Raw genomic sequence first — 40,463 nt, forward strand, 5'->3', positions numbered from 1 at the left:
CCGAGTGGCGACGGCTTATGAACGAGGTTCAGATGTTGTTGCATGATCATCCGGTCAATCAGCAACGCGCTGCGGAAGGGCGCCTGACGGTGAACAGTCTGTGGCTGTGGGGTGGAGGGCATAAGCCTCATAAATCAGCTGTACGCTGGCAACAGGTCTATACCGATGACTGGTTGCTGGATGCGCTGGCCCGCTTTCATCATGTCTCCAGCGAGGATTTACCCGTGTCGGCCGAGACGCTGCTGCAGGAGTGCCGGGGCGAGATTTTGCTCGACATCGAGGATTGTGTTCAACCGCTACGTCAGCAGGATCCCTTCGTCTGGGTGACAGCTGTGCAGCAGTTTAAGATCCTGTGGCTGCAACCGTTACTCGCGGGCCTGCAAAAAAAGCGTTTTCAGCGTCTGACGCTGTTGCCGGCGGACGGCAAACGTTATGTGTTTACCCGCCGCATTTTACGCCGCTGGTGGCGGCGCCGACGGTCATTGGCAAAGTGGGTCAGTCATGGCGTTTGAACAGCATATCCGGCGCCGTTTGTTGCCGGATGAGATGCCGCAGCTGGCCGATGATCTGCATCCGGTTCTGGCGCGGGTGTTTGCCGCGCGGGCGGTGCGCGATGCCGATGATCTGCAATACGAGCTGCAAAAGCTGTTGCCCTATCAACAGCTACGGGACATCGATCGCGCCGTCGAACTGTTGATCGTGGCGTTACAACAACAGCAACGGGTATTGATCGTCGGCGACTTCGATGCCGACGGGGCGACCAGCACCGCGCTGGCCGTCGCCGCGTTGCAGGCGATGGGCCTTAAACAGATCGATTACCTGGTCCCCAACCGCTTCAAGTTTGGTTACGGCCTCACCCCCGAGATCGTCGAGGTGGCGCGCGAGTATCAACCGGATCTGATTATCACCGTGGACAACGGCATCGCCAGTCTCAGCGGGGTAGAGGCGGCCAACGCGCAGGGCATCAAGGTGTTGATCACCGATCACCATCTGGCCGGTGCGCAATTACCGGCGGCCGAGGCGATTCTCAATCCCAACCAGCCGCAAGACAACTTTCCCAGCAAGGCATTGCCCGGGGTCGGGGTGATGTTCTATCTGTTGATGGCCTTGCGGGCGCGCTTGCGGGAGATGAACTGGTTCGAGCAGCAGGGCATCGCACAACCCAACCTGGCGAAATATCTGGATCTGGTCGCGCTGGGCACAGTGGCCGATCTGGTGCCGCTGGATCGCAACAACCGCATCCTGGTGGCGCAGGGGCTGTCGCGCATGCGTGCCGGTCAGGCGCGGCCCGGGATCCGCGCCCTGATCGAGGTGGCCGGACGCACGGCCGAACGATTGAGTGCCAGCGACATCGGCTTTTTCATCGCGCCACGGCTCAATGCGGCCGGGCGCATGGATGACATGTCGCACGGCATCGAATGTTTGCTGGCCGAGAACGAACAAAAAGCCCGTGAACTGGCGCAACAACTGGATAGCCTTAACCGCGAGCGGCGCGGCGTCGAAGCGGCGATGAAGCAGGATGCCCTGCAGCTGCTGGACAACATGCAGCTGGATGAGGCGAACCTGCCGCACGGCCTTTGCCTGTTCGATGAGAACTGGCACGAAGGGGTGGTGGGGATCCTCGCCTCGCGGGTCAAGGAGCAGGTCCATCGCCCGGTCATCGCCTTCGCCGCCACCGCCAACGGCGAGATCAAAGGCTCGGCCCGCTCGGTGCGCGGCCTGCACATTCGCGATGCGCTGGATGCGGTTGCCACCCGCCATCCCGATCTGATCAGCAAGTTCGGCGGCCACGCCATGGCCGCCGGGCTGAGCCTGCCGCGGGACAATTTCGAGAAGTTTGCCGCGGCCTTCGATGCCGAGGTGCGTCGCCATCTGGATGAAGCCGAGCTGTGCGGCGAGCACTTCAGCGACGGGCCGCTGGCGGCCGGGGAGATGACCCTGGAGCTGGCCGAGGCGATCCGCCAGGCCGGTCCCTGGGGGCAGGGCTTCGAGGAGCCGCTGTTTGATGGCGAGTTCGAGCTGGTGCAGCGGCGCATCGTCGGCGAGCATCATTTGAAAATGGTGCTGCGCCATCCCGAGGCCCCGGATCGGGTGTTCGACGCCATCGCCTTCAACCACGTGGATCACGACTGGCCGGCCGAGGTGAGCCGGGTTGAGTTGGTCTATCAGCTGGACGTCAACGAATACCGCGGCCAGCGCAGCCTGCAGCTGCTGGTGCGTTATCTGCGCCCGCTCGTTTAGATTCCGCCCATCGCCTGGATCCCTATCGTCGCGTGGATCCCTCCCATCGCTAAGATCCGGGAATTCGTGTATCATACGCGCTTCACATTTTCCGGGGTTTATCAATATGTTGGAAGTCAACGCACTCCAGACCCGTATCAAGGACATGCAAGGGCGACTCGAAGCCCTGAGGGGGTATCTTTGACTTCGATACCAAGCAGGAACGGCTGACTGAGGTCACCCGGGAGCTCGAAGACCCGGACATCTGGAACAATCCCGAGCATGCCCAGGAACTGGGCCGCGAACGGGCCCATCTGGAAAAGATCGTCGAGACCATCACCGAACTGACCGGGAAACTCGATGAGGCCGACGAACTGCTGGAGATGGCCATCGAGGAACAGGATGAAGCCACGGTAAACGCGGTTGTCGCCGATCTGGACGACCAGGAGAAACATCTCGAACGGCTGGAGTTCCAGCGCATGTTCTCCGGGCCGATGGACGACAAGAACGCCTTTATCGATATCCAGGCCGGCTCCGGCGGCACCGAGGCGCAGGACTGGGCCAACATTCTGCTACGCATGTACCTGCGCTGGGGCGAGAACGTCGGCTTTACCACCGAACTGATAGAGGTCTCCGAAGGTGAAGTGGCCGGCATCAAAAGTGCCACGGTCAAATTCAGTGGCGAATACGCCTACGGCTGGCTGCGTACCGAAACCGGCGTGCACCGCCTGGTGCGCAAGTCGCCGTTTGATTCGGGCAATCGTCGCCACACCTCGTTTGCCTCGGTATTCGTTTATCCGGAAGTGGATGACTCGATCGAAGTCGACATCAACCCCTCCGATCTGCGCATCGACACCTATCGCGCCTCCGGTGCCGGCGGCCAGCACGTCAACCGGACCGATTCGGCGGTGCGTATCACTCACCTGCCGACCAGCATCGTTGTCCAGTGCCAGAGCGGACGCTCCCAGCATCAGAACAAGGATCACGCCATGAACCAGCTCAAGGCGAAGCTGTACGAGATGGAGCTGCAAAAACAGAATGCCGAGAAACAGGCCCAGGAAGAGACCAAATCCGACATCGGCTGGGGCAGCCAGATCCGCTCCTACGTCCTGGACCAGTCCCGTATCAAAGACCTGCGGACCGGCGTCGAATCCAGCAACACCCAGGCCGTGCTCGACGGCGATCTCAACCAGTTCGTCGAAGCGAGTCTGAAAAGTGGTTTATAAAAAACCAACGCAGAGGCGCAACGGCGCAGAGAACGCAGAGTAATTAATAATTGATGTCGTCATTCCCGCACAGGCGGGAATCCCGTCTTAAAAGACCGAATGATGCTCAAAAGTAGAAAAGAATGAATAAATTCATTTCCCTCTGCGACCTTTGCGCCTCCGCGCCTCCGCGCCTCCACGTTGAGACTTTTAAAATTTAAATCAGGTACGTTCAATCATGGCAGATAACAACGAGCAGCAACCGGAACAGCCCGTCGACGAGAACAAGCTGATCGCCGAGCGCCGGCGCAAGCTGGGCGAGCTACGCGAATCCGGCGTGGCGTTTCCCAACGACTTTCGCCGCAACGTAATGGCCGGGGAGCTGCACGCCGAATACGGCGAGAAGAGCGCCGAGGAGCTGGAGGCCAACCCTGTGCGCGTGAGGGTGGCCGGGCGCATGATGTTGCGCCGGATCATGGGCAAGGCCAGCTTTTGCACCGTGCAGGACATGTCGGGCCGCATTCAGCTCTATGTGCGCCGCGACGATCTGCCCGAAGGGATTTATAACGAACAGTTCAAGAAATGGGACCTGGGCGACATCATCGGGGCCGAAGGCACGCTGATGAAAACCAAAACCGGCGAGCTATCCATCAAGGCGGACAGCATTCGCCTGCTGACCAAGTCCCTGCGCCCCCTGCCGGAGAAGTTCAAGGGCCTCTCCGATCAGGAGACCCGCTATCGCCAGCGTTATCTCGATCTGATCATGAACGAGGAGTCACGCACCACCTTCCAGATTCGTTCCAGGATCATTACTCACATTCGTGAGTTTTTGACCCATCGCGGTTTTCTGGAAGTGGAAACCCCGATGATGCAGGTCATCCCGGGCGGCGCTACCGCCAAACCATTTTCCACCTATCACAACGCGCTGGATATGGAGCTCTACCTGCGCATTGCACCGGAGCTGTATCTCAAGCGTCTGGTAGTTGGCGGGTTCGAGCGGGTGTTCGAGATCAACCGTAACTTCCGTAACGAGGGCCTCTCCACCCGGCACAATCCCGAGTTCACCATGCTCGAATTCTACGAAGCCTATGCCGACTATCGCGATCTGATGGATCTCACCGAAGCCATGCTGCGCGATACCGCACAGTCCGTACTTGGCGATACAGTGGTTACCTATCAGGGCGAGGCATACGATTTCGGCAAACCCTTCGTGCGCATGAGCGTGAAAGAGTCGATCCTGCATTTCAATCCGGATATTAAATCGGAAGAACTGGACGATCTGGACATGGCCCGCGAACATGCCAGGCGGCTTGGCATTGAACTTAAAGCGAGCTATGGTCTGGGTAAGGTGCAGATCGAGATCTTCGAGAAGACCGTCGAGCATCGCCTCAAGGATCCGACCTTCATCACCGCCTATCCTACGGAAGTCTCGCCGTTGGCACGGCGCAACGACAGCGATCCCTTCGTCACCGATCGGTTCGAGTTCTTCGTCGGCGGGCGTGAGATCGCCAACGGGTTCTCAGAGCTCAACGACGCCGAGGACCAGGCCGAACGCTTTCGCCAGCAGGTGGAGGAGAAAGAAGCCGGCGACGAGGAAGCGATGTACTTCGACGAAGACTACGTTACAGCCCTGGAACACGGCATGCCCCCGACCGCCGGCGAGGGTATTGGCATCGACCGCCTGGTCATGCTGTTCACCGACTCACCCTCGATCCGCGACGTGCTACTGTTCCCGCACATGCGGCCGGATATTAGTTAATCGGGTTATTAATTCTTAACGCAGAGGCGCAAAGACACTGAGAACGCAGAGATAAAAATACAATTTTGAATGTTATTTCCTCTGCGCCTCTGCGATAGTTTTTTAAAAAAAAGCCGGCTAATGCCGGCATTTTTGTTTTGGTATTGTGGGTTTGTTCAGGCGCCGGCGCTGAGTGCCGCCCTGACCGCCTCGACATTCTGACCGACTTCAATGTCGACGATACTGACATCGGGTTCGAGACCGAGTTTGGCGAAGGCGGGGACCTTGTTCCAGTCGAGTTTGGTATGCGGGTGGTCGGTGCCCAGCAGGCTCTGCAGGTTGGCAACGATGATCAGGTCAGTATAATCGGCCGGGCCGTCATGCTCCCGTTCCAGATTCTCGTGGTTGGCCGCAACGTCGACAATCTCGGGGGGAAAGTTCCAGGCCTTGAGTATCGCTTCGCCCAGTCTGGGATGGGCGGTGGCAATGATCGTATCCAGGGCTGGCTCGTCTTCGAGCAGTTCAGGATAGTCCTCGACACGGCTGAGTATGGGCAGGGCTCCGATATCATGGACCAGGCCGGCGAGCAGAGCGTGATCGGGTTGCAGCCCTGGCTGGGTATGTGCCAGGGCATTGCTAATGGCGGCGACCTCGGTGCTGTGCTCCCACAGACGGCGCAGCCGTTTATCGGTGATATCTGAGGTGGCCTGGAACATCTGCTCCATGACGATACTGGTGACCAGATTACGGACCATGTTACTGCCCATGCGGGTCACGGCGGCCTCGACCGTTTCGATCTGGCGATTGGCGCGCAGCAGGGGGCTGTTGGCCACCTGAATCAGACGGGCGGAGAGCGCGGTGTCGGAAGTGACCACCCTGGCGACATCGACCAGCGATGCATTTTCATCTTCCAGGGTGTCTCGAACCTTGAGGGCCACTTCGGGCAGCGTCGGTAGAACCAGTTTGTCGTTCTTTAAATCCGACAGCAGCTGATTAATGAATTCTTGTTGTAAGGACACGCAATGCTCCTTCGTCAAACGGGGTGTCTGCTGGAATTATCGGCAGACAGGTCAGGGACTTAAGTTTAATCGACACCATTCAGGACGAATCCTCAGGCCTCGTTGGTGACCTCGTAGGGTAAATCGAGCAGGTTCAGCTCGGGCCCATCGGGTTGACCGAGATGGAGTGGGCCGGCTTCGACGCTGCTGATTTGCAATACGGCCAGCAAATCCACCCCGCCCTGTGGGGCGGGCAGCGCCAGAACCACCTTTCCGGCACTGCTTTCGGTGCCCGTGTCGGCATTATAGATCGCTTCACCGGGGGGCGGGGGCACGTCTATATCGGTATGCGCCCGGTACATGCGCCGTTTGAGCTTGCCCAGGTAGTGCATGCGGGCGACCACTTCCTGGCCGGTATAGCAGCCCTTGGTAAAACTGATACCGCCCAGGCTGTGCAGGTTGGCCATTTGTGGCACAAAGGTCTCGACTGTTTCGGGCACCACGGTGGGAACCCCGGCCACGGTGTCCAGCCAGCTCCAGGCGGCGTAACCGACCGGCGTGGCACCGGGCAACAATGCCTGCCACAACGTGCTCAGGGCGCTTGCCGAACCGTGGATTTCAAACCGGGCCTGCGGGCCGGGGATGCGTATCACGGTCAGGTCTGCGTGGTGCACGACCTCATCGACGGTACCGGGCAGAGACGGCAGTTGTGCCCCGAGCAGTTTTTCGGCGTCGGACCCGGCCAGACCAAAGCGAGCCAGTTCGTCGCTGGCGTCGTCCAGGCTCACATCGCTGCGCAGGACGAACATACGCAGACGCTTGAGGCTCGGTTCGAGTACAGTTTGCGGCAGGCTGAGCAAATAGCGATCCTCCCGGCGGAACAGGCGCATGCTGGCGAGCATGCGGCCCTTGGGGTTGCAATAGGCGGTCAGCTGACTCTGTTGCGGTGTGACTTGCTGAATATCATTGGTCAACTGACCCTGCAGGAAGGTTTCGGCATCACCCCCGCTGGCGGCGATCAGACCCAGGTGGGAGAGATCGGCAATTACCGTACCGGCCCCGACTGCCTGGCGTTCCTGCTCCACGTCACCGAAGTTGATGACCTGATTGGCTTCGAGCGTTGCCTGTTGTTGTTGTAAAAACGTTTGCCATTCACTGTTCATAACTTGACCATTCGCCGCTTGATATGTGTTAGCAGATGGTTGATAGTAACATTGATTGCGTAATTCTCGTAAGTTGTTAGTCTCTGATGCACATGCTGGACGCCGACGCTGAAACGACTAGACTGGAAACAATGACAACAAGAAACGTGCGGCCAAAATTTCTTAACCTGTTCCGGATTCATTTGCCCATCACCGGGATTGTCTCCTTTGCCCATCGCATCAGCGGGGCCTTGCTGGTGATTTCCCTGCCGTTGGTCGTGCTTCTTTTCGCGTATTCCTTGCAGAGTCAGCAGAGTTTTGAACAGGTTACTACCCTGTTGTCTTCATACTGGGGAAGAGGGGCCATGGTCCTGATATTCTGGGCCCTGTTATCCCATCTGTTGTCCGGGGTTCGCTTTTTGCTACTGGATATGGATATCGGTATTCGTTTACTCCATGCCCGTGCCAGTGCCTGGAGTGTGGCAGGGCTGGCTCTGTTAGTACTCATACTATTAGTGTCGGGGGTGAATCTGTGAGTTTGCAGGCGCAGGGCTTGCGGGCCTGGCTCTGGCAACGCCTGACTTCCATTTACATCGCCCTGTTTGTCATTGTGGCGGGGACAGCCTACCTGCTGGTCGGCCCGCCGGATTACGAGCAGTGGCGTTCGCTGCTGGCCTTTCCCCCGGTTAACATTGCAACCGCGCTATTTGTAATAGCCGTCCTGTTTCATGCCGGTGTCGGTGTGCGCGATATTCTGGTTGATTATGTTCATTCATTGATATTACGGTTTGCGATTCTGGTGATTCTATTATTAATGCTTCTGGTGCTGGGTATCTGGTCGATGTGGATTCTGATTTCGGTGGTAGCAGTATGACGATTGCCAAACGACAATTCGATACTCTGGTCATTGGCGCCGGTGGTGGTGGCTTGCGTGCGGCACTGCAACTGTCCCAGGCTGAAGCCAGTGTGGCCGTGGTCTCCAAGGTGTTTCCCACCCGGTCTCATACAGTGGCGGCCCAGGGGGGGATGAATGCGGCACTGGCCAATGTATTGCCCGACAGCTGGCACTGGCACATGTACGACACGGTCAAGGGCAGTGATTATCTCGGCGATCAGGATGCTATTGAATATATGTGCCGTTCGGCATCAAATCTGGTGGTCGAGCTGGAACATGCCGGCGTACCCTTCAGCCGGCTGGATAATGGCAAGATTTATCAACGGCCTTTTGGCGGACAGAGTCAGAATTTCGGGGGCGATCAGGCCGCGCGCACCTGCGCGGCGGCGGATCGCACGGGCCATGCTATTTTGCATACACTCTATCAGCAGAATATTCGGGCCAAGACTCACTTCTTTGACGAATACTTTGCCATCGACCTGATCAAGGACGAAGAAGGATTCATTCTCGGTGCCCTGGTGCTGGAGATTGAAACCGGCGAGCCATTGCTGATTGAGGCCAAAACCACGCTACTGGCGACCGGCGGCGCCGGCCAGCTGTTTCGAACCAACACCAATGCCCATATCAATACCGGCGACGGACTGGCGATGGCGCTGCGTGCCGGGATTCCGTTACAGGACATGGAGTTTTTCCAGTTCCATCCCACCGGTATCGCCGGACGGGGTATGTTGATTACGGAAGGCGCACGCGGCGAGGGCGGTTACCTGACAAACCGGGATGGCGAGCGTTTTATGGAACGTTATGCACCGCATGCCCGGGATCTGGCCAGTCGCGATGTGGTCAGCCGGGCGATTGCCACTGAAGTACGCGAGGGCCGTGGCTGTGGTGAGCATGCTGATCATGTCATGCTCAAGCTCGATCATCTGGGTCGCGACGTGTTGTACAAACGCCTGCCGGGAATTTGCGATACGGTGAAAACGTTCCTGCATATCGACCCGGCCGAGGAATCAATCCCGGTCTTTCCCACTGCCCATTACACCATGGGGGGGATCCCGACCGATCGTCACGGTCGGGTGGTCGTGCCGGTGGAACAGGGCCAGGAATCGATCCCGGGATTGTATGCGGCGGGCGAATGCGCCTGCGTCTCGGTGCACGGCGCCAACCGGCTGGGCGGCAATTCATTGCTGGACATCGTGGTCTTCGGCCGTGCGGCCGGCAACGACATCATTGAATATCTGAACGATAATCGGTATCACCGGCCCCTGTCGACAGAAAGTGTGGAGCAGGCCATGGCACACCTGCAGCGCTGGGATCAAAAAGGCGAAGGGGAATCCGTTCCGGCTTTGAAAAAGGAACTGCAGAGCACAATGGAAAACTACTGTGGCGTATTTCGTAGCGAGGAGATATTGCAACAGGGGTTCGACAAGGTGCTGGAACTCGAGCAGAGAATGCAGGACGTGCGCCTGAAGGATCACAGCAAGATTTTCAATACTGCCCGAATCGAGGCGCTGGAGCTGGAAAACCTGATGGACATTGCTATTGCCACGGTCAGTTCGGCTCTGGGCCGACAGGAAAGTCGCGGCGCCCATTCGCGGATGGATTATCCCGAACGCGACGATCAGCGCTGGTTGAAACACTCGCTATACTTTAAAGAAGCGCATCGTCTGGATTACAAGCCAGTGACTCTGAAGCCGATGACGGTCGAATCGTTTCCGCCGAAGGAACGAGTTTATTAAATCAGGTACTAGTTACTAGGGGCTAGGTTCTAGGAGCTAGGAGCTAGGAGCTAGGAGCTAGGAGGAGGTACGAGGGACGAGGTTTTTTATCCCCTCCCCCTAACCCCCTTCCTGTGGGAGAGGGAATTGATTGAGCCAATACCGAGATCATTCCCTCCCCTGCAAGGGGAGGGTTAGGGAGGGGTGATATAAGATCAGTTCCGACAAACCCGCCTCGGCCCTCGTACCTCGTCCCTCGGCCCTTCTGAAAAAATGACAGATACAAAACTCGACCGATACTGTTAATGTAAATCAATAACCTTGATGAGTTGAGACGATGCAATTTCAAATCTATCGATATGATCCGGAAAGTGGCGAGAAGCCCTGGATGCAGGAGTTCGAGCTGGAGACGCGTCCGGGGATGATGTTACGCGATGCATTGCTCAAGCTTAAAGAGCAGGACGAGACGCTGGTGTTTCGCCACTCCTGCGGGGAAGGGGTATGTGGCTCGGATGCGCTGAATATCAACGGGACCAATGCCCTGGGGTGTCTGACGCCGGTGGCGGAATTGAAAGAGCCAGTGGTGGTGCGGCCGGTGCCCGGAATGCCGGTGATTCGGGATCTGGTGGTCGATATGGATCAGTTTTTTGAACACTATCGCGCGGTCAAGCCATATCTCATCGTCGAAGATCCTGAACCGGAAGTCGAATATCATCAAACACCGCAGGAACGGGAAAAACTCGACGGTCTGTATGAATGTATTCTGTGCGGTTGCTGCACCACACAATGTCCCTCGTTCTGGTGGAACCCGGACAAGTTCCGGGGCCCGGCGGCCCTGTTACAGGCTTATCGCTTCATGGCGGACAGTCGCGATCAGGCTCTGGCTCAACGGCTCGAGGAACTGGACGGGCCGTACCGGTTGTTTCGTTGCCATACCATTATGAATTGCGTTAATGTCTGTCCAAAGGGGCTTAACCCGACCGAGGCGATCAACAATATCAAAAAACTGATGGTCAAGGAGATGTTCTGAACAAAACGGCGAGCAACGCGGGTCAGGCGGATCAGGCGCGCCTTCTCTGGCAATGCCGACGCGGCATGCTGGAGCTGGACTTGTTGTTATTGCCGTTTGTCGAACAGCATTACCATCGGCTGAGTGATCGGGAAAAGAACGCTCTGATAACCTTGCTGGCGTATCCTGATCAGCAGTTACTGGAGTTTTTGATGGGACAGGGTGTCCCGCACGACAAGGATGTGGCCTATGTGGCAGAACAAATTCGAAACGCGGCTGGAACTTGAGCCGAGGCCTTCTCGCTATTTACTCATCTATCAGATTGTATTGCATACGCTGGCCGGTGCGGCGTTGTTACTGCCGCTGATTTTGCCGGCGGGCGTGGCTTTTGTGTTGCTCGCGACGGCAGGGGGCAGTTTGCTCTGGCAGGTATGGCGTCATTATCGGGAGGGTCGAGGCACAACGCGCCTGATCTGGCGGACCGATGGCGCATGGGATTATCAAATAGGCGTGCAGTACTGGCCGGACCTGTCCCTGTTGCCATCCACCTACATTACTCGTGGTTTGATTATCCTGCACCTGCAGCCTGTAAAGGGACGACGACTTTATCGAGTGTTGTTACCCGACAGTCTGCCCAAAGAACAGTGGCACTTGTTGTGGCTACGATTAAGGTATGCGGGGTTTTCTGAGGAGGATGTGGGTGTTAAGGGTTAAGGTGCTAGGTGCTAGAACCTAGAGGTTGATAAAATCTCACCACGAAGACGCGAAGACGCGAAGACGCGAAGACCCGAAGACCCGAAGACCCGAAGACCCGAAGACCCGAAGACCCGAAGACCCGAAGGAAAATTTATCTGCTTCGAGACTTGGTGCCTTCGGGTAAATATAGTCCAATAGATGCAATGCTAGGTAGTGTTGCGTGCAACCTGGCCTACAACTAAATTCTTAGCGCCTAGTATCTAAATAGCTGTTCCGAATATCAGTCCAGTGAGATTGCTTCGTCACCTTGTTCCTCGCAATGACCTCTCTATTTTGGGTCATTGCGAGCGAAGCGAAGCAATCTTTTGAATAAAGTGATCGGGTATTCGGAACGTTTATTTAGTCCCTGGCCCCTGCTTATTCCGCCAATGCCATCGATGAGGTAGCGCCAATGGAGTGAGTTGGTTGCAGGATCGTGTTGTGCGGTGGCTGACTGTCGTTACGTTCAGGATAGTCGATGTTGTAATGCAGACCACGGCTTTCGTGACGGGACATGGCGGAGCGGATGATCAGGCTGGCGATCAGTGCCAGGTTACGTAGTTCGAGCAGGTCGTTGGTGACGCGGAAGTTGCCGTAATATTCATCGATTTCCGACAGCAGCAGTTGCACGCGGTGTTCGGCCCGCTGCAGGCGTTTGTTGCTGCGGACGATGCCGACGTAGTCCCACATAAAGCGACGCAGTTCGTCCCAGTTATGGGTGACGACCACTTCCTCGTCCGAATCGGTAACCCGGCTTTCGTCCCAGTCCGGGATGGCGACCTCATGCGGTTCGCCTTCGGCTTTTTGTTGGCGGATGTGCTGGCTGGCGGCCTGGGCAAAGACCAGGCATTCAAGCAGGGAGTTGCTGGCCATGCGGTTGGCGCCATGTAAACCGGTGAAGGCGGTCTCGCCAATGGCATACAGGCCATCCAGATCGGTTTTGCCGTTGAGATCGGTCATGATGCCGCCGCAGGTATAATGCGCGGCGGGTACCACGGGAATGGGTTCGCGGGCCATATCGTAGCCAAAATCGAGGCAACGCTGATACACGGTCGGGAAATGCTGACGAATGAACTTGGCCGGTTTGTGGCTGATATCCAGATAGAGGCAGTCGGCGCCGAGGCGTTTCATTTCGTGGTCGATGGCGCGGGCCACGATATCCCGCGGCGCCAGTTCGGCGCGGCTGTCGAATCTTTCCATGAAAGTACTGCCATCGGGCAGTTTCAGTTTGCCGCCTTCTCCTCGAATCGCTTCGGTGATCAGGAACGATTTGGCATGCGGATGATAAAGGCAGGTGGGGTGAAACTGGTTGAATTCCATATTGGCAACCCGACAGCCGGCGCGCCACGCCATGGCAATACCGTCGCCGGTGGAAGTATCGGGATTGCTGGTATACAGGTAGACCTTGCTGGTACCACCCGTGGCCAGCACGGTCTGGTTGGCCCGAAAGCTCCGTACCTTGTCGGCGGCGCGATCCAGCACGTAGGCGCCCAGGCAGCGGTTATGTTCCAGCCCCAGCTTGGCGCCGGTAATGAGATCCACCGCAATATGATTCTCGAAGAGGGTGATGTTGGGATGGCGACGAACTTCGTTTTCCAGCGTCGTTTCGATGGCCTTGCCGGTGGCGTCGGTGGCATGGATGACACGGCGGTGGGAGTGCCCCCCTTCGCGGGTCAGATGGTATTCGTCCGGTTGCTTCTCGTCGCGGGTGAAGGCGAGCCCCTTGTTGATCAACCAGCGGATATTTTCCGCACCGTGCTGGACGGTGTAACGGACCACCTTTTCATCACACAGGCCGCCGCCGGCCTCCAGCGTATCCTCGATATGGGATTCCAGCGTATCGTCCGGACCGAGTACCGCTGCGACGCCGCCCTGGGCGTAGAAGGTAGACCCTTCTTTTAGTATGCCCTTTGCAATCAGGGCCACTGAATAGTCGTCAGCCAGTCGCAGTGCCAGACTGAGGCCGGCGGCGCCGCCACCGATAACAAGCACGTCGGATGTAATCTGCATGGATAATGTCGAGTCTGGTGTCCGGTTGCGATTGAAGTGCCGGGAGATTTCTCATCTCGGCCAGATAAGATTAGAATTGTACGGATTGTGGCGCGAAATGTCACAATTGCGGGATCCGACAATATAACCAGAAAAACGGCAGCCAGGCGAACTCTCCTCTATGATTGCGGTCATAAATGGGTATTCGGGTGGCCTGGCCCAACTTAAAGGGGAAGTAGCCCGAATGGGCGGTAAGACAACGGACCAGCTGCTTGTTGAACGCGTACAGGCCGGGGATAAAAAAGCTTTCGACGCACTGGTTATGAAATACCAGCAGCGGGTAATGAAAGTGCTGTCTCGCTATGTGCGTAACCAGGCGGAGCTTGAGGATCTCGCTCAGGAAACCTTCATCAAGGCCTATCGGGCGCTGCCACGGTTTCGGGGGGACAGCGCGTTTTATACCTGGATATACCGGATCGCGATCAATACCGCCAAAAATTTTCTTGTTGCCCAGGATCGGCGACCGCCGGCGGATGATATCGAGGCCAGTGATGCGGAACATTACGAGGGGGAATCCGGTCTAAAGGACTATGCAAGCCCGGAAAAGATGGCGCTCAGGGATGAGATACAGGAGGTTATCAGCCGCGCCATTGAGGAACTGCCGGATGACTTGAAGACAGCCATTACCCTGCGCGAACTGGAGGGGATGAGCTACGAAGAAATAGCCGAGGCAATGGATTGTCCGATTGGGACCGTGCGGTCGCGTATCTTTCGCGCCCGTGAGGCAGTGGACAAAAAGTTGAAACCGTTACTCGGTTAATTGTAATTTGGTGGTGATATGAGCAATAACAGCGATGAAACACTTTCGGCATTCATGGATGATGAATATCATTCGCAGGTGCTCGAGTCACTCAAGCAGGATAGCGAAGTCCGCGCCCGCTGGACACGGTATCACCTGATTCGGGACGTTCTGTCGGGGCACAGTCAGTCTGTTCCTGCCCCGGATTTTGCTGACCGTGTCAGCGCTGCTCTGCAGAAAGAACCCACCACGCTGCGTCCGGCCGCCCGGCGTATTGGAGAAGGCTTTCGTCGTCAGGTGGCCGGCCTGGCCATTGCGGCGACGGTCGCGACGGTGGCTGTCCTGACTGTTCAGCAAGGCAATCCGGGCGATATTCCAGCACCGCAAATGACCGTCGCCAGTACCCAGACCGGCAGTGAAGAGTATCTGGCGGTGAGCGGCAACCCGGCTCCGTCACAACAGCCGATTGATAGCGAAGTGCAATCCAAACTCAGCAGCTACCTGGTCAATCATAACGAATATTCCATTTCATCGCGCATGCAGGGCATGCTGCCATACATGCGGATTGTCAGCGTGACTCCTTCGCAACGTGTTGCCGGTGCCGATGAGAAATAAACTGACGACACTATTGTTCGGTGCCTGTTTCTCCTTGCAGGCCTGGGCCTCGGACATCGACGAGGTACAGCCCTGGCTGGAGAAAATGCACCAGGCCGCACACATGCTCAATTACGAAGGTACCTTCGTCTACGGTCAGCAGGATCAGCTCAGTTCAATCCGGATTATCCACAGTGTCAGCGAAAACGGGGAGCGTGAACGTCTGATTTCCATGGATGGTACCGGGCGAGAGGTCTTGCGTGACGGTGATCGGGTGACCTGTATCTATCCCGACAGTCAGTCGGTGATGGTGGAAAAAAGCCGTCCCCGCGCCAAATTCCCGCCGATGTTTCCCGTCAAGATCGGTGAGTTGAATAATCATTATCAATTATCTCTGGCTGGCAAAGACAAAGTAGCTGGTGAGCCGACACAAAAGATTCTGATCGAACCCCGGGATAACCTGCGTTATGGGCATCTCCTGTGGGTGCATGATAAAACCGGCCTGTTACTCAAAACCAATTTGCTCAACGAGAACAACAAACCGGTTGAGCAATTCATGTTCACCCAGATTATCTTCCTCGATGATATTCCTGAAGAGGCCCTGGAACCGGATATCAATAAGGAAGATTTCACCTGGTATGAGGCGAGCAACAAGCCGCTGTCTACAGAAGCCGGGCAGACTTCAGACTGGCACATCGCGACAATACCGCCGGGTTTTAAACAGGATATGTCACGCATGCACCGCATCCCGAACAGTGTGACGCCGGTGGATCACCGGGTCTATTCAGACGGCCTGGCTTCGGTGTCGGTGTTTATTGAAAAGGACGATAAAAAAAGTGGCGATAACCTGTTTGGTGGTTCGCACATGGGCGCGGTCAATGCTCATGGCCGTAACCTGAAGGGGTATCATATTACCGTGGTCGGTGAGGTTCCCCACGCCACTGTAAAAATGATCGGTGAGTCGGTTCATTACAGGGAGTCACCATGATTGAGGAAACCGCTGTTGTGACCCGTTGCGAAGGGGAACATGCCTGGGTCGAGGCGCAACGTAAAACCGCCTGTGGGCAGTGTCAGGTCAACAAAGGCTGTGGCACCGCGGTACTGGCCAGCGTGGTAGGACAAAAAGTTAGCCACATGCGTGTATTAAATCCGATCCGGGCCCGAAAAGGCGAGAGCGTGGTGATCGGTCTGAACGAGTCGGCTATGGTGAACGGGTCACTGGCCGTTTATCTGGTGCCCCTGCTGAGCCTGTTTCTGTTTGCTATTACCGGCAAGGTTCTGGCCGAACAACTGATGATCAATGCCGTGGAAGGGGTCTCGATCCTGTTCGCGGTCTTTGGTATGGTGCTGGCGATTGCCTGGTTGCGCGCATTTAACCGGCGTGTTGCCAACGACAGTCGTTATCAACCTGTCATTTTGCAACGCATGCCTTCGGCCGGGTTAACCGTGGCAAGCTCCACCCCTACTTTAAATCCCGATTAGTAATTTAATAAGGATTCGTCAAAAATTCATAATTGAAGATTTCGTAGTTGAAACAAGAGGTATTGATGAAGGTTCGTAGTGTTAACTGGTTAACTCTGTTACTGGCATTGACATTTTTTGTCACGCCCTCGCAGGCCTTGCTCAGCGGCAATAGCAAACTGCCTGATTTCACCGAGCTGGCGGAAAAAAACAGTCCGGCTGTTGTGAATATCAGCACGACCCAGAAGATTACCCGCGAGCAGGGTATGCCGGGCTTTAATATTCCTGAATTCCCCGAAGAGTCTCCGTTTGGCGATCTGTTCAAGCATTTCTTTGGTGAAAAAGGTCCCGGTGCCGGTCCGCCGGAAGAATTCGAGAATCAGTCTCTGGGTTCCGGTTTTATTATCAATACAGACGGTTACATCGTCACCAACTACCATGTGGTAAAGGATGCCGAGGAAATTACCGTCAGGCTGAGTGACCGGCGTGAATTAAAAGCCGAAGTGATCGGCAGCGACAAGCGCAGCGACATGGCTTTGCTCAAGGTGGAAGCGACCGATTTGCCGGTAGTGACCATTGGCGATTCAAAAGAGCTCAAGGTAGGTGAGTGGGCCATGGCTATCGGTTCGCCGTTTGGTTTTGATCATTCGGTTTCGGTTGGGGTGATCAGCGCCATCAATCGTAACCTGCCCAGTGATAACTACGTGCCGTTTATCCAGACTGACGTGGCTATCAATCCCGGTAACTCGGGGGGACCGCTGTTCAATCTGGACGGCGAAGTTGTTGGTATCAATTCGCAGATATTTACTCGCTCAGGCGGTTTTATGGGACTCTCTTTTGCGATCCCGATTGACGTGGCCATGGATGTGGTTGAACAGCTGAAAACCAAAGGACGCGTCAGCCGCGGCTGGCTGGGTATTTTGATTCAGGACGTCAACAAGGAACTGGCCGAATCCTTTGACATGAAAAAACCGATGGGGGCCGTGGTGCTCCGGGTCCTGCCCGACAGCCCCGCGGCGAAAGCCGGCTTCAAGGAAGGCGATGTGGTAGTCGAATTTGCCGGTAAGACGATTCATCGTCAGTCGGACCTGCCTCTGGCCGTGGCCTCTTTTCCGGTGGATGAGGAAGCCAAAGTCAAGATTATCCGCGAAGGCAAGAGCCGTCAGCTAACAGTCAAAATCGGCGAGTTACCCCCCGAAGAGGAGCTTGCGGCAGCGGCGCCCTCCGGTTCGGCCGAATCGGAAAAAGCAGCCGAAACGCTGGGCATGGTGCTGGAGGACCTGAGCAGCGAGCAGCGCAAGCAACTGGAGATTCGCGACAAGCGCGGCGTACTCGTCAAGGAAGTCCATGAAGGGCCGGCAGCCCAGGCCGAGATTCGCCCGGGGGATGTGATCCTGATGATCAATCACAAGGATGTCACCAGCGCCGAACAGTTCGCCAGGCTGGTGGCCGATCTGCCCCGGGACAAGCTGCTCCCGATGCTCGTCCAGCGGGGCAAAGCGCCGCTGTTTATGACTATTCGCCTCGAAGAATGAGCTCGCCGCTGCAATTAACCCTGTATCGGCGTACAGGCTGCCACCTGTGCGAGGCGATGCAGGGTCAGTTACAGGTCCTGCAGGATGACTACACATTTAGCCTGCAAACGGTGGATATCGACGACGATCCCGCACTGGAAGCTGTTTACGGCGAGCAGATCCCCGTGTTGATGCACGGGGAGACGAAAATATGCCATTATTTTCTGGAGGTTAGCAAACTCCGCCAGTATTTCAGCCAGCGCTGAAATTGGTTACAATTCCGCAGTCCTGAAATAATCCATTCGGAGATACTCCGAATTCAAAAGGCGCAATCGTGCGCCTTTTTAGTATGACTCAAGGTGGAATGTGACCGACCTTTCCCAGATACGCAATTTTTCCATTATCGCCCATATCGATCACGGTAAATCCACTGTCGCGGACCGGATTATCCAGATGTGCGAGGGCCTGAGCGAACGCGAGATGAGCGCTCAGGTTCTTGACTCGATGGACCTGGAACGCGAACGCGGCATTACTATCAAGGCCCAGAGCGTCACGCTCAATTACACCGCGCGGGACGGCAAAACCTATCTGCTGAACTTTATCGATACGCCCGGGCATGTGGATTTTTCCTACGAAGTCTCGCGCTCGCTGGCCGCCTGCGAAGGAGCACTACTGGTGGTGGACGCCTCCCAGGGGGTTGAAGCGCAAAGCGTGGCCAACTGCTATACCGCCATCGAACAGGGGCTGGAAGTACTCCCGATCCTGAACAAGATCGATCTGCCGGCGGCCGAGCCGGATCGGGTGATTCAGGAGATCGAGGAGATCATTGGCATCGAGGCCAAAACCGCTGCCCTGGTTTCGGCCAAAACCGGCGAAGGGATGAGCGAGTTGCTGGAGGAGATCGTGCATCTGATCCCGCCGCCCGAGGGGGATGTGGACGTCCCTCTGCAGGCACTGATTATCGACTCCTGGTTCGATAACTACCTGGGGGTGGTTTCGCTGATCCGGGTCAAGCAGGGCACGCTGCGGCGTAAACAGAAGATCCGCATTATGGCGGCGGAGCGCAGCCATCAGGTGGATCGAGTCGGAATTTTCACCCCCAAAAAGCGCGATACCGAACAACTGCATGCCGGCGAAGTCGGGTTCATGATTGCCGGGATCAAGGAGGTCGATGGCGCACCGGTCGGCGATACCATCACCGACGCGGCTAATCCGGCAGATGCGCCGCTACCCGGTTTCAAACCGATCCAGCCGCAGGTTTTTGCCGGCCTGTTTCCGGTGGAAGGGGATGATTACGAGGGATTGCGTGAAGCGCTTTCCAAACTGAAACTCAATGATGCCGCTCTTTATTACGAACCGGAGACCTCGCAGGCACTGGGCTTCGGTTTTCGCTGCGGATTTCTCGGCATGCTGCACATGGAAATTGTCCAGGAACGGCTGGAGCGCGAATACAATCTGGATCTTATCACCACCGCGCCCTCGGTCGTCTATGAAGTACTGACTCACTCAGGCGAACTGCTAAATATCGAAAACCCCGCCGAGTTGCCCGAGCCAAACGATATCGATGAGATTCGCGAGCCGATCGTACGCGCCTCGATCCTGGTACCGCAGGCGCATGTCGGCAATGTAATCTCCCTGTGCGTTGAAAAGCGTGGAGTACAGAAAAAAATGCAATATCTGGGTAGCCAGATACTGCTGGAGTACGAATTACCGATGAATGAGATCGTGCTCGATTTCTTCGATCGCCTCAAATCGGTTAGTCGGGGTTATGCTTCGCTGGATTACGAATTACTGCGTTTTGAAACTGCCAAACTGGTCAAGCTGGATATCCTGATTAATGGTGAAAAGGTCGACGCTCTGTCGATCATTGTTCATCGCGATCAGGCTGAATACCGGGGCCGTGATCTGGCCGAGCGAATGAAAGAGATTATCCCGCGCCAGATGTTCGAAGTGGCAATACAGGCAGCAATCGGTTCCAAGATAATTGCCCGAACCAGTGTCAAGGCATTACGCAAGAATGTAACAGCCAAGTGTTACGGAGGCGACATAACACGTAAACGTAAGTTGCTCGAAAAACAAAAAGCCGGCAAGCGGCGCATGAAACAGGTTGGTAAAGTGGATATTCCGCAGGAAGCCTTTCTGGCGGTACTCAATGTAGGGAAAGATAAATGAGTTTTGATTTTGAATTGTTACTGGTGCTGGCCACTGTAATCAGCGGTGTGATCTGGCTGGTGGATGCCCGGTACTTTGCCAAACGTCGAGCGCCGGTTCCCTCCGAAGGAGAAGAGGGAGAGCCGAAAACCAATGAGCCCTATCTGGTCGAATTCGCCCGTTTTCTGTTTCCTGTGGTGCTCATCGTACTGGTATTGCGCGGTTTTGTGGCAGAGCCTTTCAAGATTCCCTCCGGCTCGATGTTACCGAGTCTGGAGGTGGGTGATTTTATTCTGGTGAACAAGTTTGCCTACGGCCTGCGTCTGCCGGTCGGGCATCAGCGCTTTGTCAATCTGGGCGATCCCGAACGCGGTGATGTAATTGTCTTCCGTTATCCCGAAAATCCGGATATTGATTATATAAAGCGTGTTATTGGCGTGCCAGGCGATGAAATTGCCTATTACAACAAATTGCTCTATATCAACGGTGAGCCGGTTTCTCTGGAGAAGCGGGAGGGTTTCTACAAAAATCACCCCCAGGCGCTACGCTATAAAGAGACGCTGGGTGATGTTAAACATGATATTCTGGTTAACAGCATGGCTCCGGCACGTGATTTTGTTGTCAATGTACCCGAAGAGCACTATTTTGTAATGGGGGATAATCGGGATAACAGCCGTGACAGCCGGGTCTGGGGATTTGTTCCCGAGGAAAACCTGGTCGGTGAGGCTTTCCTGATCTGGATGAACTGGAACTGCACCTTCGGCGCCATGACTCGTTGGGCATGTCAGATGCCTGAGTGGAGTCGTATTGGCAGTGTGATCGAATAAAAACAGATAACAGCAAGCTGTGAGGAGGGGAATAATGAATAACATGCAATATCAAAAAGGAATGACCGGCCTGGGCTGGATACTCGTTCTGGCGCTGATTGCCTTTTTTACCCTGATAGGGCTGAAGGTTATTCCGGTCTATATGAATTCCCTGACGATTGGCTCTATTTTGTCTGGTATGGAAGATGAACCAGGCATGGGCAGCAAGTCGCCGGCGGAGATTATGGAAACACTGAGCAAGCGCCTGAGGGTTAATATGATCAAGGACATCGATCGCGATGAAATCTATCTGGAATCCGACAAGGATATGTATTACATCGATATTGAGTATGAAGTGCGGCGCGATTTTATCGGTAATATCGATCTGGTTCTGAGTTTTGACAAGAGCGCGGAGATATCTAAACGGTAATGCAGTATCTGGATAAACTCTGTCGCAAACTGGGTTATAATTTTCAGCAACCCGAATTACTCGAACGGGCGTTAACCCATCGCAGCTTCGGCGCCCTGAATAACGAGCGCATGGAATTTCTCGGTGATGCGATTCTTGGCTATCTCATCAGTACCGAGCTCTACAACCTGTTTCCGAAAGCCAGCGAAGGTCAGCTGAGTCGATTGCGTGCCAGCCTGGTCAAAGGGGAAACCCTGGCGGGGATCGCGACCGAACTGGAACTCGGTGAATATCTTCGACTGGGTTCTGGTGAGTTAAAAAGCGGCGGCCATCGGCGTCGGTCGATTCTGGCTGATGCGTTTGAGGCAATCATTGGCGCGGTCTACCTGGATAGCGGTATCGACAGCACCCATTCTCTGGTGCAGACTTTCTTTCGTGCCAGAATGGCCCGGCTGGATCCACAAACCCTGCAAAAAGATCCTAAAACCCGGCTCCAGGAGTTTCTGCAGGCGCATGGTACCGACTTGCCCGTGTACGAAGTGACCGCTACAGAGGGTCAGGCGCATGCACAGCATTTTCGCGTTGCCTGCCGTATTTCAGGAATCGACGAGCCGATGCTTGGTGAAGGAACAAGCCGGCGCAAGGCCGAGCAGGCCGCCGCTGAAAAAATGTTACAGACACTGGCGGGACGGGATAATGGTTGAGGCGTTTCGCTGCGGCTATGTCGCGCTGGTGGGTCGGCCCAATGTGGGTAAATCCACCCTGATGAATCATTTGATCGGGCAAAAGCTCAGTATCACCTCGCGTAAACCACAAACCACCCGCCACCGGATTCTGGGAATCAAAACCACCGAGCAGGCCCAGATTATCTATGTGGACACGCCGGGTATCCATCTACAGGCCAAAAAGGCCATGAACCGCTTCATGAATCGCACCGCTAACGCGGTTCTGGAAGATGTACAGGTTATTGTGTTTGTGGTTGAAGCCCTGAAATGGACGGATGAGGACGAGATGGTTCTGGCCGCGCTAAAAAATACCCGCGTGCCGATTATCCTGGCTGTTAACAAAATCGATCGACTCAAGCAAAAGGATCAGTTATTGCCGTATTTGCAGGAGCTGGGACAAAAACACGATTTTGCTGACGTGCTCCCGCTCTCGGCCAAATCCGGCAATAATCTGCCCCGGCTGGAACAGGCGATTATCAGCTATCTGGAACCGTCCGAAGCCTGGTATCCGGAAGATCAGCTTACCGATCGCAGTTCCCGTTTTCTGGCCGCCGAGATCGTGCGTGAAAAACTGATGCGCAATCTGGGACAGGAACTGCCCTATGCCACAACCGTGGAAATCGAAAAATTCGAGGAGCTGGAACGGTTGAACCGGATTCACGCCCTGATCTGGGTTGAGCGAGAGAACCAGAAGTCGATCGTCATTGGCGAGAAAGGCGAACGGTTGAAAAAGGTCGGTCAGCAGGCCCGTCTGGATATGCAGAAACTGTTCGATAAAAAGGTCCATCTCGAGTTGTGGGTCAAGGTCAAGGCAGGCTGGTCTGATGACGAACGCGCGCTGTCCAGTCTGGGTTACCGCGACGACGATTAAACCCGGAGTCGATAAAGCCCATGCCGGCGGATCATCGTCAACAGTTGCAATACGGTTTTATTCTGCATCGCCGGCCTTATCGCGATACCAGCAGTCTGCTCGATATCTTTACCCGCGATAGCGGCCGGGTTTCGCTGGTGGCGCGGGGGGTGCGCGGAAGTCGCTCGCGTAATAGCGCCCGACTGGAAGCATTTGTGCCTTTGTTGTTCTCCTGGGTGGGACGTGGCGAATTACGGACCATGACCGCCGTGGAATCCGCCGGCACCGCCTATTCGTTGCCCGGCAGCCGGATTATCAGCGGTTTTTATATGAACGAGCTGATTCTGCGATTGTTGCACCGTGACGATCCGCATCCGGAGCTGTTCATGTGCTACGAGCGGGCTCTGATGGCGCTGCTCAATGAGTCGAATCCACAGGAGGCGGTGTTACGCCGCTATGAGCGTGAATTGCTCGAAGAACTGGGTTACGGCCTGCAATTGACGGAAGATGCATCCAGTGGCGAACCGCTGCAAGCCGCTACACAATATTGTTATCATCCCGAACAGGGACCCGTCGCGCAGACCAACAGTCGGCAGGGGCAGTATCCGGTCATCACCGGTCAGACGCTACTGGCGATTCGCGCGAACGATTATCGGGAGCCCGGGGTATTGCGCGAGGCCAAGATACTGATGCGGTTTTTACTGGGCCAGCATCTGGACAATCGGCCTCTCAAATCCCGCGAGCTCTACTGGCAAAGTCGTGACTTGTAAGTTACCAGTCTCTGGTGACTGGTAACTAGAAACTGATTTAAACGAGGTAGCAATCCGTGTCTGGCACAACGATCAACGAAATCCTCCTGGGTGTGAATATCGATCATATCGCCACACTGCGCCAGAGTCGGGGCACGTTGTATCCCGAACCGATTCAGGCTGCACTGCTGGCCGAACAGGCCGGGGCCGATTCCATTACCCTGCATTTGCGCGAGGACCGGCGTCATATTCAGGATCGCGATGTACTGATGTTACGCGATCTTATACAAACCCGGATGAATCTGGAAATGGCGGTGACTGACGAAATGCTGGCCATTGCCCGACAAATAAAACCGGCCGATTGCTGCCTGGTGCCCGAACGGCGCGCTGAATTAACTACCGAAGGCGGATTGGATGTCAAAGGTCAGCGTCAGCGGATTGGCGATGCCTGCCAGCAGCTGGCCGATGCCGGGGTTCGCGTGTCATTGTTTGTTGATGCTGATCCGGAACAGATCAGCGCTGCGGCCGACTGTGGTGCGCCGGTCATTGAAATCCATACCGGTCTCTACGCCGACGCTACGACATCGGCCGACCGGGAGCATGAGTTCGGTAAAATATCCCAGGCGGTAGAACAGGGGCTCGGTCTGGGATTGCAGGTCAATGCCGGCCATGGTCTTCATTACCACAATGTCGGCCGTATTGCTGCCCTGACCGGGATCCGGGAACTGAATATCGGTCATGCGATTGTTGCACGCAGTGTCTTCACCGGTCTGGAAGAGGCCGTGGGGGAAATGAAGCGATTGATGGTGACGGCACGAACCTCTTCAGCAGGTTAAGTCCTGATTACCGTTACCTGTGCGAGACTGAAAACCGGGTCAACTCATCATAAACCCGGTTTTATCCGCTAATGGCTTTCTCGTGTGTAAGGTTCTGTCGAGTTGGATTAATTCACTTCCTGAAGCCGGGCGGCCAGTTTCGGTCCCTGTTCCTGCAGGCGAGTAATTTCCCTGCTAAGGCGGGCAAAACACGCCTGAAGCTGATCCGTTTGTTGTTGCTTGATGCACTCTTCCATCGCCCGGGCGCTTTCACGCAATGCCGGCACGCCGCAATAGGCGGTCGAGCCATAGAGTTTATGGGCCGGGTTCCACATGGCGTCCCGCTCGCCGCTGTCGATGGCCCGGGCTAACTGGCACTGCAAAACGGGCAGTTCCTCAAGCAGCATATTGAACAGATCGCCGGCCAGTTCGCGATTCCCGCCCGCCTGTTCCAGTGCCTGATTTTCATCCAGCAGGGGTGGCGCGTCTTGCGTTGGATCGGTTTCCGTCATATGTCTGCCTCTTAGAGGGGATGGTGATAACGGGTTTGTATCGGCCTGTGAAAATCGTAACGGCTAATGAAAATGCAGCCCATAACAGGGTAAACTGTGGCGATGAACTTTCCAACGATTGAAGCCTTTGTTGGCAATACCCCCCTGGTTCGCCTGCAACGTCTGCCAGGCGAGACCAGCAATATCTTGCTGGTCAAACTTGAGGGGAATAATCCAGCCGGTTCGGTCAAGGATCGGCCTGCTCTGAGCATGATCCAGCATGCCGAAAAACGCGGGGAGATCCAATCCGGGGATACCCTGATCGAGGCGACCAGTGGCAATACCGGCATCGCCCTGGCCATGGCGGCGGCCATCAAGGGCTATCGCATGGTGCTGGTCATGCCCGAGAACATGAGTGTCGAGCGCCGCGCGGCCATGAAAGCCTATGGTGCGGAGCTGATTCTGGTCAGCGAAAAGGCGGGCATGGAAGGGGCCCGGGATCGGGCCGAGCAGATGGCGGCCAACGGGCAGGGGCGGCTGCTGGATCAGTTTTCCAACCCGGATAACCCGCTGGCGCATTATGAAGGTACGGGGCCCGAGATCTGGCGGGATACGGACGGCAGCGTGACTCATTTTGTCAGCGCCATGGGGACCACGGGCACCATCATGGGCGTCTCGCGCTATCTCAAGGAACAAAGCCGCGATGTGCAGATCGTTGGCGTGCAGCCCGCCGAGGGCGCCAAAATCCCCGGTATCCGTCGCTGGCCGAAGGCCTACCTGCCGGCTATATTCGACGCCGCACACGTCGATCAAACCCTGGATGTGTCCCAGCAGGATGCCGAAAACACCAGCCGCGCGCTGGCTACCCGGGAAGGGATATTTTGCGGCATTTCCTCCGGCGGCGCGGTGGCAGCGGCATTGCAACTCTCCCGCCAGGTAGAAAATGCCGTGATCGTCTCGATCATTTGCGATCGGGGAGATCGCTATCTTTCCACTGATGTTTTCCGCACCTGAACTGTACGGATCACTGCATGGGACGCCAACGCCGTTTATTGCCAACCGAGCCGGTTATTGCCGATATCGAGAGTATGACCCCCGAGGGTCAGGGGATTGCCCGTATCGCCGGCAAGACGGTCTTCATCGATGGCGCCCTGCCCGGCGAGCAGGTGGAGTTTGTCTATACCCGCAGCCGGCGAAATTACGATACCGGTCGGGTGCAACAGGTCTTGTCGGCTTCGCCGGCGCGCATCGAGCCGGCCTGTGCGCACTTCGGAGTTTGCGGCGGCTGTCGCCTGCAACACGTCAGTAGTGAAGAGCAGGTGCGTCTCAAGCAACAGACACTGCTCGACGACCTGGCCCATATCGGCCGGGTGGCGCCGGAATCGGTTCTGCAACCATTGACCGGGCCGATCTTGGGTTATCGCAACAAGGCCCGGCTCGGAGTCCGTTATGTGGACAAGAAAGAAAAAGTCCTGGTCGGGTTTCGTGAGCGCGGCAGTCACTTTCTGGCCGAACTGGAAGAGTGTCACATTCTGACCCCGGAACTGGGCGGTCGCTTGCCCGAGCTTGGCGAGCTGGTGCGACGGCTCAGCTGTTATCGCCGGTTGCCCCAGATCGAGGTGGCCGCTGGTGACGCGCAGACCGCACTGGTGTTTCGCAATCTCGAACCGTTAATCGAAGACGATATCCGTTTGTTGATCGATTACGGCAAGGCCAATGATTTTGTGATCTATCATCAGCCCAAAGGACCGGACAGTGTGACACTGCTCTATCCAGAGCAGGCCACATTGTGCTATACGTTGCCCGAGTTCGAGGTAACACTGGAATTTCTGCCGGCAGATTTCACCCAGGTTAACAGCGATATCAACCGTCGCATGGTAAGCCATGCCCTGCAGTTACTCGATGTGAATACCTCTGATCGGGTTCTGGAGCTGTTCTGCGGGCTGGGTAATTTTTCCCTGCCGCTGGCACGCCGGGCTGGTGAAGTGGTGGCCGTGGAGGGAGAAGCCAATCTGATCCAGCGTGCCCGGGCCAATGCCAAACTCAATCGCATTGATAATGCGCAGTTTCATGTCGCCAATCTGTTCGAGGAGTGCGCGGCCGAACCCTGGTTGAAAAAACAAACCTATAACAAAGTATTGCTGGATCCGCCTCGCAGCGGCGCCGCGCAGATAATCCCGCAGCTGGCTGCCACAGGGGCTGAACGAATTGTGTATGTCTCCTGTAATCCGGCGACCCTGGCGCGCGATGCGGGCGAACTGGTGAACCGGCACGGCTATCGACTCGCCAGCACCGGCATCATGGACATGTTTCCGCATACCGCCCACGTGGAATCCATTGCTCTGTTTGTCAAAGGTGACTGATGGCGATCGAGATCGAACGTAAATTTCTGGTCAACAGTGATCGCTGGCGCGCACAGGCCGATGCGGGTCAACACCTGGCGCAGGGCTATCTGATCGGAGCGCGCGAGGCGTCGGTACGGGTGCGCATCGAGGGTGAACGCGCCAATCTGAATATCAAAAGCGCCACCCTGGGAATCTACCGACAGGAATATGAATATCCGATTCCTCTGGCGGATGCCCGGGAAATGATCGATACCCTGTGCGAGAAACCGGTCATCGAGAAAACCCGTTATCACGTCAAACATGCCGATCATACCTGGGAAGTCGATGTGTTTGAGGGCGAGAACGCCGGACTGGTGGTGGCCGAGATCGAACTGACCAGCGAATCCGAAACCTTTGAACAACCGGACTGGGTGGGCGAAGAGGTTTCTGCGGATCCGCGCTATTATAATGTCAGCCTGGTCAAACATCCCTTTAAAGCGTGGCGCTGATGAGTATGCAGCCTGAAGTGTATATCCGGGTCCGCGATCAGAGCCTGCGCGTCGTGCAGGAGGGTGAGGAAATCGCCCGGTTTCACATCGCGACCGCCAAAAATGGCGTAGGAGAGCGCAATGGCAGCGAACAGACCCCGCGTGGCTGGCACAAGATCCGCGCCAGAATCGGTGCCGGACAGCCGGTGAATATGGTGTTTGTGGGGCGGCGGCCCACGGGCGAGATCTATACGCCCCGTTTGCGCGAACAGTATCCACAGCGGGACTGGATACTGACCCGGATCCTGTGGCTCAGCGGCCTGGAGCCGGGCGTCAATCGCCTCGGCGCGGTCGATACCATGCGTCGCTATGTTTATATCCATGGTTGCCCGGATGAAGATAGTATGGGGGTTCCCAGCTCACACGGCTGTATTAAAATGCGCAATGCCGATATTCTCACCCTGTTTGACATGCTGCCCGCCGGCACGCGTGTCTGTATAGAAGAGTAAGGGAATACGCCATGTCACTGGGATCCGTTATGCTCGATATCGCCGGCACAACGTTGTCACAAGACGACCGTATGTTGTTATTGCATCCTCATGTCGGTGGTGTGATTCTTTTCAGTCGTAATTACGAGTCCATCGAACAGTTGGATCAACTGGTTCGCGAAATACATGCCCTGCGTGAGCCGCGTCTGCTGGTTGCGGTGGACCATGAAGGCGGGCGTGTGCAACGTTTTCGCGACGGCTTCAGTCATATTCCCCCGGCCAGTCTGTTTGGCCAGATTTACGAGCAGGACCATCAAAAGGCCCGGGTACTGACACGCCAGGCTGGCTGGTTGATGGCGGTCGAGCTGCGTGCTATCGATATCGATTTCAGTTTCGCACCGGTACTGGATCTCGATTACGGCGTCAGCGAGGTCATCGGCGACCGCGCGTTTCATCATAAACCCGATATCGTGGCCGAGCTGGCGCATGCCTGGATGCAGGGGATGGCCGATGCCGGTATGGCGGCCACCGGGAAACACTTCCCCGGCCACGGGGCAGTGGAGGCCGATTCACACAAAGCCGTGCCGATCGACTCGCGCGATTATCATGATATCTATCATCACGATATTCTCCCGTTCCGCCGCATGATCGGTTATGGCCTGACTGCAATCATGCCGGCGCATATTATTTACGACAAAGTAGACCACCTCCCGGCCGGATTTTCTCCTGTCTGGTTGAAACAGATCCTGCGCGAACGCCTCCAATTTCAGGGCGTGATTTTCAGTGACGATCTGGATATGCAAGGAGCCAGTGTTGCCGGCGAGCGCTATAGCGATCGGGCACGATCGGCACTGCAGGCCGGTTGTGATATGGTCCTGGTCTGCAATAATCGTGACGCCGCCGTTGAGGTACTGGAATCGCTGGGGGATTATGAAGATCCGGTCGCACACCTGCGACTGGCGCGCATGCATGGTAAAGGTGAGGTGGTGCGACAGCAGTTACACGCTTCGGGTCAATGGCGTCAGATTTCCGAACAGCTGGATAAATACAGTACCAATCCGACGCTGGCATTTGATTTTTAGCGACTGGCGGATAAGGAAAAGGCATGCTTGAACAGACTACCGACTATATCGATCAGCTGTTGCGTGGCAACTGGTGGATATTGCACAGCTTTATCATTGTTTTTACCACGCTGTTGCTGGACTTTATTCAGAAAGGGGTTCTGAAACGTCTGGAAAAACGTTTTAAGAAAACGGACCGAATCTGGGATAACTCCCTGGTCAATTCGATTCGCCATCCCGTGACCCTGTTTATCTGGATTCTCGGTATTTCATTATTGATGTCGTTGTTCGGATTTGAAACCGACCGTGAGGTGCGCGAAGTCGGTGCGATTATTGCCATCGCCTGGGCGCTGCTGCGTTTTGTCGATCAAATGGCGAATAATATTGTCGAGCACAAGGTTCTGGAAGGCAAACCACTGGATAGAACCACGGCCGATGCCATCACGCAGTTGCTGAAGATATCGGTATTCATCACCGCTGCCCTGGTACTGTTACAGACACTCGGAGTCAATATATCGGCGATTCTGGCCTTTGGCGGTATTGGCGGAATTGCGGTCGGTTTTGCCGCCAAGGATATGCTGGCCAACTTCTTTGGCGGCATGATGATTTACTTTGACCGGCCCTTTGCCATCGGCGACTGGGTGCGCTCGCCGGATCGGAATATCGAAGGGACGGTGGAAAAAATCGGCTGGCGCCTGACGATTATTCGCACCTTCGATAAACGACCCATCTACGTACCCAATTCGCTGTTTTCCAGCGTAGTGGTGGAAAATCCTTCGCGGATGTATAATCGCCGGATTTTCGAGACTATCGGCTTACGTTACTCGGATATGGCTGTAATGCCGAAAATTATCCAGGACGTCAAAATCATGCTGGAATCCCATCCGGAGATCGATCAGGAGCAGACCCTGATTGTCAATTTCAACAGTTTTGGCGATTCATCGCTCGAGTTCTTTGTCTATACCTTTACCAAGACCGTCAACTGGATCGAGTTCCACAAAGTTAAACAGGACGTGCTGTTCAAAATCAGTGAGATCATTGCCGGCCACGGTGCCGAAGTTGCCTTCCCGACCCGGACACTGCATATGCCGGATCTTCTTGAAGGCGCCAGTTTGCCACAACCACCGACAACATCATGATGAATATCGAGACTGTTAACAAAACAATGACCGAGGCGGATTGCCTCTATGATCAACAACAGGTCGAGGCGGCCCTGGACAAGATGGCCGCGGCCATGACCCAGGTACTGAAAAACAGCGATCCGCTGGTTTTATGCGTGCTCACCGGCGCCATTATCCCGGCCGGTCATCTGCTGACCCGGCTGAACTTTCCCATGCAGATCGATTATATCCATGCTACCCGTTATGCCGGCGATACCCGTGGCGGTGAACTCAACTGGCAGGTACGTCCCAGTCATCCGCTGGCAGGACGCAATATTCTGGTGGTTGACGATATCCTGGACGAGGGGATTACACTGGCGGGGATCATGGAACACTGCCGCGCCGAGAACGCCAATGAAGTCTACAGCGCGGTACTGGTGGAAAAACATCACGATCGTAAAAATGGCCTGCAGGCTGACTTTGTCGGTTTGCGCACCGACGATCGCTATCTGTTCGGTTACGGGATGGATTACAAAGGCTACCTGCGCAATGCGCCGGGTATCTACGCAGTCAAAGGATTATAACTATGTCAAAAGTGGCTATCATTGGCGGCACTGGCCTGACCAGTTTACAAAACCTGCAAATCTCTGGTCGCGAGATCATGCACACACCCTATGGTGAGCCTTCCGCTACCCTGGTACGCGGTAAGCTGGGCGACAACGATGTATTGTTTCTGCCACGACATGGTTCGGGACATACTATTACCCCGCACAGAATCAATTATCGCGCCAACCTCTGGGCGCTCAAGGAAGCCGGCGCCGAGATGATTATCGCTGTCAATGCGATCGGCGGTATTCAGTCCGAATTCCAGCCCGGGTGCCTGGTCATTCCGGATCAGATCATCGATTACACCTGGGGACGTAGCAATACCTTTTTCGACGAAGGCGACAACCCGGTCGTGCATGTCGACTTCACCTGGCCCTATTGCGCGAGCCTGCGCCAGGCGTTGTTAACGGCGGCCGAACAGGCAAGTGTTAATGTGATTAATAAAGCGACCTATGGCGCGACCCAGGGCCCGCGCCTTGAAACCGCGGCGGAGATCGACAAACTCGAGGCCGATGGCTGTAACATTGTCGGCATGACCGGCATGCCCGAAGCCGTCCTGGCCCGTGAGCTGGAAGCCTGCTACGCTTCCATCGGCGTCGTCGCCAACCTCGCCGCCGGCCGCCACGACGGTGAGATCACCATGGAAGAGATCGAACAACACCTCGCCGAAGGAATGAAAAACGTCCGCACCTTGCTGGAACATGTGATCCCGTTGTTATAAAAGGAAAATCCAACGCAGAGGACGCAAAGTTTTTTATTAAATAATCTTTATTTTACAATTCTGGTGTAGAACAGAATTCCATCATTTTGAATATACGTTTTCGGCTATTGGCGCACGTTATAACGGTAAGCTTGTCAAAAATAATTATGTTCTTTGCTGTTCTTTGCTGTTCTTTGCTGTTCTTTGCTGTTCTTTGCTGTTCTTTGTGTCTTTGCGCCTCTGCGTTATGATCTTCTATCTAAATAGCTGTTCCGAATACCAGTTCAGTGAGATTGCTTCGTCACGCTGTTCCTCGCAATGACCTCCCTATTTTCAGTCATTGCGAGCGAAGCGAAGCAATCTTTTGAACAAAGTGATCGGGTATGCGGAACGTTTATTTAGAGTTTGTCGGTTTCGACCGGGTGCATGATGATCAGCATGCCGAGGACGGGATGGTCGAGGTAGTGCAGTTCGGTGCTGCGGATACGCCGCCGCAGTTGTTTGAGCTGATAAGCTACCGGCTCTTCGGATTCCTCGATGAAAAAGTCAAAGCGACCGGTCTGGGGCCGGGCCTGGAAAATAACATTGGCATCGACGTGCAGGTAACGTGACAGGATAACCTTGATATAGGCTTCCAGCTCACCCGGTTCGCCCTGCAGGTCCGTGTTTTGTGCTCCTGTCTGTTCAGCGCCTGTGTCTTTTTTGTTCGCCGAACCGGCGGGGATGTTGCGCTTCAGATGAACATTCAGCGCCTCTTCCCCGCTCATGCCAGGCTGACGCCAGGCGGTATGCAGCAGGACCCGGCGGTTGGGTGACTCCTCGATTTTTTCGACCTCGTCGCTCAAGCGGTACTGCTCCTGTGGCAGGGTCTTGAACGTATAGGCCGGGTTATAGTTCCTGGGAATCGGACCGGGATAGGGGCGATTGAGTTCGATCACTACTTCTGACTCCAGCAATTCCCGTTCCACCGAAGTCGGCCAGCTTTCACTATTTCGATGGGACGGCACCAGATTTTCGAAGATGATCAGCTCCACATCATAATAGCGAACTGCTTCATCATCATTGGCGGCGAGCGCCGGCAGAGACAACAGGCAGAGAAGGGCCAGGCACAGGATCTGTTTCAATGCTATATTCCTTAGCTTACAACCAGAATGGATAATGTAACCAATTATACCCTGCCTTGACCAGCGAGAGGTGTTATGGCCGTCAAAGAAGTGCTCAAAATGGGACATCCGGTGCTGCGCCAGATCGCAGAGCCGGTAACCGCGTTCAATACCCCCGAACTCGACGCGCTCATTAGCGACATGCTGGATACCATGCAGGCCCTGGATGGGGCCGGCCTGGCCGCGCCCCAGATTGGCGTCTCGCAAAGGGTGGTGATTTTCGAGGTGGTCGCCAATCCCCGCTATCCTGACGTGGAGAGTGTCCCGCGCACCATCCTGATCAACCCGCTGATCACCCCGCTGGATGAGGAGCAGGAACCGGGCTGGGAAGGCTGCCTCAGCGTCCCCGGTTTACGCGGACTGGTTCCGCGTTATACCCGGGTTCGTTACAGCGGCGTCGATGAGTACGGCGTGGCCATCGAGCGCGAGGTCAGCGACTTTCATGCCCGGGTCGTCCAGCATGAAGTCGATCACCTCGACGGTATCCTCTATCCGCAGCGCATGGAAGACATGCAGTATTTCGGTTTCGAGGAAGAACTCGTTCAATACGGAGTGCCCGGGAGTGGGCCGGCATCGCGGGAATAAATAAGATAGATGGCAGATGGCAGTTGTAGGAGCGGCTACACCGCGATTTGATCTGGAACAGGGTCTGTTCTGCGTATCACCGCCCAACCGGGCACAATTGCGTTTATCTCCATCTGTACAAGTACAATGACGCAGAGGTCAGAGAGAAAAGTTTCTGGCGAGAATAACTCTAATCGAATAAAAATTTCAGAAAAATCTGAAGGGATTGAGTTGATGGATTGGTTGAAGATCATTCATCTCAGTACGGTGGTTATTACCATCAGTCTGTTCGTGATCCGCGGACTGGGACTGTTCATGAACGCGGGCTTCATGCGCCAGAAATGGGTGAAGATCGTCCCACATATCAACGACACACTGCTGCTGGTGACCGGCATCTGGATGGCCGTGCTGATCCAGCAGTACCCGCTGGTGCACGGCTGGCTCACCGCCAAGTTGATCGCCTTGCTGGTGTATATCGGGCTGGGATTGATGGTATTTCGGTTTGCCAGAATCCGGCGTGAGCGGATGGCGTACTGGCTGGCGGCGATTCTGGTGTTTGCCTATATGGTCAGTGTGGCGTTGTATCATCATCCGTTGGGGTGGCTTGTCACCCTCTAGTTTTATTCCCTCTCCCCTTTGGGGAGAAGGTTAGGGAGAGGGGAGTGGGTCATGCCGGCATAAGTCGGTGTCCATTTTGCTTTGTGGGAGGCGACTCCGTCGGCGACTGTTGCCGGTGCCACCAGACTTAGCAACATGATCGCCCTCCGGGCGCCCTGGATATTGAAAGCGCTGGCTTCCCTGTTGTGGGAGGCGCTTGTAGCAGCGACCTGCCGGGGTTCGAGAGGTCGCGGCTGAAAGCCCCTCCTACATCCATAATCCCCGTCCTGCCGGGGGCTGTGGGAGGCGCTTGTAGCAGCGAGCTGCCGGGGTTCGAGAGGTCGCGGCTGAAAGCCCCTCCTACATCCATAATCCCCGTCCTGCCGGAGGGGCTGTGGGAGGCGACTCCGTCGGCGACTGTTGCCGGTGCCATCATTCTTATCTATTTGTCGTCAAGCAGGCGCAGCTCGGCATCCAGTTGGCCGATCTTTCCCCTGCGGGCATCAATTCTGAAGCATCGATCATTTCATCTTTCGCTTTGAGTTCTGGTAAGTCACGCAGAGCATGCGACGACGTAGAGGCGCACTCCCTGTGTCATTTTAACCGGCAATCACTTGCCGGTTTCCGGAAACGGGCTGCCGGATAAAGATGTTTGTGACTCGACTCATAAAATCAGCGGTAAGACATCCCGCCCCATGACGGGTCCTGTCCAGAGGGGAAGTCAATCTGGCATGGTGATTGCGTTGTTCCCGGCGAATTCTAACCCGTTCCGTGAACGGAACGCACGCAAGAGGAGGCACCATGATAGATGGAGTCAACAGCAGCAATGCCGCCGCCATGGCACGTCCGGAGGCATCCTCAAAACCGGAGACAAACAACAAACCGGTAGTCGAGAAGCCGGACACTGCCGAACTGAGCCAGGCCGGCAAAGAAGCCCTGGCGAAATTCAAAGCTTCCCAGCCGGAGAAAACCGCGACCGACGCGGCTATCAACCTGCCGGGTAGCGATCCGGTCGCGGTCGCGGAGAAAGCCACGAAAGGGGCTTCTAACCCTGACGCTGCTTTGAAGTCCGCCGGTATCGGCAGCTCCGGTTCCCGGGTCGATCTGAAGGTCTGATTCCCGGTACATATCCTACTGTTTGTCCGTCCGGACCAGCACCGGCCTGCGATGAATTCCGTCCTATTCTAAGGTAGGGAACAGGGCGGTTATCTGTTCTGGCGCAGCGGTATCTGATACATCGCCGGATATTGGATACATTGTTCGAGCTGCGGAGTAAGCTGTCGTCATGTCGGCGCCTGAAAAGGTGACAGATTGATTCCCCTCTGCGTCTTTGCATGACGTACAGGGAAGACATCAAGAGGTTCACCCTGCGGGCGAGCTGATTTTTGAAAGCGGGCTCGGGCTCTCGTGCCCGCGCGGCGAGGTACTTTGACGAAGGCCGTCCATGGCCTTCGCACTTCGTGCAGCCTCCGGCTATCCAAATTCGTTCCTGACGAATTTGTCTTGTGCTGACAAGACAACTTTGCCTGGTGCAAAATTGGACGCACTTTAGTGCGCCCGAAGGGGCTGCGCCATGGATGGCGCAGCTCCAGGTACCCAAAGAAGCTCTCTCGAAAAGACACCGCCGCTCCAGCCATTTCCAATGGCTGAACCGGTTCCCTGTGCTTCTCGCGCCAGTCGGACATGCCATACGGCGCGGTCGCTCCCGGCATCCATGCTTCCCGCGACATTAGTCCATCGATGGACGTCATCCCTGTGCCGACTGGCGAGTGCGCGCGTCCATGCTCGCATCCTGTTGGGCTTATCCTTCTTCCACTGCGATGCTCGGCGGCGTCAAACGGGAATCAAGAGACTCACTAGCCAGATTAGGGTAAATCCAAAAAATGGTGACAGAGTTATTTCTTTAATTTCTTTTATTTTTGTCCTCTGCGCCTCTGCGTTGAAAAAATAAAATTCAAGCTGCTTCTTTCTCTCCCAGTGTCGCCAGCAGGTTGTTGAGTTCCTTAATCCGGTCAGCCGGATCCGGCAGTTCCTTGTTAATGCGTAGTTTTTCGCCGCCGTCGAGTTTGTATTCGTTGGGGTGTTGCTGGATTAACTGAATGATCCGCATGGGATCGATGTCGGGTTGTTCGACGAACAGGATGCGGCCGCCTTCTTCGCCCAGTTCAATTTTGCGAATGCCCAGGGGCAGGGCCTGCAGTTTGAGTTGGGTGACGGCAAACAGGTTTTTGACGGCGTCGGGCAGCAGGCCGAAGCGGTCGATCATTTCCACCTGCAGGTCCTTGAGTTCCTGTGAGTCGGCGGCATTGGCGATGCGTTTGTAGAGGATCAGCCGCTCGTGGATGTCGGGCAGGTAGTCGTCGGGGATCAGGGCGGGGCAGTGCAGATCGATTTCGGCGCCGTGATTGAGGGGTTTTTCGAGCTCCGGTTCTCGACCTTCCTTGAGCGCCTTGACCGCGCGTTCCAGCAGTTCGGTATACATGTGATAACCGATCTCCATCATCTGGCCGCTCTGTTCGTCGCCCAGTAATTCGCCGGCGCCGCGGATCTCCAGATCGTGCGTGGCCAGGGTGAAGCCGGTGCCCAGGGTCTGGATCGATTCGATCGCTTCCAGCCGCTTCTGTGCATCCTGGCTCATGGCGCGGCGCGATGGGGTGATCAGATAGGCATAGGCGCGATGATGGGAGCGGCCCACGCGACCGCGTAGCTGGTAGAGCTGGGCCAGCCCGAAACGATCGGCACGGTTGATGACGATGGTATTGGCCGACGGGATATCGATCCCGGTTTCGATGATAGTGGTGCAGACCAGAATATTGAAGCGCTGGTGATAGAAGTCGGACATCACCTGTTCCAGTTCGCGCTCACGCAGCTGGCCGTGGGCGTGACGAATCGTCGCTTCGGGCACCAGCTCGGTCAGCTTGGCGACCTGTTTTTCGATGGTCTCGATATCGTTGTGCAGGAAATACACCTGGCCGCCGCGGCGGATCTCGCGCTGGCAGGCTTCCTGGATCAGGCCGTCCTGCCATTCGCTGATAAAGGTCTTGATCGCCAGGCGGCGTGCCGGCGGGGTGGCGATGATGGAGAGATCGCGCATGCCGGACATGGCCATGTTCAGGGTGCGCGGGATCGGGGTGGCGGTGAGGGTCAACACATCCACCTCGGCGCGCAGCGCCTTGAATTTATCCTTCTGGCGTACGCCGAAGCGGTGTTCCTCGTCGATGATCACCAGCCCCAGATTATGGTAGTTCACATCGCTTTGCAGCAGCTTGTGGGTGCCGATGATGATGTCCACCTTGCCGGCTTCGAGATCGCGCAGGATCGCCTGTTGCTGTTTGGGGCCGACAAAGCGCGACAGGGCTTCGATCCGCACCGGCCAGTCGGCGAAGCGGTCGCGGAAGTTTTCCAGATGCTGCTGGGTGAGCAGGGTGGTCGGGGCCAGCACCGCCACCTGCTTGCCGTCCTGCACGGCAATGAAGGCGGCGCGCATGGCCACCTCGGTCTTGCCAAAGCCGACATCGCCGCAGACCAGGTGATCCATGGGCTGATCGGCACGCATGCTTTGGATGACGTTGTCGATGGCCTGTTGTTGATCGGGGGTTTCCTCAAACGGAAACCCGGCCGCAAAGGCGCGGTACTGGGCCTCGTCGATATGATAGGTATAGCCGTGGCGGGCCTCGCGCCGGGCGTAGATATCCAGCAGTTCGGCGGCCACGTCGCGCACCCGCTCGGCGGCTTTGCGCCGGGCCTTCTCCCACTGGCCGCTGCCCAGCTTGTGCAGCGGAGCGGTCTCCGGCGAGGCGCCGGTGTAGCGGCTGATGAGATGCAACGAGCTGACCGGCACGTAGAGCTTGTCGCCGCCGGCGTACTCCAGGGTCAGAAACTCGGTGTCCTGGCCGTTGAGCTGCAGCGTCTGCAGCCCCTTGTAGCGGCCCACGCCGTAATCCTCATGGACCACCGGCGCATCGACGGTCAGCTCGGCCAGGTTGCGGACGATGGCGTCGCTGTCGCGATCGCTTTGTTTGCGCCGACGCCGCTGCAGTACCTGCTGGCCGAACAGCTGGGTTTCGGCGATCACCGCCAGGGCGGGGTCGTTCAGCAGCAGGCCCTGATCCAGCGGCGCCACGGTGATGGCCAGCGGTTCGTCGCTGTCGACAAACTGCTGCCAGCTGTTCAGCTCGCGCGGGCGGATGTGATAGTGACCGAGCATCTCCAGAATGTATTCGCGCCGGCCGGTGGTCTCGGCGGCGAACAGCACGCGGCCGGGGAAGTGGTCGAGAAACGCCTTGAGCTGACGGGCCGGCTCGGCGGCGCGCACGTCCAGGTTCAGCGGCGGCGGGGCCTCGGTGGCGAACTGAACGGCCGATTCATCCTCGAACTTGAAGTTTTGCAGCGCGACCCGAGGGTGTTGTTTGAGGCCGGCGAACAGTTCCGGCACCGGTAAAAACAGCTCGGGCGGACTGAGCAGGGGGCGTTCCTGATCGTGGCGCAGCTGCTCGTAGCGGTGGCCGACCTCGCCCCAGAAGCTTTCGGCCGCCTCTTCCAGCTGGGCCTCGCCCAGAAACAGGCTCTGGCCCGGTAAATAATCGAACAGGGTTGCCATCTGTTCGTGAAACAGTGGCAGATAGTATTCGATCCCGGCGCTGGCCAGTCCCTCGCTTACATCCTGATAGACCCGCGCCTTTTGCGGATCACCCTCGAAGCGGGCCCGAAAGGCCTGGCGAAAGCGGGAAATGGCTTCCTTGTGCAGCGGGTACTCGTGGGCCGGCAGCAGACGCACCTGGTTGACTTTGTCGGTGGAGCGCTGGGTTTCGGGATCGAAGATCCGGATGCTTTCGATCTCGTCATCGAACAACTCGATACGATAGGGCGCCTCGCTGCCCATGGGAAAGAGATCGAGAATGTTGCCGCGTACCGCGAACTCGCCATGCTCCATCACCGCCGAGACGCACTGGTAGCCGGCCGACTCCAGGCGCCGGCGCATTGCATCCAGTTGCAGGGTCTGGCCGAGATCCAGCATCAGGGTATTGGCCTGCAGATAATCGGGCGGCGGCAGGCGGTGCATCAGGGTCTGCACCGGGATCAGCAGGATGCCCTGCTGCATATCCGGCAGATGATAGAGACTGGTCAGGCGCCCGGAGATAATGTCCTGATGGGGCGAGAAGACATCGTAGGGCAGGGTTTCCCAGTCCGGGAAATTGAGAATCGGCAGCGCGGTGTCGGCCAGGTAAAAGCGCAGGGCGTATTCCAGCCGCTGGGCGGCGGCGGTGTCGGCGGCAATGACCACCAGCGGCCCGTCATGCTCCCGGGCCGCCTGGCTGATGACCAGCGCCGGGCTGTTGCCATACAGTTGCCCCCAGCGGGACAGTTCGCCGGCGCGGGCGGGCAACGGCGGATGAAACGGATTACACAGGGAGACGTCTGACATGCGAACGGTTGGCAGCTGACCACAGGAAAAGAGGGCCGCCATTTTACCGGGTTCGGCCGCTAATGTGAAAACGTTCCTGTCTGTCGAGGTCGATTTAACGGATATCCTCGATCGACAGCTGTTTGCTCATAATGTTGGGGGTAATCAGCCCGTAGCCCTGCTGCTGCCAGTGAACCAGTTCGGTGATGGCCGAGGGGGCCAGTTTGATGAAATCCTGAAAGTCATCGGTACTGTAATCATAATCCTTCGCGGCCAGACCGCAGACGATGAACTCCACGCCCAGCTGGTCGTAATACTTCATGCGTTCGACCGCGGTTTTGTATTTTTCATAATTGTGTTTGGCGACCGTGACGATCTCGGTGCCGTGAATCACTACCTTGATGCTCATGAACTCGGGCGAAAAGTTATACGGCGCCTCGCCCAGCGGATTGATATAGGAGCGCACCCAGTATAATGCCGAGTTGATCTTCTCCGGGTGATCGAAATAGAAGTCGAAAACGACTTTGGGATCCTCGTACGGGGTTTTGACAATCTCCCCGCTATGCACAGGGCTATAGAACAATAACAGGGTAAACAAAAGAACGATTGGACGGGTCATGGCGGCACTCCTTTAGCGGGGCCTGTAACCCAGTATAGAAGAGACAGGGCCGAGTAACGAGGGACGAGTGCCGAGTAAAAGCGCTGTTAACAGAAATTAATATGTCTTGTTAAACGTAATGTTATTTCGTCGGACAAAAGAAAAGGGCCGGGGAAGAGGATGATATTGCTCCTCGTCCCTCGGCCCTCGTCACTCGTCCCTGTGTTGTCAGAAGTCCAGATAAACCCCGACGAAGGGACCGTCGAATTTCATGTTGGAGTAGACATCATCCAGATCGTCCAGTTCCAGCTCCAGGCTACGCACGCCGGCTTCGATACCGAGCAAGTAGCTGGTGGTGTA

Annotated in this window: 40 protein-coding genes and 1 pseudogene; 34 read left to right on the plus strand and 7 right to left on the minus strand. The window is 56.2% G+C overall.

The window, feature by feature from the left end; genetic code table 11:
• The 4 genes and pseudogenes from R6U90_RS10805 to lysS form a co-directional block, all read left to right on the plus strand.
• A pseudogene (locus tag R6U90_RS10805) lies at positions 1–512 on the plus strand (hypothetical protein); the annotation flags it as partial.
• Positions 502–2,241 carry a single-stranded-DNA-specific exonuclease RecJ gene (gene recJ, locus R6U90_RS10810; protein WP_410352701.1) on the plus strand — a complete coding sequence of 580 codons (1,740 nt, stop codon included), beginning with the start codon at positions 502–504 and terminating at the stop codon, positions 2,239–2,241. The pseudogene R6U90_RS10805 and the gene recJ, both read left to right, overlap by 11 nt.
• A gap of 106 nt (positions 2,242–2,347) precedes the next feature.
• Positions 2,348–3,446, plus strand: a protein-coding gene (gene prfB, locus R6U90_RS10815; RefSeq protein WP_410352702.1) for a peptide chain release factor 2 whose coding sequence is annotated in 2 segments (ribosomal slippage) — positions 2,348–2,422 and positions 2,424–3,446 — 1,098 coding nt in all. Because the reading frame shifts where the segments join, the coding sequence is not laid out codon by codon here.
• 217 nt (positions 3,447–3,663) lie between these two features.
• Positions 3,664–5,184, plus strand: a complete 1,521-nt coding sequence (lysS, locus tag R6U90_RS10820) for a lysine--tRNA ligase (RefSeq protein ID WP_410352703.1) — start codon at positions 3,664–3,666, stop codon at positions 5,182–5,184.
• Positions 5,185–5,339: 155 nt separating this feature from the next.
• Here lysS and R6U90_RS10825 read toward each other — a convergent pair whose 3' ends face one another.
• Together R6U90_RS10825 and R6U90_RS10830 are read right to left on the minus strand one after the other, a co-directional pair.
• Complete coding sequence (locus R6U90_RS10825) at positions 5,340–6,182, minus strand: HDOD domain-containing protein (protein ID WP_410352704.1); 843 nt, start codon at positions 6,180–6,182, stop codon at positions 5,340–5,342.
• Between the two features lie 92 nt (positions 6,183–6,274).
• On the minus strand, positions 6,275–7,324 hold the full coding sequence (locus R6U90_RS10830) for a YgfZ/GcvT domain-containing protein (protein WP_410352705.1): 1,050 nt from the start codon (positions 7,322–7,324) through the stop codon (positions 6,275–6,277).
• A gap of 131 nt (positions 7,325–7,455) precedes the next feature.
• On the opposite strand from R6U90_RS10830, the gene sdhC reads away from it, so the two are divergent.
• The 6 genes from sdhC (at position 7,456) to R6U90_RS10860 (ending at position 11,636) form a co-directional block, all read left to right on the plus strand.
• Positions 7,456–7,839: a succinate dehydrogenase, cytochrome b556 subunit gene (gene sdhC, locus R6U90_RS10835; RefSeq protein ID WP_410352706.1), complete on the plus strand. Its 384-nt coding sequence runs from the start codon at positions 7,456–7,458 to the stop codon at positions 7,837–7,839.
• Positions 7,836–8,177 carry a succinate dehydrogenase, hydrophobic membrane anchor protein gene (gene sdhD, locus R6U90_RS10840; protein ID WP_410352707.1) on the plus strand — a complete coding sequence of 114 codons (342 nt, stop codon included), beginning with the start codon at positions 7,836–7,838 and terminating at the stop codon, positions 8,175–8,177. Before sdhC ends, sdhD begins: the two co-directional genes overlap by 4 nt.
• Positions 8,174–9,934: a succinate dehydrogenase flavoprotein subunit gene (sdhA, locus tag R6U90_RS10845; RefSeq protein ID WP_410352708.1), complete on the plus strand. Its 1,761-nt coding sequence runs from the start codon at positions 8,174–8,176 to the stop codon at positions 9,932–9,934. The genes sdhD and sdhA overlap by 4 nt, the downstream gene beginning before the upstream one ends.
• A 316-nt stretch (positions 9,935–10,250) precedes the next feature.
• Positions 10,251–10,943, plus strand: coding sequence for a succinate dehydrogenase iron-sulfur subunit (locus R6U90_RS10850; protein ID WP_410352709.1), 693 nt, complete (start codon positions 10,251–10,253; stop codon positions 10,941–10,943).
• Positions 10,944–11,008: 65 nt separating this feature from the next.
• Complete coding sequence (locus tag R6U90_RS10855; protein WP_410352710.1) at positions 11,009–11,209, plus strand: succinate dehydrogenase assembly factor 2; 201 nt, start codon at positions 11,009–11,011, stop codon at positions 11,207–11,209.
• On the plus strand, positions 11,172–11,636 hold the full coding sequence (locus tag R6U90_RS10860; protein WP_410352711.1) for a protein YgfX: 465 nt from the start codon (positions 11,172–11,174) through the stop codon (positions 11,634–11,636). Before R6U90_RS10855 ends, R6U90_RS10860 begins: the two co-directional genes overlap by 38 nt.
• A 399-nt stretch (positions 11,637–12,035) precedes the next feature.
• Here the strand turns inward: R6U90_RS10860 and nadB are convergent, their stop codons facing one another.
• Positions 12,036–13,667, minus strand: a complete 1,632-nt coding sequence (gene nadB, locus R6U90_RS10865) for an L-aspartate oxidase (protein ID WP_410352712.1) — start codon at positions 13,665–13,667, stop codon at positions 12,036–12,038.
• A 223-nt stretch (positions 13,668–13,890) separates the two neighbouring features.
• On the opposite strand from nadB, the gene rpoE reads away from it, so the two are divergent.
• The 13 genes from rpoE to pdxJ all read left to right on the plus strand — a co-directional run bounded on the left by rpoE (position 13,891) and on the right by pdxJ (position 24,540).
• Positions 13,891–14,466, plus strand: coding sequence for an RNA polymerase sigma factor RpoE (rpoE, locus tag R6U90_RS10870; RefSeq protein WP_410352737.1), 576 nt, complete (start codon positions 13,891–13,893; stop codon positions 14,464–14,466).
• A gap of 18 nt (positions 14,467–14,484) precedes the next feature.
• On the plus strand, positions 14,485–15,060 hold the full coding sequence (locus tag R6U90_RS10875; RefSeq protein ID WP_410352713.1) for a sigma-E factor negative regulatory protein: 576 nt from the start codon (positions 14,485–14,487) through the stop codon (positions 15,058–15,060).
• Entirely contained in the window at positions 15,050–16,027 is a 978-nt protein-coding gene (locus tag R6U90_RS10880; protein ID WP_410352714.1) for a MucB/RseB C-terminal domain-containing protein, read from the plus strand. Before R6U90_RS10875 ends, R6U90_RS10880 begins: the two co-directional genes overlap by 11 nt.
• Positions 16,024–16,521 carry a SoxR reducing system RseC family protein gene (locus R6U90_RS10885; protein WP_410352715.1) on the plus strand — a complete coding sequence of 166 codons (498 nt, stop codon included), beginning with the start codon at positions 16,024–16,026 and terminating at the stop codon, positions 16,519–16,521. Before R6U90_RS10880 ends, R6U90_RS10885 begins: the two co-directional genes overlap by 4 nt.
• 65 nt (positions 16,522–16,586) lie before the next feature.
• Complete coding sequence (locus tag R6U90_RS10890; protein ID WP_410352716.1) at positions 16,587–18,035, plus strand: DegQ family serine endoprotease; 1,449 nt, start codon at positions 16,587–16,589, stop codon at positions 18,033–18,035.
• Entirely contained in the window at positions 18,032–18,280 is a 249-nt protein-coding gene (locus R6U90_RS10895; RefSeq protein ID WP_410352717.1) for a glutaredoxin family protein, read from the plus strand. Before R6U90_RS10890 ends, R6U90_RS10895 begins: the two co-directional genes overlap by 4 nt.
• A 100-nt stretch (positions 18,281–18,380) precedes the next feature.
• Positions 18,381–20,186, plus strand: a complete 1,806-nt coding sequence (lepA, locus tag R6U90_RS10900; protein ID WP_410352718.1) for a translation elongation factor 4 — start codon at positions 18,381–18,383, stop codon at positions 20,184–20,186.
• Positions 20,183–20,992 carry a signal peptidase I gene (gene lepB / locus R6U90_RS10905; RefSeq protein ID WP_410352719.1) on the plus strand — a complete coding sequence of 270 codons (810 nt, stop codon included), beginning with the start codon at positions 20,183–20,185 and terminating at the stop codon, positions 20,990–20,992. Before lepA ends, lepB begins: the two co-directional genes overlap by 4 nt.
• A gap of 34 nt (positions 20,993–21,026) precedes the next feature.
• On the plus strand, positions 21,027–21,401 hold the full coding sequence (locus R6U90_RS10910) for a DUF4845 domain-containing protein (RefSeq protein ID WP_410352720.1): 375 nt from the start codon (positions 21,027–21,029) through the stop codon (positions 21,399–21,401).
• A complete protein-coding gene (gene rnc, locus R6U90_RS10915; RefSeq protein WP_410352721.1) occupies positions 21,401–22,084 on the plus strand; it encodes a ribonuclease III in 684 nt (227 codons plus the stop codon). The genes R6U90_RS10910 and rnc overlap by 1 nt, the downstream gene beginning before the upstream one ends.
• Positions 22,077–22,976: a GTPase Era gene (gene era / locus R6U90_RS10920; protein WP_410352722.1), complete on the plus strand. Its 900-nt coding sequence runs from the start codon at positions 22,077–22,079 to the stop codon at positions 22,974–22,976. The genes rnc and era overlap by 8 nt, the downstream gene beginning before the upstream one ends.
• A 20-nt stretch (positions 22,977–22,996) precedes the next feature.
• Positions 22,997–23,725 carry a DNA repair protein RecO gene (gene recO / locus R6U90_RS10925; RefSeq protein ID WP_410352723.1) on the plus strand — a complete coding sequence of 243 codons (729 nt, stop codon included), beginning with the start codon at positions 22,997–22,999 and terminating at the stop codon, positions 23,723–23,725.
• Positions 23,726–23,796: 71 nt separating this feature from the next.
• Positions 23,797–24,540 carry a pyridoxine 5'-phosphate synthase gene (pdxJ, locus tag R6U90_RS10930; RefSeq protein ID WP_410352738.1) on the plus strand — a complete coding sequence of 248 codons (744 nt, stop codon included), beginning with the start codon at positions 23,797–23,799 and terminating at the stop codon, positions 24,538–24,540.
• A 107-nt stretch (positions 24,541–24,647) separates the two neighbouring features.
• On the opposite strand, the gene R6U90_RS10935 is transcribed toward pdxJ, so the two are convergent.
• On the minus strand, positions 24,648–25,031 hold the full coding sequence (locus R6U90_RS10935; RefSeq protein WP_410352724.1) for an Hpt domain-containing protein: 384 nt from the start codon (positions 25,029–25,031) through the stop codon (positions 24,648–24,650).
• A gap of 102 nt (positions 25,032–25,133) precedes the next feature.
• Here R6U90_RS10935 and cysM point away from each other — a divergent pair, with 102 nt between their 5' ends.
• From cysM to R6U90_RS10975, 8 genes are read left to right on the plus strand one after another with little or no spacing between them, the layout of a single operon-like run.
• Entirely contained in the window at positions 25,134–26,024 is an 891-nt protein-coding gene (gene cysM / locus R6U90_RS10940; RefSeq protein WP_410352725.1) for a cysteine synthase CysM, read from the plus strand.
• A gap of 17 nt (positions 26,025–26,041) precedes the next feature.
• Positions 26,042–27,373, plus strand: a complete 1,332-nt coding sequence (gene rlmD / locus R6U90_RS10945; protein ID WP_410352726.1) for a 23S rRNA (uracil(1939)-C(5))-methyltransferase RlmD — start codon at positions 26,042–26,044, stop codon at positions 27,371–27,373.
• Positions 27,373–27,843: a CYTH domain-containing protein gene (locus tag R6U90_RS10950; RefSeq protein ID WP_410352727.1), complete on the plus strand. Its 471-nt coding sequence runs from the start codon at positions 27,373–27,375 to the stop codon at positions 27,841–27,843. Before rlmD ends, R6U90_RS10950 begins: the two co-directional genes overlap by 1 nt.
• Positions 27,844–27,848: 5 nt before the next feature.
• Complete coding sequence (locus tag R6U90_RS10955) at positions 27,849–28,331, plus strand: L,D-transpeptidase family protein (RefSeq protein WP_410352739.1); 483 nt, start codon at positions 27,849–27,851, stop codon at positions 28,329–28,331.
• 11 nt (positions 28,332–28,342) lie between these two features.
• Positions 28,343–29,392, plus strand: a complete 1,050-nt coding sequence (gene nagZ / locus R6U90_RS10960; RefSeq protein WP_410352728.1) for a beta-N-acetylhexosaminidase — start codon at positions 28,343–28,345, stop codon at positions 29,390–29,392.
• 23 nt (positions 29,393–29,415) lie between these two features.
• The gene (locus tag R6U90_RS10965; protein ID WP_410352729.1) at positions 29,416–30,510 is read left to right on the plus strand and encodes a mechanosensitive ion channel family protein; all 1,095 of its coding nucleotides are present in this window, start codon (positions 29,416–29,418) and stop codon (positions 30,508–30,510) included.
• Positions 30,507–31,055 carry a hypoxanthine-guanine phosphoribosyltransferase gene (locus tag R6U90_RS10970; RefSeq protein WP_410352730.1) on the plus strand — a complete coding sequence of 183 codons (549 nt, stop codon included), beginning with the start codon at positions 30,507–30,509 and terminating at the stop codon, positions 31,053–31,055. Before R6U90_RS10965 ends, R6U90_RS10970 begins: the two co-directional genes overlap by 4 nt.
• Positions 31,052–31,798, plus strand: a complete 747-nt coding sequence (locus R6U90_RS10975) for an S-methyl-5'-thioinosine phosphorylase (RefSeq protein WP_410352740.1) — start codon at positions 31,052–31,054, stop codon at positions 31,796–31,798. Before R6U90_RS10970 ends, R6U90_RS10975 begins: the two co-directional genes overlap by 4 nt.
• Before the next feature lie 377 nt (positions 31,799–32,175).
• On the opposite strand, the gene R6U90_RS10980 is transcribed toward R6U90_RS10975, so the two are convergent.
• Positions 32,176–32,901, minus strand: a complete 726-nt coding sequence (locus tag R6U90_RS10980; RefSeq protein ID WP_410352731.1) for a CsiV family protein — start codon at positions 32,899–32,901, stop codon at positions 32,176–32,178.
• Between the two features lie 75 nt (positions 32,902–32,976).
• On the opposite strand from R6U90_RS10980, the gene def reads away from it, so the two are divergent.
• The 3 genes from def to R6U90_RS10995 all read left to right on the plus strand — a co-directional run bounded on the left by def (position 32,977) and on the right by R6U90_RS10995 (position 35,217).
• Positions 32,977–33,525, plus strand: a complete 549-nt coding sequence (gene def, locus R6U90_RS10985) for a peptide deformylase (RefSeq protein ID WP_410352732.1) — start codon at positions 32,977–32,979, stop codon at positions 33,523–33,525.
• Between the two features lie 213 nt (positions 33,526–33,738).
• Positions 33,739–34,122, plus strand: a complete 384-nt coding sequence (locus tag R6U90_RS10990) for a SirB2 family protein (protein ID WP_410352733.1) — start codon at positions 33,739–33,741, stop codon at positions 34,120–34,122.
• A 780-nt stretch (positions 34,123–34,902) separates the two neighbouring features.
• Positions 34,903–35,217 carry a hypothetical protein gene (locus tag R6U90_RS10995; protein WP_410352734.1) on the plus strand — a complete coding sequence of 105 codons (315 nt, stop codon included), beginning with the start codon at positions 34,903–34,905 and terminating at the stop codon, positions 35,215–35,217.
• An 838-nt stretch (positions 35,218–36,055) separates the two neighbouring features.
• Here R6U90_RS10995 and mfd read toward each other — a convergent pair.
• Both mfd and R6U90_RS11005 read right to left on the minus strand, forming a co-directional pair.
• Positions 36,056–39,526: a transcription-repair coupling factor gene (mfd, locus tag R6U90_RS11000; RefSeq protein ID WP_410352735.1), complete on the minus strand. Its 3,471-nt coding sequence runs from the start codon at positions 39,524–39,526 to the stop codon at positions 36,056–36,058.
• 94 nt (positions 39,527–39,620) lie between these two features.
• Positions 39,621–40,124 (minus strand): DsrE family protein, encoded by a 504-nt coding sequence (locus tag R6U90_RS11005; protein ID WP_410352736.1) that lies wholly within the window; start codon positions 40,122–40,124, stop codon positions 39,621–39,623.
• Between the last annotated feature and the right edge of the window lie 339 nt (positions 40,125–40,463).

The sequence above is a fragment of the Thiohalophilus sp. genome (assembly GCF_046483665.1).
GTDB lineage: Bacteria > Pseudomonadota > Gammaproteobacteria > UBA6429 > Thiohalophilaceae > Thiohalophilus.

What these genes read in the sequence shown, in the direction of transcription:
- recJ (WP_410352701.1), top strand. Translation starts at nt 502, where the DNA reads ATGGCGTTTGAACAGCATATCCGGCGCCGTTTGTTGCCGGATGAGATG.
- lysS (WP_410352703.1), top strand. Translation starts at nt 3,664, where the DNA reads ATGGCAGATAACAACGAGCAGCAACCGGAACAGCCCGTCGACGAGAAC.
- R6U90_RS10830 (WP_410352705.1), bottom strand. Translation starts at nt 7,324, where the DNA reads ATGAACAGTGAATGGCAAACGTTTTTACAACAACAACAGGCAACGCTC.
- sdhC (WP_410352706.1), top strand. Translation starts at nt 7,456, where the DNA reads ATGACAACAAGAAACGTGCGGCCAAAATTTCTTAACCTGTTCCGGATT.
- sdhA (WP_410352708.1), top strand. Translation starts at nt 8,174, where the DNA reads ATGACGATTGCCAAACGACAATTCGATACTCTGGTCATTGGCGCCGGT.
- R6U90_RS10850 (WP_410352709.1), top strand. Translation starts at nt 10,251, where the DNA reads ATGCAATTTCAAATCTATCGATATGATCCGGAAAGTGGCGAGAAGCCC.
- R6U90_RS10855 (WP_410352710.1), top strand. Translation starts at nt 11,009, where the DNA reads ATGCTGGAGCTGGACTTGTTGTTATTGCCGTTTGTCGAACAGCATTAC.
- R6U90_RS10860 (WP_410352711.1), top strand. Translation starts at nt 11,172, where the DNA reads ATGTGGCAGAACAAATTCGAAACGCGGCTGGAACTTGAGCCGAGGCCT.
- nadB (WP_410352712.1), bottom strand. Translation starts at nt 13,667, where the DNA reads ATGCAGATTACATCCGACGTGCTTGTTATCGGTGGCGGCGCCGCCGGC.
- rpoE (WP_410352737.1), top strand. Translation starts at nt 13,891, where the DNA reads ATGGGCGGTAAGACAACGGACCAGCTGCTTGTTGAACGCGTACAGGCC.
- R6U90_RS10875 (WP_410352713.1), top strand. Translation starts at nt 14,485, where the DNA reads ATGAGCAATAACAGCGATGAAACACTTTCGGCATTCATGGATGATGAA.
- R6U90_RS10880 (WP_410352714.1), top strand. Translation starts at nt 15,050, where the DNA reads ATGAGAAATAAACTGACGACACTATTGTTCGGTGCCTGTTTCTCCTTG.
- R6U90_RS10885 (WP_410352715.1), top strand. Translation starts at nt 16,024, where the DNA reads ATGATTGAGGAAACCGCTGTTGTGACCCGTTGCGAAGGGGAACATGCC.
- R6U90_RS10890 (WP_410352716.1), top strand. Translation starts at nt 16,587, where the DNA reads ATGAAGGTTCGTAGTGTTAACTGGTTAACTCTGTTACTGGCATTGACA.
- R6U90_RS10895 (WP_410352717.1), top strand. Translation starts at nt 18,032, where the DNA reads ATGAGCTCGCCGCTGCAATTAACCCTGTATCGGCGTACAGGCTGCCAC.
- lepB (WP_410352719.1), top strand. Translation starts at nt 20,183, where the DNA reads ATGAGTTTTGATTTTGAATTGTTACTGGTGCTGGCCACTGTAATCAGC.
- R6U90_RS10910 (WP_410352720.1), top strand. Translation starts at nt 21,027, where the DNA reads ATGAATAACATGCAATATCAAAAAGGAATGACCGGCCTGGGCTGGATA.
- rnc (WP_410352721.1), top strand. Translation starts at nt 21,401, where the DNA reads ATGCAGTATCTGGATAAACTCTGTCGCAAACTGGGTTATAATTTTCAG.
- era (WP_410352722.1), top strand. Translation starts at nt 22,077, where the DNA reads ATGGTTGAGGCGTTTCGCTGCGGCTATGTCGCGCTGGTGGGTCGGCCC.
- recO (WP_410352723.1), top strand. Translation starts at nt 22,997, where the DNA reads ATGCCGGCGGATCATCGTCAACAGTTGCAATACGGTTTTATTCTGCAT.
- R6U90_RS10935 (WP_410352724.1), bottom strand. Translation starts at nt 25,031, where the DNA reads ATGACGGAAACCGATCCAACGCAAGACGCGCCACCCCTGCTGGATGAA.
- cysM (WP_410352725.1), top strand. Translation starts at nt 25,134, where the DNA reads ATGAACTTTCCAACGATTGAAGCCTTTGTTGGCAATACCCCCCTGGTT.
- rlmD (WP_410352726.1), top strand. Translation starts at nt 26,042, where the DNA reads ATGGGACGCCAACGCCGTTTATTGCCAACCGAGCCGGTTATTGCCGAT.
- R6U90_RS10950 (WP_410352727.1), top strand. Translation starts at nt 27,373, where the DNA reads ATGGCGATCGAGATCGAACGTAAATTTCTGGTCAACAGTGATCGCTGG.
- R6U90_RS10955 (WP_410352739.1), top strand. Translation starts at nt 27,849, where the DNA reads ATGCAGCCTGAAGTGTATATCCGGGTCCGCGATCAGAGCCTGCGCGTC.
- nagZ (WP_410352728.1), top strand. Translation starts at nt 28,343, where the DNA reads ATGTCACTGGGATCCGTTATGCTCGATATCGCCGGCACAACGTTGTCA.
- R6U90_RS10965 (WP_410352729.1), top strand. Translation starts at nt 29,416, where the DNA reads ATGCTTGAACAGACTACCGACTATATCGATCAGCTGTTGCGTGGCAAC.
- R6U90_RS10970 (WP_410352730.1), top strand. Translation starts at nt 30,507, where the DNA reads ATGATGAATATCGAGACTGTTAACAAAACAATGACCGAGGCGGATTGC.
- def (WP_410352732.1), top strand. Translation starts at nt 32,977, where the DNA reads ATGGCCGTCAAAGAAGTGCTCAAAATGGGACATCCGGTGCTGCGCCAG.
- R6U90_RS10990 (WP_410352733.1), top strand. Translation starts at nt 33,739, where the DNA reads ATGGATTGGTTGAAGATCATTCATCTCAGTACGGTGGTTATTACCATC.
- R6U90_RS10995 (WP_410352734.1), top strand. Translation starts at nt 34,903, where the DNA reads ATGATAGATGGAGTCAACAGCAGCAATGCCGCCGCCATGGCACGTCCG.
- mfd (WP_410352735.1), bottom strand. Translation starts at nt 39,526, where the DNA reads ATGTCAGACGTCTCCCTGTGTAATCCGTTTCATCCGCCGTTGCCCGCC.
- R6U90_RS11005 (WP_410352736.1), bottom strand. Translation starts at nt 40,124, where the DNA reads ATGACCCGTCCAATCGTTCTTTTGTTTACCCTGTTATTGTTCTATAGC.